We start from the raw sequence: 57,671 nt of genomic DNA on the forward strand, positions 1-57,671 counted from the left end.
CATTGTGGCCCTTGACAGTGGATTGGGTCATATGAGCGAGCAGTCTCAAAGTGCCCCAGGTTGGCGCGAAAGAGGAGCGACGCGTACTTCCGTACGCGAACGACGGTTTGAGCGACAAGATGGGGGTGCTTCGGGGCTGCGCAGCATCAACGTGGCCGCCGTTCGGTAGAACGGCGGAACAAAGTTATTCCCCGGGGCGAATATTCGCGTAGAACTCCGCCCCATCATCGAGCCGCAGGATGCCCACGCGACCGAACTCGGAGCCGGTGGCGGCAGCGCAGTCGATGTCGATGCGATCGGGCACACCGGCGGCATCCTCGCCGCCCAGGCGCACGATCTGCCCGCGGCCCGACTCCTCATCGAGCCCCGCAAGACCACCGACCTCGCAATAACGCCCGAGCGACACCGTTGGCGTGTGACCGCTCACCACGACCGGACCCTTGCCCTCGGCAGAAAGCAGCCCGGTCGGCGCATCCCAATAGCCGTGACGAATCCACAGCAGGTCATCGGCCGACTGCACCGCGAGCATCTGCTGCAGCAGCTCGCGATCGGCACCCACCGCTCCAACGCCATCGGCACAATCGACGCCATGCTCAAGCAAAAACGCGCGCGCCGCCTTCATCTCGATTCCAGCATGTACCAGCAGATACGGGCGCTCCTCGGTCTCGGCCACCGCGTAGAGCGGCAGCGCGGCCATCCATCGCACGGGCTCCTCGTATGCGTCAAATTCCATGTCGTTGAGCTGCTCGCGCGTCGTCCAGCCACCGTTGATATCCCAGGTCTCGGCATCGAGCGGATCCTGGCCAATGATGGCATCGAGCATGATCTGCTCGTGATTGCCCTTGAGCACGCGGGCGTTGGGCAGCGAGCGCACGAGCTTAATAACGCCGACCGGATCGGGCCCGCGATCGATCATGTCGCCCAGCACGTACAGCGTGTCGTCGGACGCCAGCGAAATCTTAGACAGGGCCTCGTCAAGCGCACGCACGTGCCCGTGAGCATCAGATGTCACATAGATCGCCATGGTACGCCTCTCCTTGCATTGCGGCCGAAGCCCGGCGCCGCAACTAAAACTTCAAGTTGAACTTAAACGTTACCCATTGTACTCCGTTGCAATAAAGCTGGAAAGGGTTTCCAAGCAGAGGCAAAGACGGCAGCCGTCTATGACGATATCGCGCACGCCCGCAATCCAACCCCATAAACCCACCATCTTTGGGTACAAATAACCGCAGACAACTGACCGTGCCACGCCAACCACCCAGGAGCGGACACCATCCATGAACCAGATCCTTCTCTTTATCGGCCTCGTTATTATTCTGTGCCTGACCATCAAGCCCGTCGGCAAAAAACTCCCCTTCCCCACCCTGCTCATCTTTATCGCGCTCGGCATGCTGTTGGGCGTCAACGGGCCGGCGCACATCGAATTTAGCGACTACGCGCTCACCGAAACCGTCTGCAGCACGGCGTTGCTGTTCATCATGTTCTACGGCGGCTTTAACACCAATATCGACCGTGCCAAACCCGTTGCCGTGCCCGCGGTATTGCTGAGCACGCTCGGCGTCGTCATCACTGCTGGCATCACCGGCGTGTTCGCCCACTTTGTGCTGGGCTTCGACTGGATCGGCGGCCTGCTGCTGGGATCGGTCGTGGCGTCCACCGACGCGGCCGTCGTCTTTAGCGTGCTGCGCGAGCACAGCCTTTCGCTGAGGGGCGGCACCGACTCGCTGCTCGAGGTCGAATCGGGCTCCAACGACCCCGTCGCCTACATGCTCACCGCCGTGCTCGCCACACTCGCAGCCGGCGGCGACATCAACATTCCCGCACTGCTGGCCAAGCAGATTATCCTGGGCGCGGGCCTGGGCCTTGCCATCGGCTGGGCGGCGGGCCGCCTGATTGAACGAGCGCACGCAACGGCCGAGGGCGCGCAGACCATCTTTTTGTTCGCCGTGGCGATCGTCGCCTACGCATTGCCGAGCTATCTGGGCGGCAACGGCTTTTTGGCCGTGTACCTGGCCGGCATTGTGCTGGGCGCGAGCGACATCACCGGCAAGGTCGAGATGGCGCACTTTTTTGACACCCTCACCGAGATGGCCGAGATGACCATCTTCTTTTTGCTGGGCCTGCTCGTCACGCCCGCGCGCCTGCCGCAGATGCTGCTGCCGGGCCTGGCGCTCATGGCGTTTATGCTCTTTGCGAGCCGCCCCATCGCCGTCGGTCTGCTGCTGGTGCCCTTTAAGACGAACCCTCGCCAGGTTGCACTCGTAAGCTGGGCGGGCTTGCGCGGCGCGGCTTCGGTCGTCTTTAGCCTCTTTGCCGTGGTAGCCGGCGTTCCCGGTGGTCACGACCTGTTTGACCTGGTGTTTGTGATTGCCGTATCGAGCATTGTGGTGCAGGGTTCGCTACTGCCGGCGGTGGCGAAGAAACTCGATATGATCGATGCGGCCGGCGACGTACGCCGCACCTTTAACGACTACCGCGACGAGGACGGCATGTCGTTTGTAAAGCTCAAGGTGAGTGCGGGCCATCCGTTTGTCGGTCGCTCGCTCGCCGATATTGGCAGCGCGACGGACATGCTCGTGGTCCTGGTGCTGAGCGACGGGGCGCATCCGGTACTGCCCAATGGCGACACCGTGATCCAGGAAGGCGATCTGCTGGTGATGGCAGCCCCAACGTTCGAAGAGCGTGCCGAGGTTACGCTGCGCGAGGTCACCGTGACGCCCCACGGTCGCCTGGCCGGTCAGCGCCTGCGCGACGTGCCGCAGGGCAAGCACCCGTTTATCGTGGTGATGCTCAAGCGCGAAGGCCAGACGATCATCCCCGACGGCGACACCCTCATATACGCCGGCGACGAAGCCGTCATCGCCACGCTGGCGTCGTAGTGGCTAGGGGTAGCCGTCCCGAATTGACCATATTTGAGCATAAATCGCCCCGGCTAGGATCTCGTTGCGGACAATTAGCGTCTCTCAAAACTAAGTGAGTAGACTTTTACCGAATCGCCGACCACGTCACCAAAGCACAAGTCTGTGACCTGCGAGTTTGTTAAAGCAAATTTGTCGTGTGCTCAGGATTTCCAATAAAGCCTACTCACTTAGCCAGCAGGCAGTCAAAATAGAACGGTCGCGAGCTCATTAGACTCCATTGCGACGGTTTATCGTTCATCTTCGCGCAGCCGCGGGTGCAGACGCCCCGTCTCAAATTAGCTACCCTAGTCATCGTCGACGGCAAAGTCGCGGAGGTCGAGACCCTCGCGTTCGGCTCGGGCTAGGAGCTCTTGGGGCGACTCGTCCTCGATATCCATCACGTCGAGCATGGCAGCGGGAAAGCCAACGCCTGCCGCACTCCCCGCACGATCGAGCTGACTCTCGCGCAGCTGATCTACATCAACGTCGATCTTCAAGATGAAACCTCCTACCAGACCAGGACCCTACTCACTAGCACCGAGCGCGTCCACGGCAGCAACAAAAGCCGCAACCTGCTTGTCGTCCATCTGCGTGGCCAGGCGCCCCACGGGTTCATCGTAGGCGAACTGCACCTTATCGATAAAGCAATCCCAAGCACGCTCATCTACGCGCACGGCGGCCTCGCAGTACTGGCTGAGCTTTTTGAGTCCATACCAAAACGCATTCACATGGCGCGCAGGATCCTCATCCAGCACCCCATCGTAGCGCCGTCCGTTAAACTCACGCATGCGCGCCACGGCAACCTCGAGCGAGTCGCCGCCGTCGGCCGAAGCCTCGTCCACAAGCTCGGGAATCGCAACCTCGCGCCGGACATTGTGCCTGGTAGCACCGTCGTACTCGCCCACCAACACGTCTTCGTCAAACCGATCATCGTAGTCGAAATAACTGCTACCCCGGCAAATCCCATGCAGCGAACCGGTGCCAAAGGCACGGAACAACCCGCCATCGGCAACAACGCACCTATAAGTCTCAAACGACTTCTTAACCTGAGAGAGCAACTCGGAAAGCTCTCCGGCATCGCACCCCGTCTCGCACGCGACGCAAGCAGACTTCGGCAACGATACCGGCTCCACCGTGCTCCCTGCAACGCGGGCAGCGCGTTCGGCCCGATACGCTTGGGCTGCCAAGTGCGCTCGCTGCGCAGCACCGCGCACATTAGTAAGCTCGCGCTCCAGCGCCACATCGCCAGCCACATCGCTCGCAAACGCGTCAACACCCTGCGGGCCGGTCGCACTCAGCTCGGACTCAAACGTCGCCGTGATCATGCCGGCAAGGTCCGTTGCGTCGGCGGCACAACGCAGTTGCTCCAACTGCGTGCATAGCAGATTGGCATCCAAGGGTGCGGCATCCACAACGCGCACGTCGCTCAGACGCGCCGCGCCCTGCAACACCAAAGCCCCCGCAGCATCGTATGCCGCACGAACCCTGTCCGCCGTATTGGCAAGCAGCTTTACCTCGATAAACGCAAGCGTCTGCTCCAAGCGGGCCAACAGCTCGGCCTTGTCCTCCATACGCAAAAAGGCAGCGTAGCGCCGCTCCATCTGCAACGGGCCCACAACGCCTACCTGCTTGCGAGCGCGCGCAAGAGAATCAAATTCAACGCGGCGTACATACCCGTCAACGGCCCGCACGGCAGACTCACGCGCAGCACGCTCGGCAGCCTCGACGCCCCCGATCACGGCCAGTAGCTCGCGGGAGCGCGCCTTGCGCAATAACTCCCCGCGATCGTACTGCTCAAGCGCCGTCTGACGCTTGGCTACCGACTCAAAGCCAAACAGCTCATCGAGCAGCTCGCCAACAGAACGTTCTTCCGCCATGGCAAGGCCTCCTCACGCGCAGCGCGCCACCATGCTCGCGGGCTCACGTGCGCATCAAACGCCTCGCGCACGCAAGCCCGCACGCTCGCATCCCTATAGATCCAACGCCTTCTTCGCAGCATCGACCGGGTCGCCATCCATGTAGAACACCGGGCTCAACCCCGAGATAATCTCGGACGAAACGCTCTGCAGGCCCGCGATGGCGCTCAGCGGCAATATCACGCGCTTGGCGCCGGCGTTTTTGGCCACGCGCATGATGTCCTCGAGCCCGCGGATCTCATCCATAGATCCCGACATGCGCAAGATTCCCGGAACCGCCAGCGCGGACATCACCGGGCGGTTGCACGCCGCGGAGCACAGGCCCACAAACTCGGCAAGCGAGACTTCTTCGGACAGACCCTTGCTCTGCAGGTCGTTATAGAACAGCAGGTAGTCCTTTGAGCCAATGTGCATGCCCGGCGCCACACGGTTCGCCAGGTTCACAAAGTTGTCGAACGCGGCCTCCAGCGTATCGCGTACCGGCTTGTTAAAGGCAACGCCCTCGTGCTTAAACTTGCACTCGCCGGCAACGGCCTTGTTCTCCAGCTTGTACACGGCAACCTCGCCGCCCTGCGACCTGCCCACGCCAAACACGTGACCGGACAGCAGCGGGCCATCGGGAATCAACGTATCCTCGGACTGCTCGGGCACGCGCACCACGTGCACGTCCTGCGGATTGTCGGCATCCATATAGCCCAGGTTGACATCGATAAACTCGACGCCCGCCATAATCTTGAGCTGTTCCTTTACACGGCGGCGGCCCTCGATGGCGTAGTCCAGCAGCCAGCGAACGTCGTCCTTGTCCATAGCCTCGTCGGGGAACAGCAGCTTGGCCAGGCCGCTAAAGGACTTGCGCACGGCGATCTCGTCACGCTTGTTAAAGTCGCTGTTAAAGCGGAAGTAGCGGTCGATATGATGCGTAAAGTCCTTGCGGCGCATCTCCTTGCAAAACTCCGATAGGCAGTCGGTGATTAAGCCGTAATGCCCGGTCAGCAGACTCGAGCGCATCTTGGGAATCTCCCAGCCCGGCAGGTAATAGTGGATACGGTCGAAAAAGGCCGAATCGTTGTTAAACTCCGGCGGGAACGGATCAAACAGGTGCGTGGTCTTAAGGACGTTTTGCACGGTGTCGTTGATGTTGCCCTCAAAGACCATGGAGGCGTCGGCGTTGATCTGGTCGCGGCCACGCGCGTAGCTGCCACTCGCCATATAGTCCTTCATGATCTGCACGGCATTGGTGTCCTTAAAACGCATGCCGGCGACCTCGTCGAACGTCACGCAATCCCAATGGCCCACCAAGCCCACGCGATCGGCGCGCATGGAGTTCATACGGCCGAACAGGTTGGCCGTGGTGGTCTGCCCGCCCGAGAGCAAAATGGCGTAGGGCGAAACCTCTTTGTAGATATGGCTCTTGCCGGTGCCACGGGGACCAAGCTCGCACAGATTGTAGTTGCGCTCGATCAGCGGCACCATGCGCTCGATAAAGTGCAGGCGCTCCTTCTCCGAAAGCTCGCTGGGCTCATAGCCGGCAGAGCGCAGCAGCATGTTGAGCCACTCGTCGCGCGAGAAATACTGACGCTCCTCGATCATTGCGTCCAGGTCCAGGTTGGGCATCTGGATGGGCGTGAGCGACGCCACGCTAAACGGAGAGTCCTCGGGTCCGCGCTTTTTGCGCTTGGCCTTGGAGCGGCGCGGCGCATCGTCGCCAAAGACTTCCATGCCAAACTCGTCTTCCTCTTCCATGGGACGACGATACTCGATGCTCATAATGCACCAAATACCACCCTGAAGAATCTTGGAATAGTCGCGCACGTACTCGGCCGGCATCACAAACGGCTCAATGGTCAGGTTGGCAAACGACGCCACGTAGATGTCTTTGTACTCGTCGAGCTTGGCCGTCACCTTATCGATGATGGTAAAGCGACCCAGCTCGCGGATCTTGGACTTAATGCGCTCGGACTCGTCGGGACGCACGTAGTTATCGGTGAGAATCTTGCGGATGCGCTGCAGACCCTCCGCCACGGCATCCTCGTCGTCGGTTGAGCAGTACATGCCCAGCAGGTACTCCAGCACAAAGGTAGGCACGTTGGCGCCACGCTTCATAAGGGCCGTGAGGTCCTTACGCACGATCTTGCCGCCAAAGTGCTCGAGCAGCTTACCGTCCAGTACATCCATGTCGTAACCGTCGTCCTCGGGAGCGTCGGCCACGGCCTGGGCATAGCCATCGGTCGAGGACTCGTCCTCGGCGGGCGCCGCAACCTCATCGGGTACCGCGGCCACCGTCGGCTCCGGGGCAGGCGCGGCAGCCACGGCCTCTGCAGCAGTCTCAGCCTCCGGGGCGGGCATGGCCTCCTCCGCAGACACCGCAGCCTGCACCGGCGCATTCACATCAATCGAGGGAACTTCCCACAGATCGTCGTCATTGCTATCAAACATAGGGCACACTCCTAAAAACCAAAGTCAGCAACAGGGGCAAACGAAACAGCGATGGCGTACGTCTCGCGCCAAACGATCTTGCCCGTTTCGCGCTCGCGGCAGACCAGATAGTACGGACCCTTGGCCGAGAATCCATCCGCTGCACGCAGCGCAAACTTGGCATGCACCACGCGCTCCTGCGAGTTAGCAGAAGTCTTGTTGGCATGCGCCTTGACCGTATCGCTCACCTCGTTGCCGCTTGCGTCGGTAAACACCAGCTCGTACTCACACGGCAAAACCTTGCCTTGGGCGGGTTCTTCCTGGATCAAGTTGACCGAGAAGAGCGAGTTGGTCACTCGACGTCCCTCACTTAGCACGCGCAGCGTCGCTGCGCGCGTATCGACAAAGTCCTTGGAACCCGAGCGCGCACGCCAAAATCCGATAACGGGCACGCAGAGCTCCTGCAGGCTCATGCCGCCGTGGACGTAGTTGTTAGTGCCGCCGGGACGCTTGAAGTGTACGTTCTCGCGCGGGGCAAACCCCTCAAAACCGGCGCCCAAACGTCCCATGTCAACATTAACAAACACCTCGCATGCCTCTTCCGAAAACTTGACCACGGCCTCGTTGGGCACCACCAGATGACGCTTGCCGTGCATGACAGGAGCGTCAAGGAAGGGAAGGTCTGGCTTGCCGAGCATCTGGCACTCGTTGAGCTCACGACGCGTGTAGATAAAGCCGTGATCCGCCGTTATAACAACACGCGCGCCCGGGGCGTCAGTGCACACGCGGCGCGCCAACGCGGCAAGTTCCTCCACGGTGTCCGCGCAGGCATCGAAAACGTCATCCTGCGTAGCGGCCTTCTCGCCCGTGGCATCGATCTTGTTGTGGTAGAGATAAACGAGCTTGGAATCTTTGAGCAGCGCTTTGCGCTCGGTTCCCGCCATGTTGAGGTATGCGCTCGAGCGCAAAGCGCGGGCCGTGGGCTCAACGTGGGTAAGTACGGCCTCGCGCTGCGGAGTCGTCGCAGTGGGCATGCCGTCAGCCAACACAAACGAGCCATCCGCTGCAAGTTCAAGCGCTTGGTGCGGCAGCAGCGCGGGCATGCCCACCTCGGTGATGGAGGGAAAGACCGCCTGCATGCTAGAAACCCTGACGTTGCCGCCGCGCTCGCGCTCGAGAAGCGCCGCGACATCACGGGCCACCTCATAGCGCAGCGCGTCGCTTACGATAACGACCGTCGTTTTGGCAGACCCCACAAAGGTGGGCAGCACATGCCAGTAGAATTCATCCTGCCGTGCAGGGCCATCGATGTAGCCGCAATCGGCCCACTCCCCTTGCGCAGCGGATGTCCAGCAGGCATTGGCGTCGGCCAAAAACCAGTTGCTGTAGAGATTCTCCGCCCAGTCCACCACGGCTCGGGCAGGCTCCTCGAGCACATCGCACTCGACAGAGCGCGTCCGCAAATACGCGGTGCACATATGGCGATAGGCAGCATCCATGGAATACCAATCGGACGTATAGGCATCCCACACCCGCTGGGGTTGCGCCAGATGGAACCCGCCCGCATGTGCCTGCCTAAATGCGCACATGTCGGCCACAGCGGCAAGCAAGCCAAAGTAGCTCTCGACACGGCGGCACCAGCTTAGGTCGCAGCGACGCGCCGCAAAGGCGCGTGCGTCCTCAACACGGTCTGCACCCTGGGCAAACGAGCTGAACAACTGCGAGAGCACAGCCTCATTGACGCACGGGAACACATCAAGCGAGGCCAGCACATCGATCGGCAGAGCCCCAAACCGCACAAAGAGTCCGCGGGCATCCTCCACCAAACGACAGATCTCAAATAGGTCCTCGCTCGATGCCTGGGTATCGGCGGCCTGGTCCCACGTGCGCACCGCCTCAAGGCAATAGGGGCCGTAGGCGGGAGCCACATAGCTTTCGAGTCCCTTGAGCGCTCCCTCGGGAAGCGCGGTAGACGCCGCTGTAAGGAGCACATGGGATGAAAGCATAAGCAATGAGTCGCGCTCATACAGCGGCCCCTCAAATCCATAGCAGCGAAGCATAAAGGCAGAGAGCACATCGCGCACGCAGTACTTGCCCATCAACTCGGCCAGCGCCTCGGGACCCTCGTGCAGCAGCGTGGTCATACAGCCGCGCAGCACAAACGCGGGTCGCGCGTCGCCAAGCTCTTTACCGCCAAATATCACCGTAAGAATGCCGAGTTCGATATCGGATACGCCCGCGGCATGCGGAACACACGCGGCAAACTTAGCGCAGCGGGTCTTGGCATCAAAGAACGTCTTGTGCTCGCGCAGACTCTCGCGCACGGCATCGATATTCTCGATACCCAACTGATCGGCCAAAAGCGAAAGATAGTCAGCCTGGAACTGATCGGCATACAGCTCGACATCGGCAAGCCAATCGCCCTCAAGCCTGCCGCGCGGGCAACGACGATACAACAAGATATCGCTCGCAAGGTCATCGCGGTTGATAAGTTTCTTGACCGCAAACATGCGGCCCTCGCAAGCCTCAACAAACCGCACCGGGCGCTCAAAGTCCCCGTGAGCGGGCATGACGCTGTCATCGGCCCCCGCGCCGTCGAAACCCTCGGCGGCCAATCGCTCAAACTCAGGGGCAAACTCGCCGTCCGCATCGTGCCAAACCACCACACGACGGGGCATGCATGCGGACAACGGCTGCAAAAACCGCAGCTTAAGCTGTTCTTCTACATCGATCTTGGGCATGAATATCCTTACCGTATCTGCAGTTACTTGATCTTTGCCAGTACATCCTGAAACTTGGCGTAGTTGACCTTGACGCCGTCATCCAGGTCGATCTTAATCATCTGGTCTGCCAAGTGGTGCAACTTCTCCTCGTAGCCGATGGTCTCTTTAAGCTGGTCATTGAGCTTTTTGACACGCTTATCCAAGCGCACGCGCTCACCACGCTCAGCACTGGCAAGGGCATCGTTGGCATAGCCGATCTGCGAGCGATAGCGCTCCTGCTGCTCATGCACATAGTCGGTTCGGATGCGAGCCAACAGGTCGGGCTGATAGCGATGCATGTAAACAAGGCACTTGAAGCCGTTCTTTTTGCCGCTGTCGAACAGCCAGTAGATGGGGCGCTTCTTATAGGTCTGGCAGTGGTCCTTAAAGAAGTCCTTCAAAAAGTAGGTGCGGATGACCTCGCGCGAGGTGCCCTTGCCGCCGAGCGCCTCGGCAATAAAGGCCAGGTTCTGCTCGAGCGTCTCCTCGCCGTACACGGTGCGCACAAAGTCGATAAAGTAGCGCACGATGTCGTCGTCAAAGTACTCGTCGTCGGTAATGGGCAGCACGTTGTCGGCATCGGGCATAAAGGTCACATGCGCGGGATCGGGCATCTTGGCCCGATAGTCGTCGACCGTGGCACCCTGATCGGCCAGGACCAAGCCATCCACGTCCAGCGAGTAGCGGCCAAACATGCAACCCACGGCATAGCTTATGAGCGAGGTAATCTCGTCGCGCTTGGTGCGCACGTATTTGTTGCCCTTATAGCTCTCGGGAATCTCGTCAGCAGTGTCGAAGATGCACGCCACCGAGACGTACTTATCCTCGACCTCGATGGGCACCTCCCCCTCCATGTTGTAGATCTTGGCAAAGATTCGGTTGAGCTCTTCCTCGTTAGCGCGAAGCTGCTCAAAGCGAGCATTGACCTCGGCCTTGCGGGCTTCGTATTTATCGGCGAGAAACACTGCCATGGCAAACAATTCCAATCTATATTAATTCATCAGTTAACTTAGATGGCAAGTCGGTCCACATTGGGCTATGCACACCCCTCTTCACTGAGCGCGCTTTCTATTTGGAACTCGCTGTCCACCGCTTCCCAAATAGAAAGCTAGTTCGCTAACCCTTGCAAACGGCTGGATAAAAAACGCCATCTTTATCGACCACTTTTATCCAATCTAATAATGTCTGCTGACCGATAACCACGGCAGCGCTTATGGCACCGTCCTCGTCTTTGTCACGTAAGTACAGCATTCTGTTATCCAGCCCATATACTTGCCCGTGCGCAATGCAATTTCGCATGTGGCGAAAAACGCATCCAAGTCTCGTTTCTGAAGGAGAGGCGTCTAGAGAACCGTCCTCTCGAAGCTTTGGTTTGCAACTAATGCGGAAAAGGGCTCGCGGGCAGGATGGGCATATCTCCTCATTCAGTCGCATTGCCTCTGCCGTCTGACTTATTGAACCGCTTTTTAAAATGCAAAAGGAGGAAATACCGGAGGACTTGAGCAGTTCTCCCTCGAGTTTGCTCAAGGAGCTTGCACCAGCCCATCCATACTCGCCCAGCCAACGCTCGGAGTCACTTTTCGCCTCTTTGCTTTTCTTGACTGGCGTATGCACGAGGTAAAAATCGAAAATAGCCGATAGCTCCTCCGCTGAAAAGAATCCGTCAAATAGGCAGCTCATATCGGCTTCTGGAAGCCCAATGACTTCATTCTGGCATTCATGACGATAATTCTCGTTGTAGCTCTTTTTTCCTGCCATCCTAATCACCTACACCAAAGGATTCCGCTTGAAATCCCAGGAGGTTTCAAACGAGTCCCAATCCACCTCAGATTCAACGACCTGCTCGGCAACAAGAGACTTGATGCCGTCAAGCGATTCGCGCGGCAATAAAACTGGAAAAGAGCCAACGACTCCAGCACTCCAGTTCAATGTCGGATTTATCGCTTTGGAAAGTAGCTGAATCGAAGATGAATTTAAAAGGCCGAGGAGGTAGAAATACATCTCCGGATTGGGATAACAGGCTGGGCCGGCATCGCCCATGACGAACTCATCTGTATTTAAAGCCCTAAAACTAATGTCACCCGAGGTAATTAGCGACCAGCACAGACATGATTTGAAGTAATCGGATTCGTTGATATTACCCGAGCCTGGAAACGCTTTAATCTCCTTGCCATCGTCCTTCCAACGCACAACATAATCGCGATTACCATACCAACGACGATAGGGGCCGCCTTTGGAGTAAAACTTATAATCAATGTCAATCAATGAACAAGAAACCTCGTACCACTGCCGAAGAAACAAGTCGTTATTACCCGTAAACATTCCTTTGCGCGTTTTCGCAATTTTTGCCAAAGGCTGCCCAGCCCCGAAGGAGTTATTTGCCCCTTCTCCAAGCCAGTAGGCTATGGGGGTGCCGGGGATCTGCTTGAAGGTCTCGGCGTCGCGGCGGTAGAACCAGCCGCAGCCGGGGTTTCGGATCGCCTCGAGGGCCTTCGGGGCCTGGACAGCAGCACCAACGAAGTCCGAAAGGCGCACATAGCCGCCCTTGTAGCCCTTGACGAACGAATTGTGGAACGTGTAGGTACAGATGGGCACGGTCGCGCCAGCGAAGCCCGAGTACTCAAGCTGGATGAGAGAGGTTAGCGTTCTGTTGTCGATAATCTCGTTGCGGAGCTTCTCATAGCTTCCGATGAACATCCAGACGAAAGGCGACATGACTCCGCACTCGCCGTGGTCCTTGGCGAGACTGAACATGCGAACGACAAAGCTGGAGAAGAGGTCGCCCTTCACGTCGGGGTAGTTCTTCTTGATCCACTTGCTCGTGAAGGGGTTAAAGCTGCTGCTGCCCATATACGGAGGATTCGCCACGACGCAGGTAAAACGACGGGACAGCTTCTCGCAGATGGCGGCAGCGCTTTCGAGCTTAGTTTTGGTCGCAGTGGCAAAAAGATCGTCGGAACAGCTCGCGGCGGTGGCCTTAAGCTCGTCAATCTCGTCCTCTGAAGGATTGAACAGCGAGCCGATCTCGCCCAAATGGCTCAGTTCCTCGGCGAGCTTCTTGTTGCCCGGGAGCTCGTCCTCCCCCAGCGGGATGCTCGTGAGCACGGTAACGTCGGCACGGACGCCGCGCCTAAAGAAGCGACGGTTGTGCTCGCGGGCGCACATGGCAAGCGCCAGCTCCGCGATCTGCGCTGCACGGGGATCGATCTCCATGCCAGCGAGGTTTTTAGTAAGAATGAGCTCGGGAATCTCGCGCTCACGATAGCCGCGCTCCTCGTACATGGCAAAGAGCAGCTCAAACGCATAAACCAGGATATGGCCCGAGCCGCACGCTGGGTCGCAGAGCGAAATCTCCTCGGGGCTCGAGATGCGGATAAAGTCCTCGTGCTCAGCATCGGGCTCGATGTAGTATTTCATGTGCTCGCGTAGCGTACTCCCTGGGTTGTTGAGCATCCACAGACGGCCGAGCGAGTTCTCGACCATGTAGCGCACGATCCACTCGGGGGTGAAAAGCTGCGTGGCAGGCGCGATGTCCTCCGCCGCTGCTTTGCGCTTGGACTTGAAGAACTCGTCTTTAACGTCAGCGTTGTAGTATTGATACATCCAGCCCAGAACGGTCACGCCCTCGCGCCAGTCCTCGTCAGCGAGGACGGCGTTGAGCTTGCCGACCACGCCGTCGGCCATCATGAGGCCCTGGGGCAACAGCAGCTCCATGGCTCCGCCCACGCGTTCAAAGACGCCCGGCAGGCAATCGGCAAGCTCCTCGCACTGAGCAACAAACAGGTAACGCCACAGCGGTTCATCCAAGCCCGCCATCTTGAGCTCGGCTATGCGATCGGTATCGGCCGTCGCTATCTCCACATCCAGTGCGTTCTCCACGGCCTCGCTGCCATGGCTGCCGTCCGCACGACTTAGCATGCGCATACGGCCGGGGAGCCATCCGCGTGCATCCATAAAGCGAATGGCCACGATGCGGTTGAACCAGGTGTAGGCCGCACGGTCGCGCAGCGCCTCGTGACCCACCTCTGCCTGCATGCGCAGCAGCTCGTCGCGTTGCTCAATCTCAGCCGGACTTAGGGGCAGGCCGTTGACGGTCTCGGACCCAACGGGCGCGGGTGCAGGTTCGGTGATGCCGTAGCGCACCATCTGCGCCTCCACGCCTTTGATGAGCTCCGTACGGGCCCAGGTGCAGAAGCTCTTAAGAGCAGAATCGTTCATGGTTGATGAGCCTTTCTAAACGCCATAAGCCACCGGTGCGCGCTTTGGCACCGGTGGCTCCGCGGGTTAGTTGATACGGATCTCGTCGTTTGCAGCGAGCGCCTGCATAAGGCGGGAGCGCAGGTCGTCCACGTAGCGCTCCACGTCTTCTGCGGACAAGAGACGACTCGGCTTGGCCAGATCGGCGCGGCGCACGGTCTTGATCTTGCGCTGGGGCTTGGGCGCGGGCACGGGAGCAGACGATGCGGCGCCCTTGTTGGAGACCTTCTTGACCACTTCACCCGTACTCGTGACCTCGGTGGTGCGGCGCTCGTTGTCCATACGCATGCGGGCCTCATCCACGGCGTCGTACATCTCGTTGGTTGCTGCGCTGATCCAGTTGCCCCAGTTAGTTGCAACAACGCTCAGTTCGTTGAGACTTTGAGCGCTGTGGGCACGGTTTTTGAACGACTCGTATTTGGTGCCGGCGTCTGCTATGGCATCCTTGGCCTGATTGACAAAGCCCTTTTGACTCTCGGCCTGCGCCCGCAGGTCTTGCAGATCGCTCTCGATGCGACACAAAAACTCATTGCGGCGGATGCCCAGCAGCTTTTTCATGTCATCCTCGACGGGATCCATAAGCGGCTGCAGGTCTTTAATACGGCCGTAGGGCTTGGGATCTTTGAGGATCTCGCGCACCTTTGCCACGTTCTCCACCGCGCTGGGAATGTCATCGGAGGCATACTCGATACCCTCGGTGCGGTTCAAGAAATCCCTGGCGTGGTCAAACGCTGTTCGTTGATTGGACTCGAAGAACTCAACCACCTTGTCAAAGTCTTCCTTGGCATCGAGCAAGCGCTCCTCATGCTTGGTGAACGTGGTCAAGAACGCCTCGGCCTCGTTCTGGTCCTTAAGGACGTCGGCCACCTCCGAGCGCATCTTCTCGCACTCGTCCTCACCGGGATACGGGTAGGCCGGCTTGATGCCCGTGTAGTAGTCGCGTGCTATGGCGAGGCACGCCTCGCGCAAGCCCTCAAGGCGCTCTTTGAGCTCGGCCACGAGCTTATCCTCGTTGGAGGGCACGGTCTTGAGATCAAACAGGTCGCGCATGAGCTCGCCCGTGGCACGCAGCAACCGGTCGCTCATACGCACGCGCAAGCGCACCTGGGCCTTATCGGCATCCTTGCGCAGGAGTGCCACCATACGGTTGTCGTTGGCCTGGACCGTCTGGCCGCCAAACAACACCTGCGCGCGCTGCTCCACCACGAGCTGCGCCACCACATTGGCGATGTCGACCTCACGCCAGCCAAAGGGCCTTTGCTGGTACTGGCGTTGGATATCGCCCATAGCGGTATCCAGATGGCGCTGATGCTGCACGTTGAGGTAGTCCTCGACCTCCCTGAGCGCACGCGTGTTGCCCGCATCCATGCCATCGAGCCCCGCCTGGACGTTACCCGCCAGCGTGGAGCGAATATCGGAATCGTCCTCAACCGGCGCGCCGATGTAGCCAGCCTTTTCAAAAACAACGTCACACAGTTGCGCGAGCACCTGCTCAAAAACCTGGGCGGGTTTGGTGGCGCGAACTTCGACCATACGGCCGTTGACCGCGCAACGTGCATGGAGCACGGCCTCGCTCAAAAGGGCATCGGCCTCTTTTTCGTTATAGGCTGCCTCGCGCATTTTTGCCTCGACAATCTGGCGGGTACTCGGCGGTAGCTCCTGCAGATTGCGCGTCTGGGCGTACATGCGAATCTTAGCGGCGTTGACGAGTGGGGCCCAATAATCCACCTCGTCGCCCAAGGCCACGATGGCCTTATCCACGGATTTCAATGCTAGCTCGGCATCGTCCGCACGTGCCAAGTCGCCGGCCATGGTCACCACGGAGAGTTCCATACCACCCTTGCTGGATCCATGAATCGAGCCATCCACGTAGCGGTCAAAGGGGAAGTCATTAGGATCGCGATGGAACTTGTACGCATTGTAAATGCTGTCGAACAGGCGCTTTTTGATGTACTCGATCACCTTCGCGTTGTCGATCGGGGTCCGCGCAATCTCCTGTGCAATTTCCTGCTCCTCGTCGGTGAGGAAGCTGTAGGTATCGCCCTGTCGCGCCACTTTGTTCTCGCGCTCCAAGCGGGCGAGGGACTCCTTGACGCGGTCCTTAAGGGCGCGCTTGTCCACGTCCAGGCTATCGATCATAAGGATGGAGATGTTCTCGACCGTGGCCTTGACGTAGCCGATGTAGCGGATCAAGTACAGGAGCTTAAGCACCCGGACATCGTAGCTCTCAAGACCCTCTGCGTTTTCAGCCGCGCGCTCCGCACAGACGACGACCTGAATGATGCCGTGCTCCAAATCCTTGGAGATTGTGTCGAAGAAGCGCCAGAACGGCACGAGTGCACCAGTCTGGTCATGCTGGATGGCCTGAGCGCTCTCCTGAAACGCGCTCAGCATGGAGCGCTCGCCCGTGGACATGTGCTTGGCCTTAACACCATGCTTGCGTACCTCGGTCATCACGTCGGGCAGAAGCTTAAACTGGTAGCCCACAAACGGGTAGCTGGCCACAAAATCCTTGGAGTTGGCGAAGCCGGCAAGGTCGGAGCGCGAGCCCCCCTCAAAGGTAAAGTTGTTTTTGAGGACGGCGGCGTCTTGCTCGTAGACCTGTGCAAGCGTATCGGCCGCCGGCGCGGTCTTCTCGAGCACACGGCGTTGGATGACCTCGTCCACGCTGGAGCTGGAGAGCGAAAGGCGGGTATTGAAACGGCCCTGGATCTTTGAAAAGTCGTTGCCCACGGGCAGGCTCAGGTTGTCGATGGCCTCCTGGCTCGTGACCATCACCCACACGCGGCCACCGCAGGCGGCACCCAGCTCCTCGACGATGGTCTGAAGGCTCAGCATAAGGCTTGGGTCCTGGTCGTTTGTAATAAACTGACCCACCTCGTCGACCATAAAGAGCAAACGGAAGTTGCCACCGTGGGCCGCTGCCTGAGCGTCCACGTAATCCTTGACCTTTTTGGCAAAGACATCGGGGGCCAAAACCTCGTCCTCAGAACCCTCGAGCCAGTTCCATGCGGCCTTTTCGCTCATGCCGAGCACGCTCTGCAGCACCTCGACGACGTCGTCCTCAAAGTAGCTGTAGGTGTCGCGGGCCTGGAGCCAGGACTCGCCGTTGACGCGCTCAAAGGCCTCGCGGAACTCCTGGGTCTTGCCCAGGGAATCGATGTAGTCCTCGAGCTTTGCAAGCTTGAGGTCCTCGCCGTAGAAGCCGCGCGCCTCGTAGAACATGCGCTCAAAGCCGCGAAGCAGCGCCGTGGGAGCCGTATCGCCCTGCTTCCACTGGCCCGCCTTGCTATCGATGTTAAAGAGGATGGCCTGCGTGGGCACCGAGCAGGCGCGCTCCATGGCAGCCGCGACCATGGGGTCGACGATTTTGCCGTCAAAGTAGCGGATGGCGCTCTTGCCGCCGATCTGGCGATTCTCGAGCAGGTAGCTCAGCATCTTGAGGAAGTGCGATTTACCGGAACCGAAGAAACCACTGATCCACACGCCGATCTTGTCGGTGCGTGCATCGATGGCATCGCCGTAGGCCTTGAAGAACGTGGCAAAGTGCCTCTGCAACTCGCGCGTCACCACGTACTCGTCAAGCTCCTGGCGGATGGACCCATCTTTTGAATCCTGGACCTTGACCACGCCGTTGATGGAGCGGTTGATGTCTTTTGCAAAGAGGTCGCGAATGATCGTGTTGTCCATGGGTGCTCCTTTGGGTTTGGGAACGTTATGGCAAAGGGTTGTTACCGGCGGCAGGGACTTGCCTGCGGGGAGCCGTGCTTACGAGATATCGATGGCGCGGTAGTAGTTGTCGGCCGGCAGACGGTTAAAGAGCTGGAAAGAAGAGCCGTTGAAACTGCCCGGATAGGCGGCGACCACAGGCACCTCATCAAAATCCGCAAGCATGCAATGGAGAAGCGTGTGCATGCGAAAGAATGGGAAGACCTCGCCCGCGCCGGTGAGGAGAACGACGTCTCCAGGCGCGTACGGCTTGGTCTGCTCAAGGATGTACGCGGCGACTTTCTCGGGCGAGGCGAACTTGGCCACGTCCTCGAGCACGCGCTGGGTACCGCGGCGCTCCTCTTGGTGCGGGATAGCCTTGAGGACACGGCGCTTTTCGAGAATTGCCAGCACGGCGTCGTAGAGGTTCACGACCTTGAGCGTGCACGGAAGCTTGTCGGCCTCGGCATCGCGTGAAAGGGTGTCAAATAATGCACGCGCCTCAAACTCCAGCGCGGGGTCATAGCAAAAGGTGTGGAAGCCGATCTCATTGCCTATGCCCTTGTTAGCCAAAAAGTCCTCGCTGCACAGGCATTCGCGCAGAAGCTGCGCGCGGCGCTCAAATTCCTGACAGGCGTGCTGAGAGCGGACATGTGCCGCCACGACGCTCTTACGGGAATGGATGCCGATATTGGTGGTGAAATCGGTCGCCGGGGTGATAGCAGGTTCGGCGGCGCTGTTGACGGGAGCCACGCTACATCACCACCCTGCCGGTAAGGGCCGCGATAAGCGACTGCTCGCCCAGCAGAACCAAGGCTCGCTCGAAATCGGAATCGAGGAAGAGTGGTGACAGACGCTCGGACTCCGGGCCCTGGCCCTCGCCGATAAGGCCGGCATGGCGGAGCGTCTGGCGGAGCGAGCCCTTAATGCGCTTGACCGTGGCCTCAGTCCAGCGGGCCGCGTCCGGATACTCCGTGGTAAAGCGTGTCATAAAGGCATTGAGGTCAACCGCCGTAAAGGCATAATCGAAGTTTTGTAGGCGCTCCCCTACCTCGACGAGCACGAGCTCGCGCACGATATCGTAGCGGCAGATCATGCTGTAGAAGATGGCCTGGTCCGCCTGCGTGGGAGTGCCGGATGCCATGAGCCTGGTTAGGGATGACACAGCCTCGACGGCGATATTGGAGTCGATGCCACGCACGGCGCATGCGGCGTCCGTGGGCACCATGGCGTCGAGGCGTCGAAGGCACACGGTTGCGCGGTTGGCGACCATGCGCTCCGTGGGATATTGAAAGAGGTTCTCGCTCTTTACGCGTACAATGACCTGCTCGTCGCTTGCGCCCTGCATACGAAGGGCAGCGACGATGCGCATCTCATGCGGGAGGAATTGCTCGCGGGTGAGCACCCCCCCCCCGAACGCTTTTTGTGGTTATATCCACAGTACACGCTCCAAGGGTGTCAAAGGCTGTCACAAGTGCGCCGCAACCCGGCAGGCAGGTGCGGCGCACATGACAATAATCATACCTGTTGGTAAAAAAGTTACCACGCCCAGAGTGTCAAATGTTGAGCAACAAAATTAAATCCGGTTAACGGTCATTTTCGCAGCTCAGAAGCTTTGACGAGGTCGCCCCAAATCACACTTGCCAGACAACCGCGCTTACGAATGCAGGCACGCACACGCCCAACGCCATCCTCCGCTATATTCAACATAGAGTTATACACATGCTTCTATGTAAGGAGCTTCATATGTCTGTCGTAAAGTCTATTTCTGATCAGACGCGCGCACTAACTACCATTCAGGAACGCGAAGATCACATTCAACGTGCCATCGCTCGTGGCTACGACGACCTCACCAACGGTCGCGTACGCCCCTGGAAACAAGCAAAGGCCGAGGCGGATCGGATACGAGCCTCGAGATAATCCCTCCCCCATGTAACCATCCTGTAAATCATAGCGGCGCAGTCGAGTTTTACCGAGATGCGGTCGCGCCTGGCGCTCCACTGTGCTAAAGTATCCCGAACGTTCAAACGACTATGAGGGGGACCTAGAAGATGGCACGTGTGCACAACTTCTCAGCTGGCCCGGCCGCGCTGCCTACAAGCGTGCTCGCCGAGATCGCCGACGAGATGATGGACTACCGCGGTTGTGGCATGTCCGTGCTCGAGATGAGCCATCGATCCAGCATGTACCAGCAGATTATCGACGACGCCGAGGCAACCCTGCGCCGCCTGCTGAGCATCCCCGACAATTACCGTGTCCTGTTTTTGCAGGGCGGCGCCACGCTGCAGTTTGCAGGCATCCCGATGAACCTCATGCGCCGTGGCCGCGCCGGCTACGTCGTGACCGGCAACTTTGCCAACAAGGCGCACCAAGAGGCCACCAAGTATGGTGAGGCCGTGCTGCTCGCGAGCTCCGAGGACACCAACTTCGACCGCATTCCCAACATGGCCGACATCAACGCGCGCATTGCCGCCGAGGCCGCGGGCGACGGGCTCGACTACGTCTACATCTGCCAGAACAACACCATCTTTGGCACCATGTTCCACGAGCTGCCCGATTGCGGCGATGTGCCGCTGGTCGCCGATGTCTCGAGCTGCTTTCTGTCGCAGCCGCTCGACGTCGAGCGCTACGGGCTCATCTACGCCGGTGCGCAGAAAAACGCCGGTGCCGCAGGCGTGACCGTGGTCATCGTGCGCGACGACCTCATCGCCGAAGGCCCCGCCTTTGCGCAGACGCCGCAGTACCTGGACCTTAAGACCCAGGCCGCCAAGGGCTCCATGCTCAACACGCCCAACACCTTTGGCATCTACGTATGCGGCAAGGTGTTCCGTTGGGTGGAGCAAACCGGCGGACTTGCCGCCATGGCCGAGCGCAACTGGGGCAAGGCCAACCTGCTCTATGGCCTGCTCGAGCACAGCGAGCTGTTCCATGGCACCGCGCAGGCCGACAGCCGCTCCATCGCCAACGTCACCTTCCGCACCGGCGACGCCGACCTCGACGCCGCCTTTGTCGCAGGCGCGGCCGAGCACCAGATTCAAAACGTCAAGGGCCATCGCCTGGTGGGCGGAATGCGTGCCAGCGTGTACAACGCCGTCACCATGGAGGACGTGCAGGCGCTGGCCACGTACATGAAGGACTTCGAAGCGCAGCATAGTTTGAGTCCGCGATCTAACTAGCCCGCAACGCGCGGGCCGACCAGCCACTTCAAACCACCTGTTTAAACCAAACCTGCTAAGGAGTTTTTACATGCGTAAGATTAAGACCATCGACGACATCACCAAGGACGGCAAAGTCGAGTTTGGCGAGGGCTACGAGTTTGTGAGCACCGCCGAGGAGGCCGACGCCATCCTGATGCGCTCGACCGACCTGCACGGCTACGAGCTGCCCGAGGGCATCCGCGCCATCGCCCGCTGCGGCGCCGGCGTCAACAACATCCCCGTCGAGGAGTACGCCAAGAAGGGCGTCGTCGTCTTTAACTCCCCCGGCGCCAACAGCAACGCCGTCAAGGAGCTCGTCCTGGGTATGCTGGTGCTTTCGAGCCGCGGCGTGGTGCAGTCGATGAACTGGGTGCGCGACAACGCCGACGACCCCGAGATTCAGGTCGATGCCGAGAAGGCCAAGAAGGCCTTTGTGGGCCGCGAGCTCAAAGGCAAGCGCATCGGCGTCATCGGCCTGGGCAACGTGGGCTCCAAGGTCGCCAACGCCTGCGTCGACCTGGGCATGGACGTCTACGGCTACGATCCGTTCATTTCCGTCGAGCATGCGTGGGTGCTGAGCCGCGAGGTGCAGCGCGTGGGCACGCTCGAAGATCTCTGCCGCGGCTGCGACTACCTCACCGTGCACGTGCCCAGCAAGGCCGACACCATCGGCATGATCAGCACCGAGCAGATCAACCTGCTGGCACCCGACGCCGTGCTCATCAACTACGCACGCGAAACCATCATTGACGAGGACGCCGTCGACGCCGCCCTGCGCGAGGGCAAGCTGAGCTGGTTTAGCTGCGACTTTGCCACGCCCAAGACCGTCAAGATGCCCAACACGTTTATCACCACGCACTCGGGCGCCGGCACTGGCGAGGCCGAGGCCAACTGCGCCGATATGGCCATTAGCGAGCTCAAGGATTACCTGGAGAACGGCAACATCGCGCACAGCGTCAACTACCCCGCCTGCAGCATGGGCAAGGCGCGCGCCGCAAGCCGCATCGCCTGCCTGCACGCCAACGTGCCCAACATGATTGGCCAGATCACGGCAATCCTTGCTAAGGACAACGCCAACGTGCAGCGTATGACCAACGAATCCGCCGGCGAGAACGCCTACACCATGTTCGACACCGACGAGCACCTGAACAGCAGCACGATTGAGGCGCTTAAGCAGATTCCGTCGATGTATCGCGTGCGCGTAATCAAATAGCACCGGCTGATCTGACGGGCAGTTCCCCATGTGGCCTGCCCGTCACTGACATTGGATGCCCGCGGGGGCGCCTTTCGCACGAGAGGCGCCCCCGTTTTTGTGAGCACTCCATTAAATGCACCGAGCCGCTTCTTGGCATACAATCTGTATGTTGACCTAACTATCTGTGAGGTGCCTATGGTTGATACAGATTTTGCTTGGCGGCTTACGCAAGGACTCGTGCGGATCGACAGTTCCGACCCAGGTGCGTATGAGGGCGAGATTGAACGCTATATCAAAGCGTTGGTTGAGGAACGGTTGGCGCAGCTGAGCCATCCGGTGCTCCATGCCGTGCAGGTTGAGGAACTCGAGGTGCTGCCCGGACGCCGTAACCTTATGTTCACCGTACCCGGTTTGAGCGACGAGCCGCGGCTGGTCTATATCTGCCATATGGATACCGTTACGCTGGGCGATGGCTGGGACGCGGACATTCCGCCGCTCGGAGCGATCGTGCGGGACGATAAGCTCTATGGCCGCGGTGCCTGCGATATGAAGGGTGGCCTGGCCTGCGCCATTGCCGCACTGGTCCATACGCTCGAGCGCGTGGCGTCGGATGGCGCGCTGCCACGCCGCGGCTTTTCGCTCATCTGCTCGGTCGACGAGGAAGACTTCATGCGCGGCTCAGAGGCCGCGATCGATGCTGGCTGGGTCGGCTCGCGCGAATGGGTGCTGGACACCGAACCCACCGACGGACAGATCCAGGTGTCGCACAAGGGGCGTACGTGGTTCGAGATCGAGATGGCCGGCGTCACGGCTCATGCAAGCCAGCCTTGGAAGGGCGCCGACGCCGTCGCCGCCATGGCCGAGGTCGTGTGCTCGCTTCGTCGCACGTTTGCGACGCTACCTTTACATGAGGAGCTGGGGCCATCGACCATCACGTTTGGACAGATCGAGGGTGGCTACCGTCCCTATGTCGTGCCCGACCACGCTAAGGTCTGGGTCGATATGCGCCTGACCCCGCCGACTGATACGGCCGCCGCGACGCGCATGGTAGAGCAGGCCATTGTCGCTGCCGAAGCCGCGGTCCCCGGCTGCCATGGAAGCTATACCGCGACAGGCGACCGCCCCGCCATCGAGCGCGATCCAGCCTCTCCCCTTCTAGCTGCACTCAAGCGCGCAGCAGACGACGTGACAGGCGCGGACACGACCGTCGGCTTCTTTACCGGCTACACCGATACCGCCGTCATTGCTGGCAAGACGGGCAACCGCAACTGTATGAGCTACGGCCCCGGATCGCTCGCGCTCGCACACAAGCCCAACGAGTATGTGCCCCGCGCCGATATCAATCGTTGTCAGCAGGTGCTAATCGCGCTCGCCGATAACGTGCTCTGGGACGCGAACGGCCAAGTTGGGGCATAATAAGCCGCGAACAAACCGACTCGCGCGTTAGGACCGCCCATGAAAGCACTTCCGTTTCCCTGCATCCGCCCGGCTCAGGACCGCGTGCTCGAGGCGTTGCCTGCAATGGGCAGCATCCTGAGCGGCAACGATGCTCTGCGCGGAGCCATTGCCGATGGGCTCATGCTCAAGGACCCGGGTGCGGCGTATTACGTATACGAATGCTCGGGCGAGCCGGGTCGCGTGACAGGTGTCGTGGCGATTTGCCCGGTTAACGTACTGACAGGTAGCGACGAGGCTGCCGCCGAGAGCATCGACGCACTCGCCGCTGCGCGAGCAATCGCCGACCTCAAGGTACAGCCCCGTCCCGTGTCGCTCGCCTACGAGGCCTCTCCCGTCATGAGCATCATCCTGGGCGCCGCCAAAGAGGGCGCCTCGCTCTACGCCGTCACCGACCCCGCCGGCATTTCACATCGCGTGTGGGAGGTCAAGCGCGAGGACGCTGTTGCCGCCATCCGAGCCATGCTCGACCAGGCACCGGAGCCGACGCCGGCAGACGACCCCACCTACGCTGCCGCGCTGGCTGGGGCATCGCAGATTCTGGCCGACGAGGCCCGCACTGCCGGCGCCTACTCTGGCAAAGAGCCGTTCAACTTTGCTGTAGCCGTGCTGTTCCCCACCGCGCAGGTCAGCGGCGGCGCGCCGCAGATTCCGACGGGTCTGCTCACTCACCAGATCTCACGGTTATAACAGAGCCTAAACGCCCAGCACAAAGACTCGGCAGCTCAACAAAAAAGGGGGCGGAGATGCAACGCCAGCGCATGCATCTCCGCCCCCTTTCGCATCGAGCAAGTAAGTCGGCGACCCGCACCGCCACGCCCAAACTACCCGCGCTGCGGACCCGCGGCAGCCACGAGCGGCTCAAGCCCCAGCTCGCGCGCGTAGTCTTCCTGCGTAAAAATCTCAACCAGTTCAAACGTATCGGTCGTATCGTCAAACACGAAATGCAGCACCGAGCAGTTGCCCGGCACGCGCTCGCGCTCGTCGGCCGCCGCTCCCCTCACGTGGTCCAAAAACTCCTTGATGGCCGATCCGTGGCTCACCGCAAGGACGCACTCGTGGTCCGGGCGTCGCATGAGCTCGGTCAGCGTCGTCACCATGCGCTCACGCACCTGCATCTGACCCTCGCCGCCAAACTGGCGATAGAAATCGCGCCACGGGCGCTCGGGCATGAGCATCACGCGCTCGGCCTCAAAGTCGCCAAAGAACCACTCACGCAGGCCGTCCAGGCGCTCGTACGCCAAGCCCGGCCACAAGTTGGCGATAGTCTGCTCGGTGCGATGAAGCGTGGAGGTGTAGGCATGATCGGGCTCAATGCCGCGCGCACGTAAAAACATGCCGGCGCGCGCCGCCTGGTCGCAACCCAACTGCGTAAGCGGCGAGTCACTCCAGCCCTGAATAATGCGCTTAAGGTTGAATATCGTCTGTCCATGACGGACCAGATACAGATCTTTATTCATAGGGGTCCTTTCGTTCGTTACCAACCCAAGAGCGAAAACGCCCCGTCGCAATAGCCAAAATGAAGCACGGCACCGTTGTCGGGTAGCTCTCCCCCGCCAGTCACATACTCAAGAAACTCCTGGCAGGCTGAGCCATGGGAAACCGCCAGCACGCAGTCGTGCTGCGGCCTGGCCATGATGCGGGACAGCGCCGCGACCATGCGCGACTGAAGCTGCACTTCCGACTCGCCGCCAAAGGCCACCGGATAATCGCCCCAGGGTTGCGGCGGCATCTCGCGATTTGATGTGCCCTCCAGCGAGCCAAAATGCCACTCACGCAGGTCATCGACCAGCTCAATGGAACGGCCCTCGCCAACGATAAGCTCGGCCGTATGCCGCGCCCGGCCCAACGGCGAGGAATACACATGATCAAAGGCCACGCCACGCGCCGCAAACGCCGTACGCGCCGTCAGCGCCTGCTCGCGCCCGCGCGCCGTAAGCGGCGAATCGTGCCAGCCTTGCAAAATGCTCTGCACATTGAGCTCAGTCTGCCCATGCCGCACCAAATACAGATCTGCCACAGACCCTCCCCTCGTACCACCACAAAGGGGACAGGAGCCTTTGTGGTGATTTTGCCGCCGGATTGCACCGCAACGACGCACAACTACAGCAGCACGTCGGCAAGCGGACGCTTGGGTACGTGGTGCACCCGCGCCTCGTCGCGCCAATAATTGATGGAGCCGTCGGGGTTGGAATCGATCGCATCGATCACCTGTGTCTCGGCCGGAATGCCAAACGCCATGATCAGCTTGAGCTCATACTTGTCGTTATCGAGCCCCATGGCATCGATCGCGTGGAGCGTAAAGGCCTTGAACATGCAGGCTGCCACCTCGGGCGTGGCGCTGCGGGCGGCGAGCATCATCGTCTGCGCGGCAATGCCCGTGTCGACCTCGGTAATGGGAGCGGCGGGCTTGCCCGGAACGGCGCGCTCGGCAAGAATCGCGATGTAGCCGGTCGGGCGCTCACCCTCGGCAGGACCCGGCCAGTCCTTAAGTGCGCCGGCCCATGCGAGCTCGTCAAATACACGCGCGCAATCCTCGGCACCGCTCACCACGTGAAAACGCAGACGCTGAGCATTGGCGCCGCAGGGAGCCAGGTGCGCCAGTTCCGCCAGCTCGAGCAAAAACTCGCGCGGCACGCGCATGGACTCGTCAAAACGGCGGCACGTACGGGCACGACGGACCAGCGCATCAAACGCTTCCAGACCGAGCTTTTCACAACCTTGCTTTGCCATCGACTCGGCGCTTACCGGCGCCGCGGGAACAGCTTCGTTCATAAGACCCCCAATAAAAGCCAATTGTTCTTAAGAAAATCTAACCTAAAACGTAGGCAATTACACACAGCGGCGCAATGTTCCACACCTGTTGAATACTCCGCATCCAAACGGGAACAAAGGTAACAATTCGGGAAGATGAGGCTCCCATTCGCCCTTCCCGCCCCACTCGACGGCGCCCTTGGGCGATACTGGTTGCAAGAGCTACGGCTTACGCCGCACGGAAAGGAGACATCATGGGCATCTTTAAGAACGATGACAAGCAATCGAGCGCCTTTGGATTTGACGAGAAAAGCATGGCAGGCAAGGCCGTCAAGGCCGTACGCTGGATTTACGCCATCACGGGCGTCTTGGCGCTCGTCGCCGGCATCGCACTGCTGTTTGCGCCCGCCAAGTCCCTCGTCTTCCTGACGACCGTCTTGGGCATCTACTTTGTGATCACGGCCGCGATCAGGCTGTTTACCGCTGTTTTCGAGCCGCTGCTGCCCACCGGCTGGCGCGTTACGAGCATCATCTCCAACCTGCTCATCATTCTGGGCGGCGTCATAATCCTGCGCAACCAGGCCTTCTCGACCGCGACGCTCACCACGCTCGTGGTGGTCGTCGCCGGCTTTGGCTGGATCGTCGAGGGCGTCATGTCGATTCTGGAATCCGAGCTTTCCGCCAACCGCGCCCTCGCCATCCTGAGCGGCGCACTCTCCATCATCGCGGGCATGTTCGTGTTTATCTATCCGCTGTGGTCGGCCAAGATGCTCGTCATCTTTAGCGGTGCCGCGCTGCTGGTGTTTGGCGTGACGCTCATTGTCCGCGCCATTCAGTTTGGCAAACTGGTGCGCTAGATGCCAAAGACGCTTTTTATTGATGCCGACGCCTGCCCGGTCACGCGCGAGTCGATCGACTGCGCGCGGAGGGCGGGCGTTGCCGTCGTTATCGCCGGCAACAGCACGCAGAACCTGGAACGCCACATTCGCCGCGACGATCCGCGCGACCCCGAGCATGCGCGTCGGGGCTTTTGGGTCACGACACTTGATGTAGGTGTGGGAGCCGATAGCGCCGACTTTGCCATTATCGAGCGCCTGCAGGCTGGCGACGTGGTCGTGACGCAGGACATAGGCCTGGCGAGCATGGTGCTCGGACGCGATGCCGCCGCCATCGGCGTGCGCGGGCGCGTCTACGACAAAGCGACCATCGACATGCAACTGTTTATTCGCCACGAGGAAAAGAAGGTGCGCCGCGCCGGGGGACGCACCCGCGGTCCGGCAACCTTCACCAGCGAGGACCGAGCCCGCTTTAAACGCAACCTCACCGAGCTGTTACGCTAAACAAGGTAGATTTTTGGGACATGCCTAAAAATCTACCTTTTTGTTTTATCGCGCACTCAACGCCCAGGTCATGACGGTGGATTGTAAGGCATGTCCCAAAAACTACTTAGAGACCAAAGGCGGAGAGAACGAGTCCCCAACCGGCGCCGATAACGTACATCATGACCAGAAACAGGGCGTTTTCGCGGGCACTGCGATTGGTGCGGAACAGCACCAGGTAGCCCACGCCAGCGGAAATGAGCGTGCCGGCGAGCATCGGCGCCAGCTGCAGCGCACCTTCGAGGTACAACTGCGTAATAACGACGCTGGCAGAGCAGTTGGGGATCAGACCGACAAGCGCCGAGCCCAGGACGGCGAGCGTCTCATTGCCGCGCAGGAACTGCTCGATTGCCGACTCGCCAAAGGTCTCGAGGACGGCGACCAGAATCAGCGTCACCAGGAAAATAAAAACCGAGACCTGCACAGTGTGCGAAATCGCGCTGCGGATAATCGACAGGATGGGCGCGCCTTCGTGGGAGTGGGAGCGGCCGTGGCCATGATGGTGTTCATGCTCGCCCTCATGACCGTGATCGTGGCCGTGCCCGTGTTCGTGTTCGTCCTCGTCTTCATCACAACCGCAATGGTCGCGCTCGCACAGCTCGTGGATGTGATCGGCGCTCACGCCCGCCTCGGCCACCTCATCAATGATGTCGCCACCGCTGTGGTCATCGTGCGCGCAGTTCACGTGTGCCGGATTGACCGCGGCCCCCAGCACGGTGCGACGAATCGCCGTATGCGCGCGGGCATTACGACGAAGGCCGCGGATAGCTGCATCCACGATAAAGCCCGTGACTAGAGCGATCAGCGCCTTCGATGCGAGCAGCATCGCCATGGTCTGCACGGGAACCTGCTCGGCAAGCAACAGCGGCAGCATCTCGTCTGAGGTCGAGAGGAAAACCGCAACCAGCGTGCCCAGCGTCACGACGCGGCCGGCGTACAGCGTCGCCGCCATGGCCGAAAACCCGCACTGTGGCACCATGCCCAACAACGATCCGACAACCGGACCCGCGGCGCCGGCACGCTTGATAGCGCCGTTGACGCGGTCGCCCGCAACGTGCTCAAGTGTCTCGAGGGCAAGATACGTCACCAACAAAAACGGCACCAGGGACAGCGTGTCCTTGCCGGCGTCGAGCAGAATATCAATCAGTAAATCCATGACGGATGGAACCTTTCGTGTCTTTCGGCAACATTGTAAAAGTCCTAGCGGTCAACTAGGGTATTGTAGTTGTCCCGGGCGCGGTGCCAATAGTTGCCCATGGTAAACTATCATCTCGCCACAACTCAGTAACCCCGAGCCGCGCGACGCGGCCCGTCCAAGGAGCAGCATATGAATGTTTCGCAAGCACTCGAATACGAGCGCCAGCCGTTTATCCCCATGTTTATCTACGGCGACCACGGCGCCATGGAGTCCGAGCGCCAGAAGGGCGAGGAGGCCCTCAAGGTGCTCGAGACCGAGTACTTTACTGCCGAGGGCGACCCCAGCTTCGACTTTGCCACCGTGCGCGACCTGGCCGACCGCAACCGCGACCTGTGCGACCAGATTGGCGAGGCGCGCCTGCGCAACGTGACGCCCGCGACGCTCTCGCGCGGCCTGTCCGACGCTGACACCTGCGCCGCCATCGGCAAGATGCAAAAGCGCACCGCCGCGTCCGTTATGCGCGAGATTCGTGGTGACCGCGACGCACTCGGCGTGGCCTATGCCCGCAAGCCCATCCAAGGTACGGTGCTGGGCATCGACATCGAGACCACCGGTCGCGCGCCCGAGCGCGGCTACATCATCAACGTGGGCTGGGAGATCATGGATCTTACCAGCGACGCCGTGCCGCATGACGCCGAAGCACACTACTGCGGCCTGCCCGACATCTACCGCGGCGAGGATGTGCCGCTATCGAACATCCATCACATCACCTGGGACGACATCGACGGCAAAAAGCCGTTCCGCGAGAACAAGGAGCTGCAGAAGCAGTTGCTCAAGCTCATGAAGAAGTACCCGTACATGGCTCACAATGCCGCCTTCGAGGACAGCTGGTTCAAAATTCATCTGGACGGTTACGCCGAGGCACGCCGCGCGGGCAAGATTATCGTCATCGATTCGCGCCAGATTTGCCGCAGCCTGGATGCCGACGTGCGCTCGCTCCCCCGCGAATCCGCGCCCGCTGCGCTCGAGAACTGGGCGCGCCGCCGTGGCACCCTCGCCGCCGACGCCAACGAGCAGCACCTGGGCCTGGACGACACCGACCTCATGCTCCGCACCGTCCAGGCCGAGTTCAACCTCAAGAACCTGTTTGCGAAATAGCAACGCCTGCGACAAACACTGCTTGCTCACGAGCGGCCTCGCAGCGAGAAACCCCGCAGCGGGGCCGCCCTACGTTCCATAGGCAGGCCCGCTCTTCACAAATTCTGAACCCTATTTTTTAACTATTTCGGCACTTTCCCGACACGTGATTTGTGTTTTGATGACGATGCATCGATACCAAATGTGCAGCAATTGAGTATTTATATGCTATAGCTAAGCTGCGAGAACATTGATTTTGGGCGTACCAACCCATAATCGCGTCAAGCTTTTGGACAGCATTTGGTTAGACCCCAAAAACGGCTTTCCCACTCAACGCCATCGACACGGTATTTTCTGACACGATACTTACCATGAGTATCGTATTGTCACATAACACGGCAAAAGCGGTCTACCAGGCTGCCCGCTCAGTGTCTACGAAAGACATCGAGTCCTGTAGTCCTGTCGCAATTTACGGATCGTGCCCCACCGGAACGCTCCTCGGCGCAGCCGCAGAATGGCTTACCAAGCATGATGTTGCCCGCGACGCAAGTGAATCCCTTGAGGTAGTGGTGTTTGATCGCAGGAACGCGCGCTACGCGATGGACTGTCGATGCCACGTTTCGTCAAAGCGATTCTCATGCTCGCGTTTTATGGAGCTTGAAGACAACATCTACATTGTTGGCGTTGAGCTTTGCGCGCTTCAGGCCGCCACCTATCTCCCGTTTCGCGAACTGGTGGAGTACTACTTTGAACTGTGCGGTGCCTATTCCCTTGGAACCGGTTCTTCTAGCTCTTATACCGAGCGTTTCCCACTCACCTCGACCGAGCGGTTAAAGCAGTTCTTTAATTCCGTTACCAGATGCGACGGTTTGGCCCTTGCCCGAAAGGCCATTCAATGTGTACGCGATGGATGCCGATCTCCCATGGAAACGGCATTTGTCATGATGCTTACGCTGCCCAAAAGCGAAGGAGGGCTTGGCATTAAAGGAATTGAGACCGACTACGAGGTGAAGGTCACCGCTGCCGCAAAAAATCTCACGAGACGCAAAAAGTTCTTTATGGATGCATATCTGAAGAGATCTCGAACAGATATTGAATACAACGGTTTTTATCACGACGCTGAAGAAAACCGCGCCATCGACGAGGAGCGCAAGAATGCGCTTGCGTCCATGGGGTACGGAATCATCACCGTCAGCCGTTATTCCTTTATGCATGCCAGCCCTTTCGTTAGGGTCATGGAAGCAATCCAACGAAAAGAAGGTATACGCCCCTCGCGTCTGCCAAAAGACTTTCAAATCATGCAAGAGGACCTGAGACTGTTTGTGCTCAGAAGGTTTATTGAGGAGAAGAAACGAATCCAGGAGGAGCTTCGCCAGGAAGCCGAAGAGGGCCAACGGATTGGCCTCGAAAAAGCAATGTTAGAAGGCATTACGTTGGATGATCCGACGATTAACGAAGCGCCGGCAATCGATGACATGCAGACTGTCGAACCCGACAGCCCATTATTCGACCAAACAAGCAGTCTCACGCCCGAGGGCAGGGTCTTCGGGACCGGAAACCAGGCCAGCTAACAAGGTGGGTACCTTAGCGGCGTGCAAAATTGCGAGTATTCAGCAGGGTCGGTCCTCCAACAGCCGAAAGTTGATTCAAGTGAGAAGCAAAATCGCCATAGAACGGGAACGTTAGGCAACATTTGAGGAAGACCTTGTCTGTTTACCGCCCCTAGATAACTCTTGAGCGGCTTTATTTGGCCTGGAATAGATTAACAGACCCCCTATAGTTGCAGAATACTCCATTTTTTGCACGGCGCAGGGGCACCCACCCCGGCATCACCTATCAAAACCGCTTAGTCCGGGATCTCGTCCGCTTTTCCACATCATTTTGTACGACGAATTGCCTAAATAATATTGACATATGAGCATGCGCTCATATAATCGTAAATAAGTTATATGAGCGCATGTTCATATGAAAGGATATTGTAGTGAGCATCCGCGTTGATGAAACGAAACCCGACATCGAGGCCACCGAACCCGCAATCCCCACCACCTGCTCGCCCGAGGACCTTCCCGACGAGGAGCTGTTGTACGACCTGGCCGACCTGTTCAAGGTCTTCAGCGACACCACACGCATCAAGATTCTCTATGCCCTCATGGGCCGCGAGCTCTGCGTGGCCGACATCGCCGAGGCGACCGCAACCTCGCAGTCGGCAGTATCGCACCAGCTGCGCACGCTTAAGCAGTCGCACCTGGTCAAGTTCCGCCGCGACGGCCGCAACATTCTCTACTCGCTCGCCGACGATCACGTCTACACCATGCTTAACCAGGGCATGAGCCATATCTGCGAATAGCAATCACCCACGGTATCAGCGCGGCCGGCACCCAGACCGCTAACACAGGGAAAGGAACCCACCATGAAAAAGCAGTTTAAGCTCGACGAGATCGATTGCGCGAACTGCGCGCGCGAGCTTCAGGACGAACTTGCCAAGCTCGAGGGCGTCAAGTCCGTTTCGGTCAACTTTATGACCCAGAAGCTGACGCTCGAGGCCGACGACGCCAAGTTCGACGAGGTCCTGGACCGCGTCGTTGAGTTCACCGCCGACGCCGAGCCGGACTGCGAGATCATTCTCTAACCCGCGCATACGTTGACCTGCGAGGCCGCGCTTGCCGCGGCCTTTGCTCGCGAAATTATATGAGCAAGTGTTCATACACTCAAATGGGAGGTTTGAATCATGGCAGCCGCCGATCCCAAAAAGAAAAAGAAGAAGCGCAAGAAGAAAGAGTCCCTTGAGCATAAGCGCAACCGCATCCTGGTAGCACTGGGCATTTTTGCCGTTGTTTATGCCCTCGACGAGCTCGGCGCCCTCACTATCGCATTTGGGGAGCCCGGCAACATCTACGCCAGCTTTGTGCTGTTCCTCGTGCCGTTTTTGATTGCCGGCTACGACGTACTGCAAAAGGCATTCAATAACATCCGCCGCGGCAAGGCCTTCGACGAGAGCTTCCTCATGGCCGTCGCGACCATCGGCGCGTTTGCCATGGTGCTCTTCCCCGACACCGACCCGCACATGGCCGAAGGCGCCGCTGTCATGCTGTTCTACCAGGTCGGCGAGTTGTTCCAGGCATACGCCGTGGGCAAGAGCCGCAAGTCAATCAGTGCCATGATGGACATCGCGCCCGACTACGCTAACGTCGAGCAAGCCGACGGCACACTCGAACAGGTCTTTCCCGATGACATCGCCGTCGGCACCGTGATCGTGGTCAAGCCCGGCGAGCGCGTGCCTATCGACGGCGTCATCGTCGAGGGCGAAACCCAGCTCGACACCGCCGCACTCACGGGCGAGTCGGTCCCCCGCCCGGCCAAGACCGGCGACGATATCATCAGCGGTTGCATCAACATGACGGGCCTCATCCACGTGCGCACCACCAAGCCCTTTGGCGAGTCAACCGTCGCGCGTGTTCTGGAGCTCGTGGAGAATGCCAGCGAAAAGAAGGCGCGCACCGAGAACTTCATCACGCGCTTTGCCCGCGTCTACACCCCCGCCGTCACTGGCGCTGCCGCGGTGCTCGCGCTTGGCGGCGGCCTGGTGACTGGCGCTTGGTCCGATTGGATCCTGCGCGGCCTGACCTTCCTGGTCGTCAGTTGCCCGTGCGCGCTCGTGATCAGCGTACCGTTGAGTTTCTTTGGCGGCATCGGCGGCGCGTCCAAGCTGGGCGTTCTCATCAAGGGCTCCAACTACCTCGAGACGCTCGCCGACGTGGACACCATCGTCTTCGACAAAACGGGCACCCTCACCAACGGCACGTTCTCAGTCGTCGCGGTGCACCCCGAGGCTGGCTATACCGAGCAGTCGCTGCTCGAAGTCGCAGCCCTTGCTGAGTCGTTCTCCGATCACCCCATCGCGCAGTCCGTGCGCGACGCCTACCAGGGCGAGGTCGACCCCAAGCGCGTGAGCGACTCCGCCAACGACGCGGGCCACGGCGTGACGGCAACCATCGACGGCAAGCACGTCGTCGTTGGCAACGCCAAGATGCTCGCCGCGGCCGGCGTTGAAGCACCGGACTGTGAGGTTGTCGGCACGATCCTCCACGTGCTCGTTGACGGCGTGTACGCCGGCCACATCGTGATTGCAGACACCGTTAAGGCCGATGCGGAGCAAACGATTCGCGACCTGCATGCCGCCGGTATCAACCGCACCGTCATGCTCACGGGCGACCGCGAGGAGGTTGCAGCGTCTGTGGCCAAGCAACTCGGTCTCGACGAGTTCCACGCGCAGCTCCTGCCGGGCGACAAGGTCGAGCGCGTTGAGGCGCTACTCGCGGCCGAAAGTGGCAAGGGCAAGCTCGCCTTTGTCGGCGACGGTATCAACGACGCTCCTGTGCTTACGCGCGCCGATGTGGGCATTGCCATGGGCGCCATGGGCTCCGACGCCGCGATCGAGGCCGCCGACGTGGTGCTGATGGACGACAAGCCGTCCAACATTTCCCGCGCGATCCGCGTGGCGCGCAAGACCATGTCGATTGTTTGGCAGAACATAATCTTTGCGCTGGGCATTAAGCTGCTGATCCTTGTGCTGGCAGCGCTGGGTATCGCCAATATGTGGCTTGCCGTCTTTGGCGACGTAGGCGTGGCGATCATCGCCATCCTGAACGCCATGCGCGCGATGGGTGTCAAGAACCTGTAGCGCCTGTGGTCCCACCGGCCGGGGCCGGGCTTGGTTTTGAAAACGTCCTCGACCAATGAATCGCCCCCGTTCTGCTCCTTCGGAGCTACGAACGGGGGCGATTCTGGTCTGCGGAATGTTTTCAAAACCAAGCCCGGCCCCGGCCTGCGGCGACACAACTGGCGGTTCTTGGGCATCACTTGCTGGCGGGGTTCCTTGTCTGAGTTGGACTTGGTTGGTGGGGTTACTGATCCCGGTCGCTGCCCCGTCTCAGCATCGATCTTAGCTTCTCGAAGCTCTCCTCGCTCAGGCAGTGCTCCATGTGGCAGCCCTCTTGCGACGCGACCTCGGGCGTTACGCCTGCGTCCTCTAGCAGACCTACAAAAAAACAGTGGCGCTCCCACATTTGACGGGCAACCTCAAGACCGCGTTCCGTCAGATGCACGTCGCGTTTGCCCATCTCCACGTAGCCGGTGCTCTCCAAGGCCGCCATGGCTTTAGAGACGCTTGCTTTGGTTACGCCCAAGTATTCGGCAACGTCGATCGAGCGCACGATGCCCTGACGTTCCGACAGAACGTAGATCGATTCGAGATAGTCTTCTCCGGATTCACGTAGGGCCATGGGCCGCCTTTCGCGATGATTGCTAGTTAGCCTTTGGATACTTTCCTTGGCTTACTTTACCGCAAAAGTTGACCATGTCTTACTGCATTGACCAAAAAGTTAGCCGCGTTTCACAAAACGTGCGGGACGAAAACAAAATGGGAACGCCCCGCAAGGAGTGTCCCCAGCTGCCGGCAGATAAGGAGCGTCCCCAAGTGCCGGGTCGCAGCTACACGAGGCCAAAGTGCTTCGCGGCGTTGTAGATGCCGTCGTCATCCACGGCGGTCGTTACGTAGGTCGCTGCGGCCTTCACGGTCGCCTGCGCGTTGCCCATTGCCACACTTGTGCCCACGGCCGAGAACATCGACAGGTCGTTCTCGCCGTCGCCAAAGGCAATCGCCTCGCTCGCGTCGACACCCAGGCGTTCCAGCGTCGCCGCGACACCCAGGTCCTTACCGCCGTTGGCAGGGATAATGTCGCAGAACAAATCACACCAGCGCGTAGTGAGAGAATGCGACACCGCGTCGGTCACGATATGTTCGTCGGCGGGGTCCACAAAGGCGCAAAACTGGTAGACCGGCGCATCGAAGGCATGCTCAAACGGTTCCTCGTGGTAGACGATTCCCGCGTTGCTGCCGGCCGTCACCACGCGCTCGGACAGACGGTTCACAAACGAGTTCTCGCCCTGCATACACAGCGAGTCATAGCGCCCCTGCGCCACCTGGTCCACGATTACCGCAACGTCGTCCGGATCAATCGGACAGCTGCGGTAAACCCCCTCGGCATCAAAGCAGTGCTGGCCCGAGAGCGTAATGTACGCATCCCAACCCAGGTCGAACAGCCAATCGGGCATCTGGTAGGTCGGGCGACCCGTAGCAATCACGCATGCGATCCCCTGCTCGTGAAAGCTGTCGAGCACCTGCTGCGCCGACGCCGGAATCCGATGGGTCTTAAAGCTCAGCAGCGTGCCGTCGATATCGAAAAACGCGGCCTTGATCATCCTCGCCTACTCCTCGCCCTCGAGCTTCTCGCTCGCCTCGAGCCACGCCATCTCCAGCTCGTCCATGGCAGCGTGAGCCTCGTCGATCTTTGCCTGCTGCTCGCCGAGCGCCGTGTAGTTGGTGGGATCGACCTGGGCCATGGCGGCCTCGGCCTCCTCCACGCGAGCGCGCTGCGTTTCCATCTTGCGCTCGAGCGAACTCACCTCGCGGCGGAGCTTCTGGCGCTCGGCGTTGGACAGGCCGTTGGGCTGACCGCTCGACTTGGGCTTTTCGGCCGCAGCTGCCGCGGCACCGGTGTCAAACGTGCCGGTCTTGGCGCTCGGCGCGCCCACGGGCTCGCCCTCGGCGGTGGCGTTGCACAGGCGCAGGTACTGGTCCACGCCACCGGGCATATGCGTCAGGTGGCCGTCGAGCAGCGCCCACTGCTGGTCGGTCACGCGCTCCATCAAAAAGCGGTCGTGCGTCACCAGGATCAACGTGCCGGGCCAGCCGTCGAGCAGGTCCTCGACAATCGCGAGCATGTCGGTATCCAGGTCGTTGCCGGGTTCGTCCAGGATGAGCACGTTGGGTTCGTCCAGGATTGTCAGCAGCAGCGACAGGCGGCGGCGCTGGCCGCCCGAAAGATCGCCGATGCGGCTCCAGAGCTGCTGCGTCGTAAAGCCCAGGCGCTCGCAGAGCTTCTCGGGCGAAGTCTCCTTGCCGTCGATGACGTAGTACTTCTTATAGTGGCTGAGCACCTCGCGGATCGTGTCGCCCATGTAGGGCTCGAGCTCCTCGAGCTGCTGCGACAGCACGCCAAAACGCACTGTCTGGCCAATCTTCACGCGACCGCGCAGGGGCGCGATCTTGCCCTGAATCACGTCAAGCAGCGTCGATTTACCGGCACCGTTCTCGCCCAAAAGACCATAGCGGTCGCCCGCACCAATGAGCCAGGTCACGTCGGAGAGCACCTGCTTGGGCGCGCCGTCGGTATCGGCATAGCCGGCGTCCACGTCGACCACATCGATAACCTGCTTGCCCAGGCGGCTCACGGCCAGGCGCTTGAGCTCCAGCTCGTCACGCACGGGCGGCACGTCGGCAATCAGCTCGCGAGCAGCCTCAACGCGAAACTTGGGCTTGGTGGAACGCGCCTGGGCGCCGCGGCTCAGCCACGCGAGCTCCTTGCGCGCCATGTTGCGACGGCGCTCCTCGGTAACGGCGGCCATGCGGTCGCGCTCCACGCGCTGCAGGATATATGCCGAGTAGCCGCCCTCGAAGGGACCTACCTGGCCGTCGTGGACCTCCCACATGCTGGTGCAGACCTCGTCCAAGAACCAGCGGTCGTGCGTGACCACGAGCATGGCGCCCTGGCCGCGCTGCCAGCGGGCCTTTAAGTGACGCGCAAGCCAGTTGATGGTGCGCATGTCCAGGTGGTTGGTGGGCTCGTCGAGCATGAGCACATCGTAGTCGCCAATCAGCAGGCGCGCGAGGTCCACGCGACGGCGCTGACCGCCCGAGAGCTCGCCCACCATGCCCTCCCAGGGCACATCGCTAATAAGACCGGCCAGAATCTGGCGCGTACGCGGGCTCGACGCCCACTCGTACTCAGGCGTGTCGCCCACAACGGCATGATGCACGGTATCGGTGTCGACAAGCTGGTCCTTTTGGCCGAGCAATCCGATCGTCGTGCCGCGGCGGTGCGTCACGCGGCCGTCGTCGGGTTCCAGCGTGCCGGCGAGCACGCTCAGCAGCGTCGACTTGCCGTCGCCGTTTTTACCGACGATACCAATGCGGTCGCCCTCGCCCACGCCGAGCGTCACGCTATCGAAAATATGCTTGGTGGGAAACTCTAGGCTGATGGAATCGCATCCCAAAAGAATCGCCATATGCCCTGCTCCTTCGTAGAAATTCAACGTTGTCCATGATAGCAGCGAGCCCCGCCCCAAACCACCACGAAGGTGCCTGTCCCCTTTGTGGTGGTCGTTTCGGTCGCAGAGCAAAAAGGCGGGCCATCTCGCAAAAGAGATGACCCGCCTCTCCAATCAGTCCCGCGACAACCGTGGCCGCCGCGGGCCTCAAGCATGTCCCGGACTAGGAGAACATACCGGTGAGGTAATCATTCAGCCGCTTATCCTTGGGCCGTTGGAAAATCTCGTCGGTCTCGTCGTACTCGACCATATCGCCCATGTAGAAGAACGCCGTGCGGTTGGACACGCGCGACGCCTGCTCCATGTTGTGCGTCACGATGACGATGGCACGGTCGGCAACGATCGACGACATCAGGTCCTCGATCGCCAACGTCGAGATGGGGTCGAGCGCCGAGCAGGGCTCGTCGAACAGGATCACGTCGGGGTTGAGCGCCAGCGTGCGCGCAATGCACAGACGCTGCTGCTGACCGCCCGAAAGCGCGTAGGCGCTCTTGTCGAGCTTGTCTTTGACCTCGTCCCACAGCGCGGCACCGCGCAGACTTTCCTCGACCATGCGGTCGAGCTCGTCACGATCGGTGATGCCGTGGCGCTTGGGCGCAAAGGTGATGTTGTCGCGAATGGACTTGCGGAAGGGGTTGGGCTGCTGGAACACCATGCCGATGGAGCGACGCAGCTCGTACGTGTTCTCGGTCTTGGTGTTCACGTTGCGCCCGCGGTAGTTGATCTCGCCCTCCACGCGACAGCGGCGAATCTCGCGATTCATCAGGTTGAGGCTACGCAAGAAGGTCGACTTGCCGCAGCCCGAAGGCCCGATGAGCGCCGTGATCTCACCCTTGTGGAAGTCGAGCGACGTATTGTGCAGCGCATGGTGGTCGCCATAGTACACGTTGACGTCCTTGGCGGAGAGCACGACCTCGTCGCTCACGGCCTTGCCGCTCACGCGCACGCGCCTCTCGCTCTCCCCCACGCTCGACAGAAAGTCCTGGGTCTCGGACGTGGCCGCCTCGGTTGCGGGCGTTGCATTCATCTCGCTCATTCGGCCGTCATCTTCCTTGCCAGTTGCTTGCCCACGATACGGGCGATTACGTTAAACAGCAGCACGCAGATCATCAGCAGTGCCGCGGTGCCCCAGACGATCTGCTGGGCCTCGGGGCTGCCCTCGCCATAGATCTTGTAGATGTGCACGGCCAGCGACTCGCCGGGACGGAACACGTTCCAGGCGCAGGTGGGGCTCGACAGGTTAAAGCTCAAGAAGTTCAGACGAACCGGCGAGCTCATGCCCGAGGTAAAGAGCAGCGCCGCGGCCTCGCCAAACACGCGGCCGGCCGAAAGCACGATGCCGGTCACGATGGCGGGCATGGCCTCGGGAATCAGGATGTGCAGTGTGGCCTCCCAGCGAGTGAGGCCCATGGCCAGGCACGCATCGCGCTGGGCCTGCGGCACGTCCTCGAGCGCCTGCTGAATCACGCGCACCAGGATGGGGATGTTGAACATGGTGAGCGCGACGGCGCCGGAGATGATGGAGTACTTCCAGCCCAGCTGCACCGAGAACACCAGAAAGCCGAACATGCCGACGACGATGGAAGGCAACGAGGACAAGGTCTCGATAGCGGTGGAGGCGATGTCGCGGATAGGGCCGTTCGGCGCGTACTCAACCAGGAAGACCGCTCCGCCCAGGCTGATGGGCACCGAGATGACTAGAGTGATCAGCAGCAGGTAGAACGAGTCGAACAGCTGGTAGAGCACGCCGCCCTGGGTTCCGTTGGCGCGCGCAGGCTGCGTGAGGAAGCCCGGCTGGAACAGCGTCGAGATGCCCTCGAACAGGATGTAGGCCACCATGGAGACGACGATGAGCATGACGATGGCGACGATCGCCGTCAGCACGCCCGTGGCGATGCGGTCCTGCCTTTGGACACGCCCGAGTCTCGCCTCGTCGATATGGATGCGCGTGCTAGCCACGAGCCTTCGCCCCCTTGCGGCCAATGAGATGGATGATCAGGATAAAGATGAGGCTCATGCCCATCAGCAGAAGACCGAGCGCCCACAGGACGTCGTCCTGGGCCGAGCCCTCGGCATAGACCGCCATGGACGTGGTGAGCGTGGTGGTGATGGTGGAGGCCGGCGACAGCAGCGACGTCGGCATGGCCTCGATACCGCCGATAACCATGCGCACGGCGAGCGTCTCGCCAAAGGCGCGGGTCATGCCAAGGATGACCGCGGTCATGAGCGAGGACATGGCGCTCTTGAGCACCACGTGCCAGATGGTCTGCCAGCGGGTGTAGCCCAGCGCGAGCGAACCCTGACGGTAGCTGTCGGGCACGGCACGCAGGCCATCGACCGAAAGCGTGGTCATGGTCGGCAGGATCATGACGGCCAGCACGATGGCGCCGGGCAAGATGCCCAGGCCTGTGCTCACGTGGAGAACGCTCTTCATAAGGCCGACGACCACGTGAAAACCGATCAGGCCAAAGACGACCGAGGGAATGCCGGTCAAAAGCTCAATAAGCGGCTGAAAGACCTTGGAGCCAAACTTAGGCTGGATCTCGACCGCAAAGATGGCAGAGCCGATGGCGATGGGCAGCGCGATGAGCGTGGAGAGCACCATGACCGCAAACGAGGTGACGATCAGGGGCAGGGCGCCGGTGTAGGGCAGGCCGTTTTCGGCTGTGTTGGCCAGATCCCACTTGGTGCCGGCGAAGAACTCTACGACCGAGACGCCGTCCTTGAGAAAAGCCGAGAGGCCCTTTTGGGCGACCATAAAGATGAGCGCGGCAACGACAAGCGTCACGAGCGCTACGCACGCGCCCGTGACGCCCAGGCCCACGTTCTCAAGGTCGCGCTTTGGCAGCTGTTTTGCCATTGCAAACCTTTCCGGGGCGATTACTTATTTAGCGGATACCTTGCCGCTGGCGTCCTTGACGACCTTCATGGCAGAGACTGGGATAAAGCCCTGCTCCTCGACGAGCTTGCCCTGGACGTCGTCGGAAAGCATGAACTCCAGGAAGGCCGTGGTGGCCTCGTCGGCGTCCTTGGAGCAGTACATGTGCTCGGTCGCCCAGATCTTAAAGGAGTCGTCGGTAACGTTTGCGCTCTTGGGCTCGACGCCCTCGACCTTGATGGCGTTGAACTTGGAGTCGTCGAAGTGCGAGAAGTCGAGGTAGGAGATGGCGTTGTCGGTGCTGGCCATCTGGGTCTGGACGTCGCCGGACTTGTCGAGCTCGGCGTCGCCCTTAAAGTCGTTGGCCTCGTCGCCAAAGACGGCAGCCTCAAAGGTGGCGCGGGTACCGGAGCCGGCCTTGCGGTTGAGGACGACGATGGTGGCGTCGTCGCCACCGACCTCCTTCCAGTTGGTGATCTGGCCGGAGAAGATGCCCTTGAGCTGCTCGAGGGACAGGTCGTCGACCGTAACGTTCTTGGAGACGACGGGGCCCATGCCCACGACGGCGACCTCGTGGTCGACGAGGTTCTTGACCTGATCGGCCTCGAGCTTGGTCTCGGCGAAGACGTCAGAGTTACCGATGGTGACGGTGCCGGCGGCGACAGCGGTCAGGCCCTTACCCGAACCGTTACCCGAACCGGAGACGGAGACGTCCGGATTGGCATCCATGAACTTCTCGGCAGCGGCCTCGACGAGAGCCTGGAACGAGGAGGCACCGTCGTAGGTCACCTCACCGGAGACGGACTCGGCGGCAGCGGCGCTACCCTTGTCGGCGGCGTCGGAAGCGCCTGCGCCGCCGCAACCAACGAGGCCGAGGCCCACGATGCTGGCGAGACCACCAGCGAGGCCGAGGAACTGACGACGAGAATAAGCCTGATCGAGCATGATCTTCCTTTCATACAAGCGACTCGCGGGCACCCTGCCCGCTTTGCTGTTTGGAAAGATACGGTCTCGATCGGGCAGCGCCCGCGTCAGCTGCGCTTTATTACGGGCATCTGATAGACCCTTACCGCAAGCGCGGCCCAGCCTTTACAAACGAATAACAAACCCGCCGGCAAGCATGGCCAGCCTTTTACACCAATAAAAACAAAGTTGCGGTGAAATAGTTCCTGTTTGGCCATCAAATGGCCCATTCTAGGAACTATTCCACCGCAACTTAGATTGGGAAACCGCGAGACCTTAAAGCTCTAATTCATTCAAACGGAGGATCGCAACAATATAGATCTTGAGCGCCTGCTTGAGCTGGTCCTCGTTGGCGCACTCGTTGGGGCCGTGCATCTGGCCGCCCCATGCGGGCAGCTCCAGGCCGGTCTCCTCGGGGCCAAACGAGACGGCGCGGGCAAAGTTGCGCGCATACGTGCCGCCGCCCATGGCAAAGGGTTCGGCATGCTTGCCGGTGAACTCGTTATAGGTATCGATAAGCGCCTTCACGGCCGGATCGTCGGCAGACACCGAGAACGGCACCTTCGCGCGACCCAGCTGGCACGTCACGCCAAAACGGCCCACGAGCGGCTCGAGCTGCTCGCGGATGGTATCGGCACTCGTGCTGTCGGGGAAGCGCACGTCGATGACCTGCTCGATATGGCCATCCGCCACACGGATGACGCCAGCGTTGCAGGTAAGCGGGCCAAACGCCGGGCTCGTCGCATCGATGCCCAGGCCGCGACCATAGGCGTCCGCATGCACAAAGGCCAGGAACTTGACGAACTCGTGCTCGGCAGGCGTCAGCAGGCGCTCGTCGCGTGCACCAAACGCGTCTTCGGCCTCGCGCAGATACGACACGATCAGGCCGACGGCGTTGATGGTGCCCTCAGGCATCGAAGCGTGGCCGCCAATACCGTGGGCGAAAATCTGCGCACGCCCGTTATCAAGCGCCGTGATCTCCAGGCGGTCGGCGTTCTCAACGGGCGCCGGCAGCTCATCGGCGGCAATCGCGAGCTCGCAGATGGACTGCGACGGAATGGCATTGCTCGCCTCGGAGCCGCTCCACGACACGATGCGCCCGCCGTCGATCTTGGGACTCACGAACGTCGCCCCAAACTGGCCCTTCTCGGCATTGCAGACCGGAAACTCGGCATCGGGCGTAAACAAAAAGTCGGGGTCTGCGTGGTTCTCCAGATAATGGTGAACGTCGGACATGCCCACTTCCTCATCGCAGCCCAGCAGCGCGCGGAAAGTATAGCGCGGGGTAATGCCGTGCTTGAGCAGATAGGCGCCGGCGTAGAGTGACAGCACCGCCGGACCCTTGTCGTCGATAACGCCGCGGCCGAGCAGCCAGCCCTCGCGACGCTCCAGCGCAAACGGGTCGGTGTTCCAGCCCGGGCCGGCGGGCACCACGTCCACGTGGCAGATGGTCGCGAGCTGCTTGTCGCCACGGCCAGGGATATCGGCAATGCCCACATAGCCCTCGTCGTCGCTCGTCTGATAGCCAAGCTTCTGCGCGATGCCGAGCGCACAGTCGAGCGCGTCACGGACCGGGCGGCCAAACGGCGCGCCGGGCTCTGCATCGGCAGAAACTGCCACGGACGGATAGCTCACCAGTTGCTCGATATCGGCGACGACATCTTCCCAGACCTCGTCAACATACTCGGCAACGCTCTGCTCCACCTGATTCATGGACGACCTCCTAACCCATGAGCGGCGATCACGCCCGCCCCTCACATTACGTCTATTAGATAGCGAAAAGTTTAGCAAGCTCGGCCACCGAGTGCACCACCGCATCGGCGCCCGCCGCCTCGTGCTCCCCCGGCGCCGCCGCACCCGAATAAATGCCGATGCACGGCACGCCCATCGCGTGCGCGCCCTCAACGTCGTTAAAACGGTCGCCGATCATCACGGCCTCGTCCGCGACCGCACCCAAGGCCGCCAACGCGTCGCGGACCGAATCGGCCTTGGTCTCGCGCCCCTGCGGCGGATTCATGCCAACCACCGCCTCAAACTGAGAAAGTCCCAGCTCTCCCACCATGTCGATACACTTCGCCTCCATGCGTGACGTTGCCACGGCCAAGCGATGTCCCTGCGCGACAAGGCCATCGAGCAGCTCGGGGATTCCGTCGAACACGGGATACTCTTCCGGTCCCAGCTCATCAAAAAAGGCACGGTACTCGTCAGCCACCACAAGCGACTCCTCGCGGGAGAAGCCATAAAAGTCGTGAAAGCTCTTCCACAGGGGCGGCCCGATCATGCGGCGCAGGTCACCCATCTGCGCCTCCGAAAACCCGCGTGCGGCCAACGTCTTGCGCGTCGAGGTCATCACCGCCCGGCCCGTATCGGCCACCGTGCCGTCAAAATCGAACAGCACAACCGGCCGCCTGCATATCTCCAACGCCTCCATCGGCATTCCTCTTCCCCAGTTGATGATTTCCACACCGACACTTCAAACTGTTGACTATTCAACAATTGAACCTAGAAATGTGGAATGACTCCACTATACTTGTCGCACTTTGCTCTCAGAAGGCGGCACGCAAGCGCCCCAATGAAAGGTGCAATTATGTCTTTTGCCATCATAACCGACTCCACGTCGGACATCTCCCCCGCCCGTGCTCAAGAGCTTGGCATTTACGTCATTCCGCTACATGTGATTATCGAGGGCGAGGACCTGCTCGACCAGGTGCAGATTACCGCCGAGGAATACGTCGCCCGCATGGCCGGCTCCGAGCAGCTGCCACACACCTCGCAGCCGAGCGCCGGCGAGTTCAAGGCACTCTTTGACCGCGTGCGCGCCGACGGCCACGATAGCGCGATCTTTATCTCGCTGTGCAGCGAATGGTCCGCCTGCTATTCCAACGCATGCCTGGTCGCCGAGACCCACGAGCTCGACGTGCGCTGCATCGATTCGCGCACTGGCTCGGGCGCCGAGGGCCTGCTGGTGGAGTACGCACTGGCCATGCGCGAAGACGGCCGCAGCTTGGACGAGACCGAGGCGCAGATCCGCGCGACGCTGCCCGACGCCCACCTGCTGCTGATTCCCCGCACGCTCGAGAACCTCGTTAAGAACGGCCGCGCGCCCAAGCTCGCCGGCCAGCTCACGCAGATGCTCAACATTCGCCTAGCCGTTTCGCCGGAGTGGAAATCGGGCGAGATCAAGGCCATCAAAAAGGGCCGCGGCGCCAAGCGTATCGTCGCCAGCACCATGGCAGACTGCCTCACGTTTTTGGACGAGCACCCGGGCTCAAGCGTGCGCGTGCTCACGACCGGCGCCGCCGAGGAGCAGGAGCTCGTCAGCCAAGCGCTCGCGGGCCAAGACTACGTAGACGCCGGCACCGGCCCCATCGGCTGCACCATCGCCACCCATGTAGGCGTCGACGCAATAGCCATCAGCTACTGCCCCCACTACCAACCTGCCAATTAGGGACAGGTTTATTTTGGCAGGTTTTATCTGGGCAAACGTTAAACAGTAACAAAGGCTTGCCTGGCAAGATCGGACATGCCAAAGCCGTCGAACAACCGAAGTACACCCAGCCACAACAAAGCCATCACGCCGACGCGCCGCAACTCAAGGCGCGCCGGCGTCTTTTTAGGAGTCGCGGCGGAAAAGGGGCCGTTTTAGCCAAAAGGCCGCGAAACGCTTCCCATTACGCCGCAACTTCATTGCCGCCCAACCAGCCAATCGAGAAATTGGCGGCGATCGATGCTTTGTCCAACCCCCTTGCGATACCCTCTGGGCAAAAAATGGCAAATATGAGTACTGTTACCAGTTTAGTAACAGCGAAATCTGGCTGAATTTGCCGTCTTCCGCCAATTCCGAGCGTCATAAAGTCCCGAATCGCCATGTTTATAGGGTTGATTATATCCAATCCGAATCGATTGGTCTTAAATACTTTCCTGATGATATGTTACTGCTCAAACCACAGTACTCATATTTGCCATTTTTTGCCCACAGGGTCTATTCGAGGATAGTTTCCTGCGCCTCCAGCCCACCTCATGGCCGCCAAAACCCATTCAGCAACAGCTACCGCACATTTTGACATCAGCCAAACACCACTCACGGAGCTGTACTCCGCTATCGCCGAACCAAAATCAGAGCCGAGTCCCTTAAAAATCAAAATAACGTACCCTCATTTCAATGAACTCCGACAAGAACGGCATTTACATGAGCACCGTCACGCATCAATACGCCCTCATCGGGGGCACGCTATTCCAATTCAAGAAAATCGTCGCCCATGTATCGGAGCCGCACAGCCAAATCGTCATCTGCGGCAACGGTCCAGACATCCGTTACGCAACACTGGAAGAATGGGAGAAAGCTGGCGAATCTTTCGATAGACGGGCGCAGGTCGAGGGTGTCGTCACCAGTGCGAGCCCAGCGCGCGACAAACTCGAGCTCTTTCGCAATCTCTTTACTGGCCGCAAAGATGTTTACGCCCATGGGTACCGCAGAAAAGACGGGGGAATCGGCTATACGCCCGCCTGCGCAAACGAGTGGAAGTCAGGCATTTGTCCCAAAGCAAATCGTCAGAAAACCAAATGCGCTGAATGCGGCAACCGCGTCTTCCCCGAGTTGAGCGATACCGCGATCATCTCCCATTTCAAGGGCAGTGACGACAGACTCCGAGACGTCATAGGTCAATATGTTCTCGATAATGACAGCAACACAAAAGTCCTGGTCATCGACTTTGACGGAGCCGATTGGAAAGAAGCGACAAACGCCATTCGGCTTGTCGCAAAAAACCATGGAATCGATGCTGCAGTCGAGCGATCGAGATCAGGTAACGGCACACATGTCTGGTTTTTCTTCCTAGAGCTCACCAGCGCGAAGATCGCACGAGAATTTGGAAGCAGCCTTATCACCGAAGCGGCGGCGCTCAACAAGACAATCACCTTTGAAGCTTTTGACCGGATGCTGCCCGCGCAGTCCACCATTCCTGAGGGAGGCTTTGGAAATCTCATAGCGCTGCCTTTTCAAGGAAAAGCGCAGCGAAAAGGGAACAGCGTATTTGTTGACGAGCAATTTGAGCCCTTTCCCGATCAATGGCTTTACCTTTCTCAAATCCAGTTAATCCCGCGCACGACGGTGCAAAATCTGATCGAGAGCATCGACAATAGGTCGCACGGAATAGCGGCTGCGACGGCGGCAAACACCGCCGCACCGCATTCCCAGAGGCCGCGAAAGCGGCTTCCGCTCACACCGCGGGACCTCCCGTCATCGCTGTCCGTCACGCAGGCCGATATGCTCTATATCCCCGAAAAATCTCTGAGTCCCGCAGCTCAAATGGAAGTCCGCAGGCTTGCAACATTTGCCAACCCAGAATTCTTCCGCGCGCAATCTATGCATCAATCGGTATTCGGCAAACCGCGGTACATAGACCTCAGCGAACTTAGAGACGGCTGCGTCGCGATTCCCAGAGGCTGCAAGACTCAGCTTGAGCGGCTGCTTCAAGAAGCCGGCGTTGCTGCCCACTATTCAGACAAGCGCCAGTCTGGAAATCCAATTGTAATGACATTTAAAGGGACTCTTCGCCCTGAACAGCAAATTGCCGCTGAACAAATGCTCGGCCATGAAGACGGGATCATGTCTGCACCGACGGGTTTCGGGAAAACCGTCATTGGAGCCTATCTTATTGCTGCCATCGGTCTTCCAGCGCTCGTCATCGTTCCCAAGACTGCGCTCATTGCCCAATGGAAAACCCAGCTCGAACGATTTCTCGACATCACGGACAACAGAGAGCCCGTCCGAACCCCAAAAGGACGAATCAGCAAAAGGCAGCCTCCGCTCATTGGTCAAATCGGAGGAGGCAAAACCGCCATAAGCCATCTCATCGACGTTGCTTCATTCCAGTCTTTGTCCAGCAAGGACCCCCAGACCGAAGAACCAATAGCCAAGGAGTTCGTTCGTGATTACGGCCTCATCATCTGTGATGAATGTCACCATGCAGCCGCACCACAGCTTGAGCTCGTCCTCAAGTCCGCTCCAGCAAAATATGTATACGGCCTTTCCGCGACGCCCGAACGCTCGGACGGACTCACGCGAGCACTCTCAATGCTCTGCGGCCCGCTTCGCCATGCCATTGATCCAAAAACGCAAGCAATCCAACAGGGAATTCAGCGCGTTGTTAGGCCGCGTTTTACCGGAGTTCGACTACCCGCCTACGAACCAGGGGCGTCCTTTAATCAAGTTCTCGATCTCCTGTGTGCGCACACAGCGAGAAACGAAGCAATTGTCGACGATGCCCTCGAGACCGCGTCAAACGGTCGACATCCGCTTGTGCTATCCAAAAGGAAAAAACATGCCGAAGAGCTATGTAGGCTGCTTCAAAGCCGCGGACACGAACCTATACTCTTAACCGGAGAAATCGACGCCAAAGAAAGAAAGGCAATACTGAACAGCCTTCCCGGCTTCGAGCATGAGCATCGAATTATCATCGCAACCGAAGGCCTTCTGAGCGAGGGTTTCGACCTGTCTTACCTTGACACTCTGCTCATTGCCACACCGATATCTTGGGACGGCAGCATAACGCAGCAGGCAGGCAGACTACATAGAAGTCACGAGGGCAAGCAGCGGGTTGAGATATTCGACTATGTTGATTTGTCGATACCCATGCTCGCGCGTATGTACCAGAAGAGACTCAAGACCTACGCAAAGCTAGGATATGAAGTCTTTGCAGCAAATGACAACAAACGGGCCGATCAAAACATCCTCGTTAGGCCGGCAAGGGCCGTGGAGGCCTTAGCGGATGACATCGCGCGCGCAACGAAAAGCATTTTTATTGCCGCGCCCTACGCATCCGCTGCATGCCTCGCAAAGCTCGCTGCCGTACTCACAGGCGCCGCCGCCCGTGGGATTGCCCTTGAGATTTCAATTGCCTCGACTCCGCACAATGACGTGAAAGCGATTTTTACCGAGATGAACGTCGACTATTCCATCAAAGCCGAAGGGCGCCTGTGCGCGTCAGTAATTGACGAGGAAACCGTCTGGTACGGAACCATTCCATTACTGGCCTTTCCTAAGAAAGAGGACTGCAGCATCCGTTTCAAAAGCAGCGAAGTTGCAGCCGAACTTTTAAGCGAAATCCAGCGAAGAGGAGAACCGGAGGTCGCAGCCACGAACGGGACGTCTCCAACAGTTACGGTGGAATAGGGGCCATTTTTGGCCAATCGGCCGCGAATCAATCCCTATTCCCCCGCGAATCATAAGCGAGCAATCAGCCCTGCGGGCCCTGGAATAGTTCCTCATGCGAGCCCATTCTGACCAGCCGGATCACAGGATTAGTCTTATGCGGCAAGTAGAGAACGACCACATCGACCAAGCCATCGGATAGATGGAAATCGATGTGGCCGTTGTAGTTGCCGCCCGGGTTTGAAAGCTCGTGGGCACCATATTCCGCGGGAAGCGAGCCGTGAGCCGCAAGCTCTGCGACTGCCGCCTTAAACTCGGTTTTTAGCTGCGGATGGATGCGCATCGTCCGTTTGTAATCCGCCTTAAACTGAGCCTCGACCTTAATCTCAAACATCGCTAGTCCTCATCGAGGAATGATATAAGCTCATCAGCGTTATTGAATGACGGGCTGTCGTCCGGCAGAATCCCCAACTCATGAGCTTCGGCGATCACCATGGCACGCCTCGTTGCCTCGTTGGGCACCTCCGCCCTTCCTACGATCTCAAAAGGAATCTTTCGTTGATTTACCAGCTGCCGAACAGCAAGGTTGAGATAGGAATTGAGGCTGAGGCCGACCGAATCCAAGAACTCAGTCGCCTGCTCCTTGAGCCCCTCTTCGATTCGAACCGTCGTAGGCTTAACTGTTGCTGTAGACATTTGCGACCTCCTCGCCCTCGTCTTTTACACCAGTATACCCAATATAAATGGCAATCTGATGTTAGATAACATCAGATTGCCATGCGTATTCATGTCGCGTGGGCACGATTGATCTACATCAGCCCGCTCAGGGCAATGTCGACGGCTTCGTTGAGGTCGTCGGTGATGTGCACGAGCTCGGGATCGAGCGGGCTAATCATACCGGCGTCCATCACCGGGCCGTTGAGCCAGTCGAACAGACCCTGCCAGTACTCGGTGCCCACCAGTACGAGCGGCATGCGCTTTACCTTGTGCGTCTGCACCAGCGTGAGCACCTCGAACATCTCGTCGAGCGTGCCAAACCCGCCGGGAAACACAATAGCGCCGGAGCTGTATTTGACGAACATAGTCTTGCGCACAAAGAAGTAACGGAAGTCCATACCGAGGTTCACATATTTGTTGAGCCCGTGCTCGTGCGGCAGCTCGATACCCAAGCCGACCGACTTGCCATTGACACTCGCCGCTCCCCTGTTGGCCGCTTCCATGATGCCGGGGCCGCCACCGGTGATGACCGCCACGCCACGTTGCGCGATCTTGCGGCCGACCGTGCGCGCCGCCTTGTAGAGCGGATCGGTCTTGGGCGTGCGGGCGCTGCCGAAGATGGTCACTGCAGGACCAAGCTCGGCAAGCGCGCCAAAACCATCGACAAACTCTGCCTGAATGCGCAGCACGCGCCACGGGTCGGTATGCAGCCAGTCGGTTGAATCCTCGGGCGCCAGCAGGTTGGCGTAGGTGTTGTCCTTAGGAATCATGGGGCCGCGCATGACCACGGGGCCGCGGCGGTACGTCTCGTCGTAGGCAGGCTCGCCCTCGACATTCTCGTTCTTAATCATGGGTACTCCTATCGAGAAAAAGAAAAACGGGCGGGGTCGACGCCATGCGCCAAACACCCGCCCGAACATCAACTATTCGGGATGGTACCCACGATGCATCAAGTGCTTGCAAGCTATCGGTCATCGGTCGCGCAGACGGTGTTAGCGAACGTGATGACCGGCCGGCGCTCGCCCCTTGCCGTTGCCTGCGCTCTGCAAGCGCCCGTGCCGCTCTTAGTAGTCCACCGCCGCAGGACTGTTCATCCAGTCGCTCACAAACGCGCCGTAGCGGCCCTCGATAATGGCCTGACGCGCCTGCTGCATAAGGTTGAGCAGGTAGTAGATGTTGTGCATCGAAAGCAGAATGCCGCCGAGCATCTCCTTCTGCGTGACCATGTGACGGATGAGCGCACGGCTGTAACCGCCCGTGCACACCGGGCAGGTGCAGGTGGGATCGATGGGACCGTCGTCGTGCGCAAAGCGAGCGTTGCGGAAGTTGAGGCGACCCTCGCTGGAGAATGCCGTGCCCATACGGCCGGTGCGCGTCGGCAGCACGCAGTCAAACATGTCGATGCCCACGCCAACGCCGCGCACGAGCGTGGTCGGGTTGCCGACACCCATCAGGTAGCGCGGCTTATGCTTGGGCATGTACTCGCTCACGAGCGGCGCCAGGGTCTCGAACATGGTCTCGTGATCCTCGCCCACCGAATAGCCACCGATACCATAGCCCGGGAAGTCGCCGCACTCCTCCAGATGGCGCAGCGAACGCAGGCGCAGATCCAGGTGCATGCCGCCCTGAACGATGCCAAAGAGCGCCTGGTCATCGCGGGTATGCGCCTTATAGCAGCGCTCGGCCCACATGCTCGACAGCTCAACGGCGCGCTCAACGTAGGCGCGCGTGGCGGGATAGCCCGGGCACTGGTCGAGCTGCATGCAGATATCGGAGCCGAGTTTCATGGCGATTTCCATGTTGTCCTCGGGCGTCCAAAACACGTGGCGGCCGTCGTAATCGTTGACGATAAAGCGCACGCCCTCATCGGTGAGCTTGACGGCATCGTTGTGGCTGAAGACCTGGAAACCGCCCGAGTCGGTGAGGATGGGGCCGTGCCAGTTCATGAACTTGTGCAGGCCGCCCAGCTCGGCGATGGTATCCTCGCCGGGACGCATGGACAGATGATAGGTATTGGCGAGCACGATCTGGGCGCCGAGCTTCTTGACAGTCTCGGTAGGAATGCCCTTGACGTTTGCCTTAGTGCCCACGGGCATAAAGATCGGCGTCTCGATGTCGCCGTGCGGGGTGTGCAGTACGCCGGCGCGCGCGTGCGTCGTCGGATCCTCGGTAATCAGGTCGAATTTAAAAAGGTTCTGGTCCATAAACTGGAACTCCTTGGTTGCGGTTCATACGCAAACCATTATACGGGCAACCCGCAAGAAGCACCGACTCGACAGAAACTGGTGCGAGGAGGATACGGCAGGGACACGGCAAATGAGCGTGGATTTTTGGACGCTTACCGGATGAGCGTGGATAATCTCCCACTTTTGCCCAAAGCACAGCCCAAAAACGGGAGATTATCCACTTTCATTCTGCGGGCACTCATTTAAGTACGTCCCCGATGAGTGGAGCTATTTACCAGCCACGGCAACGCCGATATTTTGGCAACGTCAGCGAGCGGTCACCAGGGCGAACAAATTGGCATGAAAAGAGGGCGGCATTGACCTTCTGGTCATGCCGCCCTCTTTGAATGACAAGTTGTCGCCCTGGTGACCGCGCAGCGTCGACCCGTTACGCGGTTTGGTAAAACCGCGTAACCCTACGGACGCTGGCCCATGCCACCCTCGAGGGTGACGGTCTCGCCGTTCATATACTTAAAGTCGGGACCGCAGAGCTGAACGACGACGCGGCCGATTTCCTTCTCGACGTCGCCGTAGTGACCCGCCGGCGGCATGTGGACGTTGGCCTTGAACGCCTCGGGATAGGCATCCTGGAAGTTCTCGAGCGCGGCGGTCCAAGCAAGCGGGCAAACGATATTGACGTTGATGCCGTCCTTGCCCCACTCGTTGGCGGCAACGCGAGTCAGACCACGGATGCCCTCCTTGGCGGCGGCATAGCTGCACTGACCATAGTTGCCAAACAGGCCGGCGCCCGAAGCAAAGTTGACCACGGAGCCCTTGGTCTCCTTCAGGTGCGGGTAGGCCTTCTGCATGTACAGGTAGGTGGCATACAGACCGGAGTAAATGGCGAGGTTGAACTGGTCCATGGTGTGATCGGCGATCGTCACGCCCGAAGCGCTGGCCTGAGCATTGTTGACGACGGCGTCGATGCGGCCGAACTCCTCAATGGCCTTGTCGATGACGTTCTGGACGACGGCCTCGTTGTCCTGACCAGCCGAGACATCGGCCTGAACAGGCAGAACCTTGACGCCGTACTCGGCCTCGAGGGATTCCTTGGCAGCCTCGAGCTTGGCAACGTTGCGGCCGGTAATGACGAGGTTTGCGCCCTCCTTGGCAAAAGCGATATCGATACCGTAGCCGATGGAGCCAGCGGAGCCGTCCTTGAGCGTGGCCTTGCCGCCGCCGGTGACGATCACGGTCTTACCAGTGAAAAGTCCCATATAAAGTCCTTTCAAATCGCGACGGGCCTGCCCGTCGACTGCGCGCATCCAACTTCACGCGCCAAAAGCTGAAATGCAACTTTAGCGGGTTCAAGTGAAAAATAAAGCCCATGGCAGGCGAACGGCGCAACGTCTTTCGGCGAAGGGAATGTCAAGTACAAACTGGATAAAGTGGCCGAGTTTTTGCTATCGACGCGAGCCATCGAACACGTTTTGAAACTTTGCTGCAGCGCGCGGGATGTCGGCGCGAGACTTTATCATAGGGTGACAAACAACGATGAGGAGCACATGCCTATGACAGACGAGCTGGACCCCCAGACTCAACAGCATATTGATGATTCCGCAGACGTCACTGCAGATGCCGACGCTGTGACCTGCGATGATATTGACCTCGACGGCCCATTCTTGGACGAAAGCGCTACGGCGGAAACCCCTGGCGCCGAAGATGCAGACGAGCAAAACGACGATGCGCCCGCTCAGGACGACCGCCCCGTACAGGATGCTGCTCCGCAAGCTGCGGGCCCTATCGAGGTTTCTTCGGAAGAAGAGCTCGACGCCGTCATGGACTCCATGATGGATGCCGTCAAAGCGATGAAAGACGCCGTGGCCGACGCTGACGTTGACGCCGAGGAAGAGGAGGCCGCCGAGGCAGCCTCGACCTTCGTACCCGGCGAGACTCCGGTTGCCGACCAGGGCAGCACCATGCCCTCGTTTCTGCAGCTCGAGCATCCCACGATTGGCACCGATGCGGTCGACCCGCACGCAGCAGGCTTTTCTGTGATCGAAGGCGGTACCGGCAATATCGCCGTGCCGCAGACTGCCGATGCGGACGCTGCCGACACCGCTCGCCCGACCGCCCCGCACTCCTCCGCCGCGAGCCGCGATCTGGGGACCGCTGTCTCGAACACTGCGAACGCCGTGGGCACCTTTATCGCCCAGGGTGCCTCGGCCATGCGCGAGATGAACGCCGCGAAAAAGGCACTTGCCGATGCCCGCGCCCACCTGGCCGAACTTGAGCAGCGCATTGCCGATCAGGCCGAGGAACTCGAGACGCGCCAGGATATCGCAGGCCGCTACGACCAGATCGTCGCCGACCAGCGCCAGGCGATTGCCACGGCCCAAAAGACTGCAGCGGCCGCCGAGATTGATCGTGATGCCCACGCCTCCAAAGCGACAGAGCTCAAGGGTCAGCTCGAACAAATGAAGACAGAGGATGACGCGACTGAGCTCCGCCTGAAGGCCGCGCTCGACGCCGTGGAGGTCCGCGAGGCGAGCTCTCGCGAGACCGGCAACCGCCTCGTTCGACGTCTTGAGGATTCCAAGCGCATCCGCGACAAGGTGAAGGCCGAGCGAGACGCCGGCATTGCGGCCGCACAACAAACCGTCGACGCCACGCGCGCCCAGCTCGAGACGCTGCGCCATGAGTATGCCGAGCTGCAACGCAATCCCTCGGCAAATCCCGCCAACTATACGGTGCGCACCAGCGAGCTCTCGATGCAGATTTCCGACACGGCAGATGCCCTGCGTAAAGCCGAAGAAGATGTCCCGCGCATCACCGCCGACCTTGAGCACTCGCTTGCCGCAGCCGAGCAGGCCGTCGAGCAGGCTCAAGCCCCTATCGCCGACGCAAAACGCGCGCACCAAGCCGTGACGACCGAAGCCGATGCCGCGCGCGACGAGCTGCAGACGGCGAAGACAGCCGCCGCGACTCGTCAGCGCGAACTGCGCGAGAAGATCGCCGCGGAGGACAAGGCACGCCGCGAGCAGGAGCAGACCATCGCCAACGCCCAAGCAGATGCCGCACATGCACAGTCGATCATCGAACAGGCGACCGAGGTGCACGACCACCCAGAAATCACTGAGTCGCTTGCAGGATCCTTGGCCCGAGACAAAGCCGAACACGCCGAGACCGAGCGAGAAGTCGCCCAGCTCGAGGCCACCGAGGACGCGGTGCGCGAACGTACCCGCGACTCACGCATCAAATTCACCGGCGCCATCGTCTGCATCGTCGCCGCAATCCTGGCGATCATCCTAGTCTGGCTGTTCGCAAGCAAGTAGTCATTGGGGACGTTCTTAAACGACTAGTCAAACAAGAACGTCCCCAACGACTAGCCCAATGACGAGAGTGGATAATCTCCCACTTTGAGCCCCCAAGCAGGCCAAAAACGGGAGATTATCCACTCTCATTCTGCAGGCACTCATTTAAGTACGTCCCCAATGAGTACCTGCCGATGCTTTGGCAAAGTCAGCGAAAACGCCCCTGAGCGAGCAAGGTGACGTGAAAGAGGGGGGCATTGACCTTCTGGTCATGCCCGACGATTGAACATCAGATTGCCGCTTAGGGGGGTTTGCAGCGTCGGCCGGTTACGGCGTTTGTAAAACGCCGTAACCTACAAAATGAGCATCGCGTCGCCAAAGCTGAAGAAGCGGTAGCGCTCTTCGATAGCAGCGGCGTAGGCATCCATGATCTGGTCGCGGGTGGCAAGCGCGCTTACGAGCATCATGAGCGTGGAGCGCGGCACGTGGAAGTTCGTGATCAGCGCGTCGACCACGTGATAGGTCGAGCCGGGCATGAGGTAAAGCTGCGTCGTGGCGTTCTCGCGCGCCACGATGTCGCCGCGGCCGAGCGTGTCGGCACCGTCCTCGCGGCCTTCAAAATAGCGCGCCGTCACAGCCGGATCGGACACCGGCGCGTCCGCGTCAAACGCACTCTCGAGCGAGCGCACCGCGGTGGTGCCGACGGCGATCACACGATGACCCTCGGCCTTCGCCTTATGCACGGCGTCGACAACCTCCTGCGACACGTGGTAGCGCTCGGTGTGCATGACGTGCTGCGTAGGGTCGTCCTCCTCCACCAAGCGGAAGGTATCGATGCCCACCTCGAGCTCGACGGCGGCAAACTTCGCGCCCTTGGCCTCGATAGCGGCCATGAGCTCGGGAGTAAAGTGCAGACCCGCCGTAGGAGCGGCAGCCGAGTGCTCCTCCTTCATGGCGTAGACGGTCTGGTACTTCTCGGGATCGCCCTCGTAATCGGTAATGTAGGGCGGCAGCGGCACGTGACCGGCAGCATGAATGGCCTCGTCGAGCGTGCGCGGCTCGCCGGCGGCATTGCAGCCGGCCGGCTCAAAGCGCACCAGACGGCCTCCGCGGCTATCGGTGACAAAGTCGATGACCTCGGCCGTCAGCACCACGGGAGCCCCCTCGGGCGCATGGGCGCCACCGGCGCGATACTCAATCTGAGCACCGGGCTTCAGGCGCTTACCCGGCTTGACCAGGCACTCCCAAACGTGGCCCAGCGGGTCAACATCCTCACGGCGCTTGAGCAGCAGCGTCTCGACCACGCCACCCGAGCCGGCTTTGCGACCGATCAGGCGGGCCGGCATCACACGCGTCTTGTTGATGACGAGCACATCGCCCGGCTCGATATAGTCGATGATGTCGCGGAAGATGCGGTGCTCAACGGTACCGCCGTGCTCCAGCGGCTTCCCCGCCTGGGAGCCTTTGCGATCCACCACCAGCAGGCGGCAGGAGTCGCGCGGCTCGGCAGGAGCCTGGGCAATCAGTTCCTCAGGAAGGTTGTAGTCAAAATCATCGGTACGCATAGACACGTCGGATACTCCTTATATAGCTAAAGTCCGCTCTACATCCTAGCAGGCTGACGTCCCAAACGAACTACTTTTTGGCGGCTTTGCGCTCGTCGCGGATGCGGGCGCGGTCCATGGCCGCCTCGACAGCAGAAAAGCGGCAGCCGCAGTAGTTCTGTCGATACATGCCCAGTTCGCGCGAACGGCGCGTAGCCTCGGGATAATACGGGCGAAAATCGCGAATCACCGGGGTGAGCCCATGGGCGGCCGCCAAACGCTCAAGCACGTCATTGCAGGTGTCGAACAGCTGATACGGCGAGACGGCGAGCGTCGTACCCACATATTCAAACCTGCGCTCCTGGGCAACGCGGCATGCCTCGGCCAAGCGCAAGGCATAGCACGAGCGACAGCGACGGGGCCGATCGGCACCCAGCGGGGCCACGCCGGCCTCCCAGCGCTCGCGGTCCTCCCCCGCCTCGATGAGCTCGATGTCGCCATCGGCACACCACCGGCGCAGCTCGTCCAGACGCCGCCGCCATTCATCGCGCGGTT

General features: G+C 60.1%; 47 protein-coding genes (1 of these 47 running past the window's edge). 16 read left to right on the forward strand and 31 right to left on the reverse strand.

Features of this window, described 5'->3' with window-relative positions; all coding sequences use genetic code 11:
- Positions 1-184 precede the first annotated feature (184 nt).
- On the reverse strand, positions 185-1,024 hold the full coding sequence (locus DXD56_RS01845) for a metallophosphoesterase (protein WP_117639673.1): 840 nt from the start codon (positions 1,022-1,024) through the stop codon (positions 185-187).
- Positions 1,025-1,277: 253 nt separating this feature from the next.
- Between DXD56_RS01845 and DXD56_RS01855 the strand changes: the two genes are divergently transcribed.
- Complete coding sequence (locus DXD56_RS01855) at positions 1,278-2,879, forward strand: potassium/proton antiporter (RefSeq protein ID WP_117639677.1); 1,602 nt, start codon at positions 1,278-1,280, stop codon at positions 2,877-2,879.
- Positions 2,880-3,205: 326 nt separating this feature from the next.
- Here DXD56_RS01855 and DXD56_RS01860 read toward each other — a convergent pair whose 3' ends face one another.
- The 10 genes from DXD56_RS01860 to DXD56_RS01905 all read right to left on the reverse strand — a co-directional run bounded on the left by DXD56_RS01860 (position 3,206) and on the right by DXD56_RS01905 (position 19,363).
- Complete coding sequence (locus DXD56_RS01860; RefSeq protein ID WP_117583757.1) at positions 3,206-3,397, reverse strand: hypothetical protein; 192 nt, start codon at positions 3,395-3,397, stop codon at positions 3,206-3,208.
- 27 nt (positions 3,398-3,424) lie between these two features.
- A complete protein-coding gene (locus tag DXD56_RS01865) occupies positions 3,425-4,777 on the reverse strand; it encodes a hypothetical protein (protein ID WP_117639679.1) in 1,353 nt (450 codons plus the stop codon).
- A 93-nt stretch (positions 4,778-4,870) separates the two neighbouring features.
- Positions 4,871-7,252, reverse strand: a complete 2,382-nt coding sequence (gene brxL / locus DXD56_RS01870) for a protease Lon-related BREX system protein BrxL (RefSeq protein WP_187365015.1) — start codon at positions 7,250-7,252, stop codon at positions 4,871-4,873.
- A gap of 11 nt (positions 7,253-7,263) precedes the next feature.
- Positions 7,264-9,972 carry a BREX-1 system phosphatase PglZ type A gene (gene pglZ / locus DXD56_RS01875; protein ID WP_117639681.1) on the reverse strand — a complete coding sequence of 903 codons (2,709 nt, stop codon included), beginning with the start codon at positions 9,970-9,972 and terminating at the stop codon, positions 7,264-7,266.
- A 23-nt stretch (positions 9,973-9,995) separates the two neighbouring features.
- Positions 9,996-10,964, reverse strand: coding sequence for a hypothetical protein (locus tag DXD56_RS01880; RefSeq protein WP_117639828.1), 969 nt, complete (start codon positions 10,962-10,964; stop codon positions 9,996-9,998).
- 145 nt (positions 10,965-11,109) lie between these two features.
- Positions 11,110-11,751, reverse strand: a complete 642-nt coding sequence (locus DXD56_RS01885; protein ID WP_117639683.1) for a hypothetical protein — start codon at positions 11,749-11,751, stop codon at positions 11,110-11,112.
- Between the two features lie 9 nt (positions 11,752-11,760).
- A complete protein-coding gene (gene pglX, locus DXD56_RS01890; RefSeq protein ID WP_117639685.1) occupies positions 11,761-14,211 on the reverse strand; it encodes a BREX-1 system adenine-specific DNA-methyltransferase PglX in 2,451 nt (816 codons plus the stop codon).
- 66 nt (positions 14,212-14,277) lie between these two features.
- Positions 14,278-17,940 carry a BREX system P-loop protein BrxC gene (brxC, locus tag DXD56_RS01895; protein WP_117639687.1) on the reverse strand — a complete coding sequence of 1,221 codons (3,663 nt, stop codon included), beginning with the start codon at positions 17,938-17,940 and terminating at the stop codon, positions 14,278-14,280.
- A gap of 78 nt (positions 17,941-18,018) precedes the next feature.
- Positions 18,019-18,711 carry a DUF1788 domain-containing protein gene (locus tag DXD56_RS01900; RefSeq protein WP_117639689.1) on the reverse strand — a complete coding sequence of 231 codons (693 nt, stop codon included), beginning with the start codon at positions 18,709-18,711 and terminating at the stop codon, positions 18,019-18,021.
- 1 nt (position 18,712) lies between these two features.
- The gene (locus tag DXD56_RS01905; RefSeq protein ID WP_117639691.1) at positions 18,713-19,363 is read right to left on the reverse strand and encodes a BrxA family protein; all 651 of its coding nucleotides are present in this window, start codon (positions 19,361-19,363) and stop codon (positions 18,713-18,715) included.
- 341 nt (positions 19,364-19,704) lie between these two features.
- On the opposite strand from DXD56_RS01905, the gene DXD56_RS10005 reads away from it, so the two are divergent.
- The 5 genes from DXD56_RS10005 to DXD56_RS01925 all read left to right on the forward strand — a co-directional run bounded on the left by DXD56_RS10005 (position 19,705) and on the right by DXD56_RS01925 (position 24,495).
- Positions 19,705-19,878 carry a hypothetical protein gene (locus DXD56_RS10005; RefSeq protein ID WP_158549272.1) on the forward strand — a complete coding sequence of 58 codons (174 nt, stop codon included), beginning with the start codon at positions 19,705-19,707 and terminating at the stop codon, positions 19,876-19,878.
- Positions 19,879-20,009: 131 nt separating this feature from the next.
- Positions 20,010-21,134 (forward strand): 3-phosphoserine/phosphohydroxythreonine transaminase, encoded by a 1,125-nt coding sequence (gene serC, locus DXD56_RS01910; RefSeq protein ID WP_117639693.1) that lies wholly within the window; start codon positions 20,010-20,012, stop codon positions 21,132-21,134.
- A 70-nt stretch (positions 21,135-21,204) separates the two neighbouring features.
- On the forward strand, positions 21,205-22,368 hold the full coding sequence (locus DXD56_RS01915) for a phosphoglycerate dehydrogenase (protein ID WP_117639695.1): 1,164 nt from the start codon (positions 21,205-21,207) through the stop codon (positions 22,366-22,368).
- A 177-nt stretch (positions 22,369-22,545) separates the two neighbouring features.
- Positions 22,546-23,766 carry a M20 family metallopeptidase gene (locus DXD56_RS01920; RefSeq protein ID WP_117639697.1) on the forward strand — a complete coding sequence of 407 codons (1,221 nt, stop codon included), beginning with the start codon at positions 22,546-22,548 and terminating at the stop codon, positions 23,764-23,766.
- 39 nt (positions 23,767-23,805) lie between these two features.
- A complete protein-coding gene (locus tag DXD56_RS01925; protein ID WP_117639699.1) occupies positions 23,806-24,495 on the forward strand; it encodes a DUF1015 family protein in 690 nt (229 codons plus the stop codon).
- Between the two features lie 134 nt (positions 24,496-24,629).
- On the opposite strand, the gene DXD56_RS01930 is transcribed toward DXD56_RS01925, so the two are convergent.
- The 3 genes from DXD56_RS01930 to DXD56_RS01940 all read right to left on the reverse strand — a co-directional run bounded on the left by DXD56_RS01930 (position 24,630) and on the right by DXD56_RS01940 (position 26,580).
- Complete coding sequence (locus DXD56_RS01930) at positions 24,630-25,265, reverse strand: histidine phosphatase family protein (protein WP_117639700.1); 636 nt, start codon at positions 25,263-25,265, stop codon at positions 24,630-24,632.
- 17 nt (positions 25,266-25,282) lie between these two features.
- A complete protein-coding gene (locus DXD56_RS01935; RefSeq protein ID WP_055252053.1) occupies positions 25,283-25,825 on the reverse strand; it encodes a histidine phosphatase family protein in 543 nt (180 codons plus the stop codon).
- Between the two features lie 83 nt (positions 25,826-25,908).
- A complete protein-coding gene (locus tag DXD56_RS01940; RefSeq protein WP_117639702.1) occupies positions 25,909-26,580 on the reverse strand; it encodes a nitroreductase family protein in 672 nt (223 codons plus the stop codon).
- Positions 26,581-26,813: 233 nt separating this feature from the next.
- On the opposite strand from DXD56_RS01940, the gene DXD56_RS01945 reads away from it, so the two are divergent.
- On the forward strand, positions 26,814-27,416 hold the full coding sequence (locus tag DXD56_RS01945; protein ID WP_117583774.1) for an HdeD family acid-resistance protein: 603 nt from the start codon (positions 26,814-26,816) through the stop codon (positions 27,414-27,416).
- Positions 27,417-27,899 carry a DUF188 domain-containing protein gene (locus DXD56_RS01950; RefSeq protein WP_117639704.1) on the forward strand — a complete coding sequence of 161 codons (483 nt, stop codon included), beginning with the start codon at positions 27,417-27,419 and terminating at the stop codon, positions 27,897-27,899.
- Between the two features lie 106 nt (positions 27,900-28,005).
- Here the strand turns inward: DXD56_RS01950 and DXD56_RS01955 are convergent, their stop codons facing one another.
- Complete coding sequence (locus tag DXD56_RS01955; RefSeq protein WP_117639706.1) at positions 28,006-29,094, reverse strand: putative manganese transporter; 1,089 nt, start codon at positions 29,092-29,094, stop codon at positions 28,006-28,008.
- A 171-nt stretch (positions 29,095-29,265) separates the two neighbouring features.
- On the opposite strand from DXD56_RS01955, the gene DXD56_RS01960 reads away from it, so the two are divergent.
- The 5 genes from DXD56_RS01960 to DXD56_RS01980 all read left to right on the forward strand — a co-directional run bounded on the left by DXD56_RS01960 (position 29,266) and on the right by DXD56_RS01980 (position 34,894).
- Positions 29,266-30,234 (forward strand): 3'-5' exonuclease, encoded by a 969-nt coding sequence (locus DXD56_RS01960; protein WP_117639708.1) that lies wholly within the window; start codon positions 29,266-29,268, stop codon positions 30,232-30,234.
- A gap of 350 nt (positions 30,235-30,584) precedes the next feature.
- Complete coding sequence (locus tag DXD56_RS01965; RefSeq protein ID WP_147325167.1) at positions 30,585-31,784, forward strand: hypothetical protein; 1,200 nt, start codon at positions 30,585-30,587, stop codon at positions 31,782-31,784.
- Between the two features lie 443 nt (positions 31,785-32,227).
- Positions 32,228-32,560: a helix-turn-helix transcriptional regulator gene (locus DXD56_RS01970; protein WP_158549285.1), complete on the forward strand. Its 333-nt coding sequence runs from the start codon at positions 32,228-32,230 to the stop codon at positions 32,558-32,560.
- A gap of 63 nt (positions 32,561-32,623) precedes the next feature.
- Complete coding sequence (locus tag DXD56_RS01975; protein ID WP_089572082.1) at positions 32,624-32,842, forward strand: cation transporter; 219 nt, start codon at positions 32,624-32,626, stop codon at positions 32,840-32,842.
- Positions 32,843-32,941: 99 nt separating this feature from the next.
- On the forward strand, positions 32,942-34,894 hold the full coding sequence (locus tag DXD56_RS01980) for a heavy metal translocating P-type ATPase (protein WP_199411527.1): 1,953 nt from the start codon (positions 32,942-32,944) through the stop codon (positions 34,892-34,894).
- A 223-nt stretch (positions 34,895-35,117) separates the two neighbouring features.
- Here DXD56_RS01980 and DXD56_RS01985 read toward each other — a convergent pair whose 3' ends face one another.
- From DXD56_RS01985 to DXD56_RS02025, 9 genes are all read right to left on the reverse strand, one after another.
- Positions 35,118-35,495 carry a metal-dependent transcriptional regulator gene (locus tag DXD56_RS01985; protein WP_117639714.1) on the reverse strand — a complete coding sequence of 126 codons (378 nt, stop codon included), beginning with the start codon at positions 35,493-35,495 and terminating at the stop codon, positions 35,118-35,120.
- 208 nt (positions 35,496-35,703) lie between these two features.
- On the reverse strand, positions 35,704-36,474 hold the full coding sequence (locus tag DXD56_RS01990) for a Cof-type HAD-IIB family hydrolase (RefSeq protein WP_117629070.1): 771 nt from the start codon (positions 36,472-36,474) through the stop codon (positions 35,704-35,706).
- 6 nt (positions 36,475-36,480) lie between these two features.
- A complete protein-coding gene (locus DXD56_RS01995) occupies positions 36,481-38,340 on the reverse strand; it encodes an ABC-F family ATP-binding cassette domain-containing protein (protein ID WP_117639716.1) in 1,860 nt (619 codons plus the stop codon).
- Positions 38,341-38,545: 205 nt separating this feature from the next.
- A complete protein-coding gene (gene pstB, locus DXD56_RS02000; RefSeq protein WP_117634962.1) occupies positions 38,546-39,418 on the reverse strand; it encodes a phosphate ABC transporter ATP-binding protein PstB in 873 nt (290 codons plus the stop codon).
- Positions 39,415-40,341, reverse strand: coding sequence for a phosphate ABC transporter permease PstA (gene pstA, locus DXD56_RS02005; RefSeq protein WP_199410568.1), 927 nt, complete (start codon positions 40,339-40,341; stop codon positions 39,415-39,417). Before pstA ends, pstB begins: the two co-directional genes overlap by 4 nt.
- Complete coding sequence (gene pstC, locus DXD56_RS02010; protein ID WP_117637294.1) at positions 40,334-41,242, reverse strand: phosphate ABC transporter permease subunit PstC; 909 nt, start codon at positions 41,240-41,242, stop codon at positions 40,334-40,336. The genes pstA and pstC overlap by 8 nt, the downstream gene beginning before the upstream one ends.
- Positions 41,243-41,266: 24 nt before the next feature.
- A complete protein-coding gene (locus DXD56_RS02015; RefSeq protein WP_117637295.1) occupies positions 41,267-42,205 on the reverse strand; it encodes a phosphate ABC transporter substrate-binding protein in 939 nt (312 codons plus the stop codon).
- Between the two features lie 294 nt (positions 42,206-42,499).
- Positions 42,500-43,936 carry a M20 family metallopeptidase gene (locus DXD56_RS02020; RefSeq protein WP_117639718.1) on the reverse strand — a complete coding sequence of 479 codons (1,437 nt, stop codon included), beginning with the start codon at positions 43,934-43,936 and terminating at the stop codon, positions 42,500-42,502.
- A 55-nt stretch (positions 43,937-43,991) separates the two neighbouring features.
- Positions 43,992-44,654: an HAD hydrolase-like protein gene (locus tag DXD56_RS02025; protein WP_233524904.1), complete on the reverse strand. Its 663-nt coding sequence runs from the start codon at positions 44,652-44,654 to the stop codon at positions 43,992-43,994.
- 156 nt (positions 44,655-44,810) lie between these two features.
- On the opposite strand from DXD56_RS02025, the gene DXD56_RS02030 reads away from it, so the two are divergent.
- Together DXD56_RS02030 and DXD56_RS02035 are read left to right on the forward strand one after the other, a co-directional pair.
- The gene (locus tag DXD56_RS02030) at positions 44,811-45,671 is read left to right on the forward strand and encodes a DegV family protein (protein ID WP_158549274.1); all 861 of its coding nucleotides are present in this window, start codon (positions 44,811-44,813) and stop codon (positions 45,669-45,671) included.
- Between the two features lie 741 nt (positions 45,672-46,412).
- Complete coding sequence (locus DXD56_RS02035; protein ID WP_158549276.1) at positions 46,413-49,397, forward strand: DEAD/DEAH box helicase family protein; 2,985 nt, start codon at positions 46,413-46,415, stop codon at positions 49,395-49,397.
- Positions 49,398-49,461: 64 nt separating this feature from the next.
- On the opposite strand, the gene DXD56_RS02040 is transcribed toward DXD56_RS02035, so the two are convergent.
- From DXD56_RS02040 to DXD56_RS02060, 5 genes are all read right to left on the reverse strand, one after another.
- On the reverse strand, positions 49,462-49,770 hold the full coding sequence (locus DXD56_RS02040; protein WP_117583790.1) for a type II toxin-antitoxin system YafQ family toxin: 309 nt from the start codon (positions 49,768-49,770) through the stop codon (positions 49,462-49,464).
- A gap of 2 nt (positions 49,771-49,772) precedes the next feature.
- Positions 49,773-50,072 (reverse strand): type II toxin-antitoxin system RelB/DinJ family antitoxin, encoded by a 300-nt coding sequence (locus tag DXD56_RS02045; protein WP_117639722.1) that lies wholly within the window; start codon positions 50,070-50,072, stop codon positions 49,773-49,775.
- Between the two features lie 113 nt (positions 50,073-50,185).
- Positions 50,186-50,944 (reverse strand): TIGR00730 family Rossman fold protein, encoded by a 759-nt coding sequence (locus DXD56_RS02050; RefSeq protein ID WP_117639724.1) that lies wholly within the window; start codon positions 50,942-50,944, stop codon positions 50,186-50,188.
- Positions 50,945-51,157: 213 nt separating this feature from the next.
- Entirely contained in the window at positions 51,158-52,297 is a 1,140-nt protein-coding gene (gene tgt / locus DXD56_RS02055) for a tRNA guanosine(34) transglycosylase Tgt (protein ID WP_117639726.1), read from the reverse strand.
- A 437-nt stretch (positions 52,298-52,734) separates the two neighbouring features.
- Positions 52,735-53,535: an SDR family NAD(P)-dependent oxidoreductase gene (locus tag DXD56_RS02060; RefSeq protein ID WP_006235414.1), complete on the reverse strand. Its 801-nt coding sequence runs from the start codon at positions 53,533-53,535 to the stop codon at positions 52,735-52,737.
- 294 nt (positions 53,536-53,829) lie between these two features.
- Here DXD56_RS02060 and DXD56_RS02065 point away from each other — a divergent pair, with 294 nt between their 5' ends.
- The gene (locus tag DXD56_RS02065; protein ID WP_117639728.1) at positions 53,830-55,593 is read left to right on the forward strand and encodes a hypothetical protein; all 1,764 of its coding nucleotides are present in this window, start codon (positions 53,830-53,832) and stop codon (positions 55,591-55,593) included.
- A 332-nt stretch (positions 55,594-55,925) separates the two neighbouring features.
- Here the strand turns inward: DXD56_RS02065 and queA are convergent, their stop codons facing one another.
- Positions 55,926-57,137, reverse strand: a complete 1,212-nt coding sequence (gene queA, locus DXD56_RS02070) for a tRNA preQ1(34) S-adenosylmethionine ribosyltransferase-isomerase QueA (RefSeq protein ID WP_117639730.1) — start codon at positions 57,135-57,137, stop codon at positions 55,926-55,928.
- Positions 57,138-57,207: 70 nt separating this feature from the next.
- Positions 57,208-57,671 carry the 3' portion of an epoxyqueuosine reductase QueH gene (locus DXD56_RS02075; protein ID WP_117564473.1) on the reverse strand. 112 nt of this gene lie beyond the right edge of the window, so the window shows 464 of its 576 coding nt (coding positions 113-576); its start codon lies off the right edge, out of view — the gene reads right to left on this strand; its stop codon occupies positions 57,208-57,210.

The organism is Collinsella sp. TM06-3, assembly GCF_003436395.1.
Lineage (GTDB): Bacteria > Actinomycetota > Coriobacteriia > Coriobacteriales > Coriobacteriaceae > Collinsella.

What these genes read in the sequence shown, in the direction of transcription:
- DXD56_RS01940 (WP_117639702.1), bottom strand. Translation starts at nt 26,580, where the DNA reads ATGAACGAAGCTGTTCCCGCGGCGCCGGTAAGCGCCGAGTCGATGGCA.
- DXD56_RS01845 (WP_117639673.1), bottom strand. Translation starts at nt 1,024, where the DNA reads ATGGCGATCTATGTGACATCTGATGCTCACGGGCACGTGCGTGCGCTT.
- brxC (WP_117639687.1), bottom strand. Translation starts at nt 17,940, where the DNA reads ATGGACAACACGATCATTCGCGACCTCTTTGCAAAAGACATCAACCGC.
- DXD56_RS01920 (WP_117639697.1), top strand. Translation starts at nt 22,546, where the DNA reads ATGGTTGATACAGATTTTGCTTGGCGGCTTACGCAAGGACTCGTGCGG.
- DXD56_RS02040 (WP_117583790.1), bottom strand. Translation starts at nt 49,770, where the DNA reads ATGTTTGAGATTAAGGTCGAGGCTCAGTTTAAGGCGGATTACAAACGG.
- pstB (WP_117634962.1), bottom strand. Translation starts at nt 39,418, where the DNA reads ATGAGCGAGATGAATGCAACGCCCGCAACCGAGGCGGCCACGTCCGAG.
- DXD56_RS02065 (WP_117639728.1), top strand. Translation starts at nt 53,830, where the DNA reads ATGACAGACGAGCTGGACCCCCAGACTCAACAGCATATTGATGATTCC.
- pglZ (WP_117639681.1), bottom strand. Translation starts at nt 9,972, where the DNA reads ATGCCCAAGATCGATGTAGAAGAACAGCTTAAGCTGCGGTTTTTGCAG.
- DXD56_RS02025 (WP_233524904.1), bottom strand. Translation starts at nt 44,654, where the DNA reads ATGGAGGCGTTGGAGATATGCAGGCGGCCGGTTGTGCTGTTCGATTTT.
- DXD56_RS01960 (WP_117639708.1), top strand. Translation starts at nt 29,266, where the DNA reads ATGAATGTTTCGCAAGCACTCGAATACGAGCGCCAGCCGTTTATCCCC.
- DXD56_RS01930 (WP_117639700.1), bottom strand. Translation starts at nt 25,265, where the DNA reads ATGAATAAAGATCTGTATCTGGTCCGTCATGGACAGACGATATTCAAC.
- serC (WP_117639693.1), top strand. Translation starts at nt 20,010, where the DNA reads ATGGCACGTGTGCACAACTTCTCAGCTGGCCCGGCCGCGCTGCCTACA.
- DXD56_RS02045 (WP_117639722.1), bottom strand. Translation starts at nt 50,072, where the DNA reads ATGTCTACAGCAACAGTTAAGCCTACGACGGTTCGAATCGAAGAGGGG.
- queA (WP_117639730.1), bottom strand. Translation starts at nt 57,137, where the DNA reads ATGCGTACCGATGATTTTGACTACAACCTTCCTGAGGAACTGATTGCC.
- DXD56_RS02030 (WP_158549274.1), top strand. Translation starts at nt 44,811, where the DNA reads ATGTCTTTTGCCATCATAACCGACTCCACGTCGGACATCTCCCCCGCC.
- DXD56_RS01975 (WP_089572082.1), top strand. Translation starts at nt 32,624, where the DNA reads ATGAAAAAGCAGTTTAAGCTCGACGAGATCGATTGCGCGAACTGCGCG.
- DXD56_RS02050 (WP_117639724.1), bottom strand. Translation starts at nt 50,944, where the DNA reads ATGATTAAGAACGAGAATGTCGAGGGCGAGCCTGCCTACGACGAGACG.
- DXD56_RS02035 (WP_158549276.1), top strand. Translation starts at nt 46,413, where the DNA reads ATGAGCACCGTCACGCATCAATACGCCCTCATCGGGGGCACGCTATTC.
- DXD56_RS01995 (WP_117639716.1), bottom strand. Translation starts at nt 38,340, where the DNA reads ATGGCGATTCTTTTGGGATGCGATTCCATCAGCCTAGAGTTTCCCACC.
- DXD56_RS02060 (WP_006235414.1), bottom strand. Translation starts at nt 53,535, where the DNA reads ATGGGACTTTTCACTGGTAAGACCGTGATCGTCACCGGCGGCGGCAAG.
- pglX (WP_117639685.1), bottom strand. Translation starts at nt 14,211, where the DNA reads ATGAACGATTCTGCTCTTAAGAGCTTCTGCACCTGGGCCCGTACGGAG.
- DXD56_RS01925 (WP_117639699.1), top strand. Translation starts at nt 23,806, where the DNA reads ATGAAAGCACTTCCGTTTCCCTGCATCCGCCCGGCTCAGGACCGCGTG.
- DXD56_RS01985 (WP_117639714.1), bottom strand. Translation starts at nt 35,495, where the DNA reads ATGGCCCTACGTGAATCCGGAGAAGACTATCTCGAATCGATCTACGTT.
- pstC (WP_117637294.1), bottom strand. Translation starts at nt 41,242, where the DNA reads ATGGCAAAACAGCTGCCAAAGCGCGACCTTGAGAACGTGGGCCTGGGC.
- DXD56_RS01990 (WP_117629070.1), bottom strand. Translation starts at nt 36,474, where the DNA reads ATGATCAAGGCCGCGTTTTTCGATATCGACGGCACGCTGCTGAGCTTT.
- DXD56_RS02015 (WP_117637295.1), bottom strand. Translation starts at nt 42,205, where the DNA reads ATGCTCGATCAGGCTTATTCTCGTCGTCAGTTCCTCGGCCTCGCTGGT.
- DXD56_RS01950 (WP_117639704.1), top strand. Translation starts at nt 27,417, where the DNA reads ATGCCAAAGACGCTTTTTATTGATGCCGACGCCTGCCCGGTCACGCGC.
- DXD56_RS01980 (WP_199411527.1), top strand. Translation starts at nt 32,942, where the DNA reads ATGGCAGCCGCCGATCCCAAAAAGAAAAAGAAGAAGCGCAAGAAGAAA.
- DXD56_RS01945 (WP_117583774.1), top strand. Translation starts at nt 26,814, where the DNA reads ATGGGCATCTTTAAGAACGATGACAAGCAATCGAGCGCCTTTGGATTT.
- brxL (WP_187365015.1), bottom strand. Translation starts at nt 7,252, where the DNA reads ATGTTTGATAGCAATGACGACGATCTGTGGGAAGTTCCCTCGATTGAT.
- DXD56_RS01965 (WP_147325167.1), top strand. Translation starts at nt 30,585, where the DNA reads ATGAGTATCGTATTGTCACATAACACGGCAAAAGCGGTCTACCAGGCT.
- DXD56_RS02020 (WP_117639718.1), bottom strand. Translation starts at nt 43,936, where the DNA reads ATGAATCAGGTGGAGCAGAGCGTTGCCGAGTATGTTGACGAGGTCTGG.
- DXD56_RS01855 (WP_117639677.1), top strand. Translation starts at nt 1,278, where the DNA reads ATGAACCAGATCCTTCTCTTTATCGGCCTCGTTATTATTCTGTGCCTG.
- DXD56_RS01955 (WP_117639706.1), bottom strand. Translation starts at nt 29,094, where the DNA reads ATGGATTTACTGATTGATATTCTGCTCGACGCCGGCAAGGACACGCTG.
- DXD56_RS01885 (WP_117639683.1), bottom strand. Translation starts at nt 11,751, where the DNA reads ATGGCAGGAAAAAAGAGCTACAACGAGAATTATCGTCATGAATGCCAG.
- tgt (WP_117639726.1), bottom strand. Translation starts at nt 52,297, where the DNA reads ATGGACCAGAACCTTTTTAAATTCGACCTGATTACCGAGGATCCGACG.
- DXD56_RS01865 (WP_117639679.1), bottom strand. Translation starts at nt 4,777, where the DNA reads ATGGCGGAAGAACGTTCTGTTGGCGAGCTGCTCGATGAGCTGTTTGGC.
- DXD56_RS01880 (WP_117639828.1), bottom strand. Translation starts at nt 10,964, where the DNA reads ATGGCAGTGTTTCTCGCCGATAAATACGAAGCCCGCAAGGCCGAGGTC.
- DXD56_RS01915 (WP_117639695.1), top strand. Translation starts at nt 21,205, where the DNA reads ATGCGTAAGATTAAGACCATCGACGACATCACCAAGGACGGCAAAGTC.
- DXD56_RS10005 (WP_158549272.1), top strand. Translation starts at nt 19,705, where the DNA reads ATGTCTGTCGTAAAGTCTATTTCTGATCAGACGCGCGCACTAACTACC.